The sequence below is a fragment of the Streptomyces sp. NPDC017520 genome (assembly GCF_044329855.1).
Taxonomy (GTDB): domain Bacteria; phylum Actinomycetota; class Actinomycetes; order Streptomycetales; family Streptomycetaceae; genus Streptomyces.
This window is the reverse complement of record NZ_JBIRKB010000013.1, coordinates 90,985-146,610: the sequence shown is the minus strand read 5'-3', so window position 1 is coordinate 146,610 and position 55,626 is coordinate 90,985. Positions and strand designations below refer to the sequence as shown.

The following is a 55,626-nucleotide window of genomic DNA, read 5'->3' as shown; positions in this document are numbered from 1 at the left end:
CGACGGACGTCCATCGTCGTCGGTCGGCCGGCGCGCAGGATCACCGGCGGCGGGTGCCCGCAGGAGATCATCCGGACCGGGCCGTTCCGGTCGGGGATGTCCAGGACGATGGCCGTGACGAACGTTTCTCCGTAACGGCTCGTCTCGCCCGGTTCCACCAGGTCCCAGCACACGCTCCGGTCGAGGTAGGTCACCAGCTCGTCCAGGTCCGCCCGGCGGTGGGCGGCGACGCGAAACGCTCCGAGCAGCAGGGCCGCGTCGTTGACCGCGGTCATCCCCTTGCCCTGTACGTCGCCGACGATCAGCCGGGTCCCGGAGGAGGTCCGGGCCGCCGCGTACAGGTCCCCGCCGATCCGGGCCTCGGCCTCGGCGGCGAGGTAGAGGGCGGAGGCGCGCAGGGGGCCGAGCTTCCCGGGCAGTGGCGGCAGGACCACACGCTGGGCGACCTCGGACACGTACCGCACCTGCGTCAGCTCCTTCGCGCGACGTTCCCGCAGGACGCAGAAGACCACCAGGCTCGTGCCGACCAGGACCAGGGAGATGATCTGCGCCTCGTGGTTGGCCGAGAGCAGATCGTCGGGGTCGCGGATGACCCCGATGAGCGTCTGTGCGACGACCGCCAGCGCCGCGACCAGGCCCACCGTCCTGGGCCCGCCGAACGACGGCGTGATCGCCGGGGCCGCGACGAGCAGCGGACCGAGATGGATATCGGGCGGGGCGAGGACATCGACCACGGACACCGCGACGATCCACGCGATCGGGATGGCGGCCAGCGCCCACCGGGGGCGGGGACCTGTGCGGCGCTCGGACATGCCTCCTCTCTACACCGGCCCCGGGGGGCCCGCACCGGCAGCGCGGGCGGGCCGCGCCGCCGGGGAGCCCCGGGAGGGCCGGTCGCGCAACGGGGGGCCGCGACCGGGTCGGGCCGGTGGCGGAGGGAGGGAGGTGAGGGCGGCCCGGTGCGTCAGGCCCGTACGGCGGCGCCGGGCGTGTTCGCCGGGGGCTTCCGCGCACGCCGGACCTTCAACAGACCCTTCTGGAGCAGCAGCGTCAGCGTGCCCGCGAGGATGATCCCGCCGAGGTTGGCGAGCAGCTGCTGTCCGGAGCCGATGGTCTGCTGGTAGTCGGAGTAGCTGAACGCGACGGCCGCGTTGGCGGCGGCCGGGACGGTCGTCACCGAGATCGCCACCCCGATCAGCGCCCCGGACTTCGCGGAGGTGAGCGAGAGCGTCCCGGCGACGCCCGCGAGGAACGCCACCACGAACGACATCCAGTCCGGATGCCAGATGAACCCGGTATTGGGCCGGGGCTTGTCGATCATCCCGCTGTCGAAGAGGCCGAAGGCGTCCATCAGCCAGGCGAAGCCCGCGGTGATCAGCATCGCCAGGGCGAATCCGCCGACCAGCGCCCACAGCGACCGCGCCGCCAGGCGCGGGGCGCGCTGCACCACGGCCGTGGAGATCCCGGCCAGCGGACCGAACTCCGGGCCGACCGCCATCGCGCCCACGATCAGCACCGCGTTGTCGAGCATCACCCCGCAGGCGGCGAGCATGGTGGCGAGGGCGAGGAAGGAGACGTAGGTGACGGAGAACGTCGACTCCTCGTGCGTCGCCTCCGTCAGCTCCTCCCACAGCACCGCGTCGGCGCCGTCGCCCGGGGCCTCCTCCTCCGCCCGGTCGGCGTGGTCGGAGAGCGTCAGCTCCATGTTCTCCATGGTGATCGACCCGGTCCGGTCGATGCCGAGGCGGCGCAGCGCACCGATCAGCTCGTCGTCGGCCTCGCGCGCCACGTCGCACATCACCACGTCGCCGGCGGGGGAGCGGGCGACGCCCGGCAGGACCATCAGGTGGGCGGTGCCGGCGGTCGACTCCAGCAGGGCGACGACCTCGTCCGTGGTGTCGGCGGGCACGATCAGACGCAGGTGCAGCACGTGGGCGGTCTCCCCGTCGCGAAGCGGTCAGAGCTTGCGCAGGGACAGCTTCTGGACCTTGTGGTCCGGGCCCTTGCGGAGCACCAGGGTGGCACGGCCGCGCGTCGGAGCGACGTTCTCCAGCAGGTTCGGCTTGTTGATGGTCCGCCACATGGTGCGCGCGTAGTCCAGCGCCTCCTCCTCGGAGACCTGGGTGTACTTGCGGAAGTACGAGGACGGGTCCTGGAACGCGGTGGCGCGCAGCTTGCGGAAGCGGTTCAGGTACCAGGTCTCGATGTCCTCGGCGCGCGCGTCCACGTACACGCTGAAGTCGAAGTAGTCGGCGAGCCCGACCCTGGTGCGGCCGTCGCTGCCGGGCAGCGCGGGCTGGAGGACGTTGAGGCCCTCGACGATGAGGATGTCGGGGCGGCGCACGGTGAGCCGTTCGCCGGGGACGATGTCGTAGATCAGGTGTGAGTAGACGGGTGCGGTCACCTCGTCCTTGCCCGCCTTGATGTCGGCGACGAAGCGGGTCAGGGCACGCCGGTCGTAGGACTCCGGGAACCCTTTGCGGGAGGTCAGCCCGCGCGCCTTGAGCTCCTTCATCGGCAGCAGGAACCCGTCCGTGGTCACCAGCTCGACGCGCGGGTGCTCGGGCCAGCGGGCCAGCAGCGCCTGGAGGATACGGGCGCTGGTGGACTTCCCCACGGCGACGCTGCCCGCGACCCCTATGACGAACGGGGTGCCGCGCTGCGCCCCGTGCCCGTTCCCCGCGTCCCCGAGGAAGGTGTTCAGCGCGCCGCGCAGCCCGGAGGTGGCCTGGACGTACAGGTTGAGCAGCCGGGAGAGCGGCAGGTAGACGTCCCGCACCTCGTCCAGGTCGATGACGTCCCCGAGCCCCCGCAGCCGCTCCACCTCGTCGGCGGTCAGCGGCAGCGGCGTCTTGTCCCGCAGCGCGCTCCACTCGTCGCGCGAGAGGTCGACGTAGGGGGTCGGCGCGTGCTCGGGGCGACGGTGGGGGCTCCGTGCGGGGGAGGTGATCACCTGTTCATTGTTGCGGGAGTTTGAACGGAGTGGGGGGTGGGGTCGGTCACGTGGGTGGCGCCCCCGCACCGAAAGGCGCGAGGCGCCCCGACCAGCGACCATCGGTCCGGAAAACGCTGCCCGAGGCGCTGCGCGGCCATGCAGAGGCAGTGTCTGCACCTCTTGCTTGCGGTCATGACCACCAGACGCGGGACTACCGTGAATCACCTTGCAGTGCAATACACCAAGAGGTACCGTGGGGGCAAGCTGGTCGCCGCGGGCGGCTGGAAGTGGAGCCAGGTGACCTGGGGCAGACCGGGAGCCTGGCTCGGCGTCTTTCTGAGCTCCCTCCCTCAGCAGTCGGTGGACACGTCGAAGTCGATCAGTGTCTCGCCCAAAAGATCCGTGTAGCAGCTGTCACCCAGCCGCTGGGTGCGTACGGCTCCCGCGACGATGTCCGAGATCCACAGCAATGGTTCCTTGGCGCCGGGAATGTGTTCGGCTCGCATGACGGTGCCCCTGGGGAGCACGGTCTGCCGGACCGCGGCTATGGTGCGAACGTCCCGGGCGTTGAGTTCCTCCTGTCGTGCTTCCAGGCAGAGACGAGAGATGCCGAAGCCGTGAAGCTCCACGACGAGGGCGCTCAGACACTTGCTGCGAGCTCTCTCCTGCCTGCGCCGGGGAACGGGTGCGCCGATCGAGACGACGTGCAGCCCTTTCTGGGCAGCCACGATCTGAGCGGCGTCCTTGCGCTCGGTGCGGTCCATCTCGGTCCAGTGCAGCTTCGCCGTGTGACGCGGTCCTTTCAGACTCCGCATGGCCAGTCGGGCGTTGGCTTCGGAGGCAGGATCGAGAATCGTGCCGGCGATGATGTAGAAGCCGTCGGACTCGTGCTCGCGGAAAGACTCGTCCAGCCAGGCGGTTTTTCCCTCCTCGTTGCCGTTGTGGGTACGCGGACGTTCCCCCCTGAAAGTGCCGATGGGGTCACCTTCCCCGTCGGGTGGCCGCAGCCGCGGATTCCTCGGGTCCGTTGAACCCGCCATTTCCGCTCGCGCTGCCGGTGAGGCCCATGGCGGCCGCCTGCTTACGGAGCTTGCGGGGGCGCATGACGGCCGCCCGCTGGTACTGGTAGGCCATGGTGAAGCCGCTGGGCGCCAGCGGGGCCTTCCTGAACTCTTTTCGGCGCTCGACGAGACCGAGTCCAAGAAGACCTTTCAAACCACGCTCGTGGGTGTCGGCCGACCATCCGTACCACTTCGGAGCCTTCTCGGCGGGGAACTTCGACCAGTTCTTCTCGCGCAGAATCACCAGGAGCAACGCAAGGGACGGCAGGTCGACACGCTCGTCATAGCCCCTGGTCCAAAAGGCGGAGGGTATCTGCAGGTACAGGTCCTCTTCTGTCTTGCCCAGCGGCCGCTCGTAGGGGGAGCCGCTCCCGTCCTCGCGTAGCAGAGTGACTGTGATCGTCGTGCCGGAACGGCCGCAGCTGATCAGGTTTCGCTGCTGGAGCCGACGCAGAGCCCGCCAGGCGCCCGTGCGGGCGGCCTGCTCGGTGGCGGTTCGGTCGATGTCCATCATTCGTGCCCATACGGCGCTGTCGTGCCTTGTCGTCCAGCCAGCAGTGCCGTTGCTGCATGCGGCCACGATGAGGAGGTACGCCTTCAGCCCGCGCAGGTCCCGACCGGTTACGAACTCGCACAGCGGTCCGTGCCGACTTGCAGCGGTCCGGGGGGCCTGTACGAATGCCTTGCGCAGGGGCACATTGGCGCGGATCGAGCGGCGAAGGATTGCCGTGCGGGTGTCACGGCCGGTCGCCTTCACCGCCTGTACGTCCCGCTCGGTGAGCGAAATCGTCTTCATGCCGCCGAAGTTAGACGAACTGCCGTTGGGAGAACAACCAGTTCAGCTCCTCGCCACCCGTCCGCGTGAGCGGGTGCCTGAGAGAGTCAACTTGAGAGATCAAGCTGTAAGGACAACCTGTAACCACTGTGCAAGGACTGCTAGGGGACCGAGTACGTCCCAGCCTTTGATGCTGTACGTGCGGCACTGCCGGCCTCGGCGATACAGCGCTCATTGCCGACCACTTCGTCTTGTCGCTCCGTTATCCGCATCGAGATGCAGAGATCACCCCACCGGGCCGGGCGAGATGGCGGGCTGTACGCCGTCATCGCCCTCGCGTTGCCCGGATGTCGACGTTTGCCGAGGGCAGGGGCGGCTGCGGGCCCGGTGTCCGCTCCCCTGTGCCGGACACCGGGCCCGCGCCCGAGTTCTGTACGAGTCGTACGGTCAGGTTTTCCGGCCCTTGGCGTCGACGACGGCCGCCTTGGTCCTCGCGATGTCCATCAGGACGTCGCCGCGCTTGAGGACCATGGGTTCGGTGCCGTCGGGGCCGGAGATCTCGTGTGCCCTGGTGACGACCTCGCGCTCTCCCGCGTAGCTGTAGTCCACCGGGTCGACGAGGATCTCCCTGCGGCTGTTGTCCTGGCCGTTCTCGCGGGTCACGGCGATGACCTGGCGTCCGGAGGCGTCCCGGATCAGGTGGTCCGTCACGCCGACGCCCTCGACCGTGGCCAGCGCCCGGTAGATCCGGGCCAGCGCGCCCGGCGGTAGCGGGTACGACTGGAGCAGGACGGTCAGGGCGCGGAAGCTGTGGTCGTCCTTCTTCTCGCGAGGCCCGTCGGGGCCGCTGCCGGTGGGGAAGACCTCCCGCAGTTTCGCGAGGAGCGCCTCGGGGGCCTCGGGGAGGCCCGCGGCGATCCGGTAGGACTCGCGGGCGGTCCGGTAGTCGGAGTCGGACTCGTCGTTCTCCGCGGCCTTGTCGTCGTACGGGATCCAGGAGTCGGGGCTGTACGTCATGTCCATCTGCTCCCGGATCTCGGCGGGCACCTCCTCCCACTGCCTCTTCTGGTCGGGATCTTCCTCCCGCAGATAGATCCACTGGTCCGGGCGCGGCTCCGGCGGCACCTCCTGCCGCTCCAGGAAGTCCGCTGCCCCGCCCAGGGCGGCGGCGGGACTCGACAGGTCGAGGTCGCCCGCGACGGTTGCCGGACCCGCAGGCCGCGGCGAGGAGGGGGCCACGACCTGGGCGACGAAAAGTGCCGCCGCGGTGATCGCCACCACCGCGCCCAGCGAGGCGACCCGCCAGTCGGCCCACAGCCTGCGGGTCCGGCGGTTCCGGCCGGCGATGGCGTCGGTCAGGCGTTCGCGGCCGGGGGCGAGGGCGGCGCGGTCGGGGACGGGGGCGTCGGCGCGCAGCTCCCGCAGCCGGGTCATTTCGTCCATGACGGGTTCAGCTCCTGTCCGGCCGTGGCGGGTGATGCGTCGAGCGTCGGGTCGAGTGCCGAGGTGAACGCGGGGTCGGTGTTCAGCGACGCGCGGACCTTGCGGCGGGCCCGGTTCAGCCGGGATCGGACCGTGCCCAGCGGTATCCGCAGCGCGTCGGCCACCTCCTGGTAGCCGAGGTCCGCCCAGGCGACGAGCAGCAGGACGTGCCGGTCGCCGGGGGAGAGCGCGGCCAGCGCCCCCGCCAGTGGGGCCTGGACGGCCAGCCGGTCGTCCGAGCGGTCGCTCCAGGACGCGGCCACCGGGTCGTGGCCCGTGCGGGCCAGCGCCTTCAGCGCGCGGACCTCGGTACGGCGGTGCTTGCCGAGCAGGTTGGCGGCGATGCCGTACAGCCAGGGCCGGGCCAGCCGGTGGGCGGTGTCGTAGCGGTCCCGCGTACGGAACGCGATGAGGAACGTCTCGGCCGTGATGTCGTCCGCCGCGCCCTCCCCGAGGCGGCGGGCGGCGTAGCGGTGGATGTCCGGGGCGTGCCGGTCGTAGAGCCCGGCGAAGAGTTCGGGCTCGTCGAGAGACTGCGTGATGACGTCCGCGTCGTCTCTCGCCCGGCCCTCGCCCGTGCCCTCGCCTTCGTGCTCGGTGTCGGGGCGGGCCGGAGGTGGTCCGGTCACTGCGCCTCCAGGGGTGCGTCGGTCGGTGTGGCTGTCACCCCTGTTGCCCGCAGCGGCCGGAAAGGTTCACGGCCGGAAAGGTTCACAGGCGGTGAAGCGTCCCGTGAGACGTTTCACCGCCCGTCCGTTCCGCTCGCTCTAGGCGTCCTGCGGATACCAGCGCAGCTCGACCGTGTTGCCGTCCGGGTCGAGTACGTAGACCGAGGTGGCCGAGCCCCGGGCCCCGAAGCGGGGGACCGGGCCCTCCTTCACCGTGAACACCCCGGAGTCGATGACCTCCTGCCAGTCGAGCGGGTCGACGACGAGGCAGATGTGGTCCACGTTCGACTCGCCGCGCGGACGGTCGAGCAGGTCGATGATCGTGGTCGGGCTGACCCGGACCGAGGGGAACGGCACCTTGCCCGCCCGCCACTCCTCGACCCGTACGGGCTCCAGCCCCAGCGGCCCGCAGTAGAACGCGATGGCCCGCTCGACGTCCCCGACGTTGAGGACGAGGTGGTCGAAGTCCTTGACCCGCACGGTCGGCGGTACGGGCATGGTCAGGCCTCCGAGGCGTACGTGACGAAGTCCGCCCAGGCGGCCGGGGTGAAGCCGAGGTGGGGGCCGCCGGTGGGGAGTTGCTTGGAGTCGCGTACGTGGATGGAGGTGGGGGCGGCGGCGACCTCGACGCAATCAGGGCCGTCGTTGGTGCTGTAGCTGCTCTTGAACCAGGTCAGCTCGGTGCTGTTCATGACTCTCCCAGCAGTTTCTCGATGAATTCCCGTGACAGCCGGGGAGTGAGGCCTGGCACGGAACACGGGCCGTTCCCGCGCAAGACCGTCTGGGCGGAGGTGGCGCTCACCGGATCGTGACTGCCGCGACCCGGTGCACCGCGATCCGGTGGACCGCGATCCGGTGGACCGCGATCCGGTGGACCGGGACGCGCTTGGCCGCGACGTGGTGGACCGCGTCGCGGCCACCCGCGACGTAAAAGCTTTTGAGTACGTGTCTTTGAGCACTGGGGAAATAACCCAACCCGACCCTGGCCGGGCCAGTTGCTACGCCAGGGCGCGCGGGCGCGTGAGCGCGTGAACGCGTGAGCGCGCGTACGCGTCGTCACTCACATGGGTGAAGTGTGCCAACCGGGCTGGATTTATGACCTGTTGGCGGGCATATGCTCACGCTGACCACCACCCCAGACATGAGACGGCCCCCGGCCGGGACTGGCATCCCGATCGAGGACCTGACCGCCAAGAAGGAAAGCACCCTTCCCGATGGATACCCAGCAGATTAGCGCGCCCTCGCGCGCGCCGTCCTCCGGTGTCGTACACATCAACATCCGGCTCACCGACGGCTACTCGATCATCTCCAACCGGCTCTCCCAGCATCGCGGCATGTCCCTGCTGGCCATCGGCCTCGGCACCCACATCCAGTCGTTGCCCGCCGGGAGGCGCATCGGCGTCAAGGCCCTCGCCGCGATCTTCCCGGAGAGCGAGGCGCGCATCGCCGCCGCGCTCCGGGAGTTGGAGCACCACGGGTTCCTGCGCCGCATCCGCGAACGCGTCCAAGGCGGGCGGGTGGCCACGCGTACGGAGTCGTACAACCACCCGGAGGCGGCTGCCCGGCGGGCGGGGGCCGAGGCCGGGGGGACTTCAGCCCCTGCTCCCGTCCCTGCTTCCGCTCCCGCCCCTGCTCCTGAGCCGCCTGTACGGGAGGCGGTGCCTGTCCCCGCACCCGTACACGCACCGGCGTCCGAGCCCGCCTTGGTGCGGGAGCCCGTGTCCGAGTCCGTGCCCGCGCCCCGGCTTGTGCCGGTGCGCACCGCGCCCAAGCCGCCGCCCCCGCCGTTGCCCTTCCCCCGCAGGCCCGGCGCCGCGTTGTTCGACGAGGCCGCCCGCCTGCTCGCCGGGCTCCAGGTCACCGCGCCCCTGTTCGTCCTCTCCGAGGCGGACGTGGAGCGGCTTGCCCCCGGAGTCGCCGCCTGGCTGGAGCGGGGCATGCGGCCGGAGGCCGTGCGGGTCGCGCTTACCGACGATCCGCCCGTGCCCCTCCGGCACCCGGCGAAGCTGCTGCGGCACCGGCTCGTCGCCCTCCTTCCGCCGCCCCTGCCCGCCGCCGCGCCCGTCGTCCCCCTCCAGAACTGCGACGCCTGCGACCGGGCCTTCCGGTCGTCCGTGCCGGGGTGCTGCGGGGAATGCCGCGACGTCCGCGCGTACGCCGACGACGTGCCGTGCCTGCTCGGTGCGTGATCAGTCGATGCGGTCGCAGATGCTGTCCGTCGTGACCACCGGGCCCGTCACGGTCTTGGCTCCCGTCGGGCTGATGCCGATCGTGTAGACGCCGTCGACGACGTACATCCCCCGCGCGAGGTTGCCGTCCCCGACGCCCAGCAGCACCGGGCCCACCACGCGCCAGAACTGGGCCCCGGAGGCGTACACGTCGACCAGGGCGGAGCCGCTCACGTCGGCGTCGTAGTGCGCCCCGGTCTCCTTGTTCGTCACCCGGACCACGAGGTCGCCCTGGTACGCGCTCCGCGTCACGCCCTCGGCGGGCGCGGGCAGTTCGCGCCGTACGACCTCGTCCACGATCGGCTCGCCGTGGATGGCGAACGCGCACCGCTCGCCGGCCGCGACATCCCAGGGGGCCGAGGGGGCCGGTTCCCAGCCGGATCGCTGCGGAGCGGTGGAGGTCGGGGCCGCCGCCGCTGGGCCCGTGCCGAGTGCCACCACGGCCACGCAGGCCGCGCCGAGAGCACCGAGACTGCCGAGACTGCCGAGAGCGGTGCTGCGCATGAGAACTCCCCATAGGTCAGAGGTCAGGATCGCCTGACTCCGAAGCATGCGTCGGGTCGCTCACCAAGGGAACACCACGACAGGGAACAGCACGACAGGGAACAGCACGACAGGGAACACCACGGCGTGGCCCGGCCCGGGCCGGGGAGCCTGCGGGCAGGGGAGCCTGCGGGCAGGGGTGGTCCGTGCGACCCCCTCCCCTGCAATCGGAGGTGTCCTCGGGTAGGCAGACCAACGAGCCGGTGGGCGCGAGCGAGTCCTCGTGGTCGGCGGCGCCGGCGGTGGGGTGTGTAGCGACCTGTTCAGAGCAGGTGCCGCAGGGCGGCACCCAGGGCTGCCACCCCTTCGCTGATGTCGGTGGGCGCGCTCGCCGCATAGCCGAGGACCAGCCCGGGGCGGGATGGACGTTGACTGTGCCAGGAGACCGGCTGCACCTTCACGCCCCGCGCCAGCGCGGCGGCTGCGAGGTCGGTGTCGGCGAACTCGGCGTCGAAGGTGATCGTCAGGTGCAAGCCCGCTGCGGCACCGTGTACGACCGCGTGGGGGAGGTGGGCTGCGAGCGCGTCGACCATGGCGTCCCGGCGACGGCGGTGGCGTGTGCGCATGTGCCGCAACTGGCGTTCCATCTCACCTGATTCCATGAACCGGGCCAGCACCTGCTGCGGCAGTACCGCGTTGCCCAGATCGGCGAACCGCTTGGCGGCGACGAGAGCGTCGCGGTACTTCGGCGGAGCGAGCACCCAGCCGATGCGCAGTGCGGGGGCGAGGAGTTTCGAAACGCTCCCGGCGTAGCAGACGTGGTCGGGCAGTACGGATCGCAGGGCGGGTACCGGGGGCCGGTCATAGCGGTGCTCCGCGTCGTAGTCGTCCTCAATGATCAGTCCGTCGTTCTTCGTGGCCCAACGCATCAGTTCACGACGCCGTGCCCCGCTGAGGACTACTCCGGTCGGGAACTGATGCGCGGGAGTCAGCAGGACAGCCGGAGCTGCCATGCGGTGCAGCACATCGACGCGCGCGCCCTGGGAGTCGACAGGGACCGCCGGCGTGTCCAAGCGTTGATTGCGCAGATGCTGGCGGGCCCCAAGTGATCCGGGGTCCTCCACAGCAACCGCGGGGATCCCGTCGTCCCGCAGCACCTGTCCGAGCAGGCTGAGCGTCTGGGCGGTGCCGGCGACGATGAGTATCTCGTCGGCATCCGCCCTGATCGCGCGGTTGCGGGCGAGCCAGTTGGCGATGGCGTGACGCAGTGCCGGTGTCCCGCGAGGGTCTGCGTATCCGAGTTCGGACGCCGGGAGGCTTGCGAGTACGGAGCGTTCGGCCCGCAGCCACGCCGCTCGCGGAAACGCGGCGAGGTCGGGAACGCCGGGGGACAGATCGATCCGGGCGGGTGCCGCTCGCATCGTGTCGAAGATGTCCGCACCGGGTGCGGCGGCGAACAGTTCCCTTGGCGGCGGTGGAGCGCCGGGCGCGGCCGGGGGCGCTTCCGGCGGCATGGCGGGAGCTGCGACGACGATCGTTCCGTTGCGCCCGCGTCCTGCCGCGTGCCCGTCTTCGATCAGTCGCTGATACGCCTCTGTGACCACGCCGCGGGACACCTGCAGCTCGCCGGCCAGAACCCGGGTGGCCGGAAGTCTGCTTCCCACCGGAAGGCGGCGGTCCGATATCGCGAGCCGAAGCTGCTGGGTCAGCCAGTCGGACCGTCTGCCCGTCGGTGCGGCGTCGATGTTCAGTTGCAGGAAGTCGGACCCGGAGATTATGGACTGGTCGGACGGGTGCGGATTGGACCTGTTCATCGAGCCATAGTGGCAGCAGGGTTGAACGCATGGATACGGATATGGATACAGCCCAGGCATCTCCTGAAGCGACCGTGGCGGCCGGCTACGTGCACGGGTACTCGGAACGGGAGGCGGCTCGGCTCGGTGAGCAGGCGGACACCTTGGCGGCGCTGTTGCACGCGGGCACGGCCTACCCGGCCGGCAGCCGGGTGCTGGAGATCGGTTGCGGGGTCGGCGCCCAGACGATCCACCTGGCCCGGTCCAGCCCGGGGTCGCGCATCACCGCGGTCGACCGCTCCGATGATTCCCTTGCACAGGCCCGCGCCCGGGTCGCGGCCCACGCACCGGGGGCGGATGTGGAGTGCTATCGCGCTGACCTGTTCGACCTCCCCTTTGCTGATGCGGAGTTCGACCACGTTTTCGTCTGCTTCGTTCTGGAGCACCTGGCAGACCCCGGCCAGGCGCTGACTGCGCTGCGGCGCGTGCTGCGGCCCGGGGGCACCATCACCGTGATCGAAGGGGACCATGGATCGGCGTTCTTCCATCCGGCCAGCACGTACGCCCGCGCCGCGATCGCATGCCAGGTCCAACTGCAGTCCGCCGCCGGGGGGAACGCGCTGCTAGGCCGACAGCTGCAACCACTGCTGGCACAGGCCGGCTACGACGGCGTCGTAGTGCGTCCTCGCGCGGTGTACGCCGACCGGACCCGGCCCGCACTGGTCGACGGCTTCACTCGCCACACCTTCATCGCCATGGTCGAATCCGTCCGGGACGAAGCGCTCGCAGCAGGGCTCACGACCGCGGGCGACTGGGACCGGGGGATCGCCGACCTGCACCGCACCGCACAGACCACGGGGACCTTCCACTACACGTTCTTCAAGGCCGTCGCCGTGAATCCGTCCAGCGTCGCCGCCACGGGCCGATGACCGTCATCATCTCCCTCGTCCCCCTCATCCTCCTCGTCCCCCTCATCCCCCTCGTTCTGCCGGCGCCGGAGAAGTCGTGAAAAAGACGCGGGCGGTGCGTCGATCCGAGCCGGTCCCGTTCGTCGTCATGGTGTAAGCAGCCCTGAGGGCTGAGACCACACAGGCGACACAGGCGAGTAGGAGCCGACCATGAAGTACATGCTGCTGATCCACAGCGGGGCCGTCGACGAGCAGGGCGGCGCGCCCGAATGCACCGTCGAGGACTGGATGGCCTACGACAAGGCCGTACGGGACGCGGGAATCCACGTGTCCGGCGAGTCGCTGGCCGACCTGGTGACCGCGACCACCGTGCGGGTCTCGCCCACGGGGGAGCGGACCGTGACGGACGGGCCGTTCGCCGAGACGCGGGAGCTGCTCGGCGGGTTCCTCGTGATCGACGTGCCCGACCTCGACGCCGCCCTCGACTGGGCCGCGCGCTGCCCCGGCTCGCGCGACGGCGGCTCGGTCGTGGTCCGGCCGGTCGCGGACTTCGGGGCCTGAGAACCGTGGCGGACGAGGACGTCCCGGCGGGGGAGGGTCTCCCGGCGGCCGGCGTGGGCGTCTCGGCGGGGGAGGCCGGGGTTGCCGTCGAGGCGGTGTTCCGCGAGGAGCGCGGGCTGCTGCTCGCCTCTCTCGTCCGCCGGTTCGGCGACCTCGACCTGGCCGAGGAGGTGACGTCCGAGGCGATCGAGGCCGCGCTGCGGCACTGGCCCGCCGAGGGCGTCCCCGCCCGCCCCGGGGCCTGGCTGCTGACGACGGCGCGCCGCAAGGCCGTGGACCGGCTGCGGCGCGACCAGGCGTACGCGGCCCGGCTCGCCGTCCTCCAGGCCGACGCGGAGCGGGCGGAGACCGTCGCGCCCGCCCCGGACGTCGCCGGGGCGGGCGAACTGCCGGACGACCGGCTCCAGTTGTTCTTCACCTGCACCCACCCCGCCCTCGCCGCCGAGGACCGTACCGCCATCACCCTGCGCTGCCTCGCCGGGCTCACCACGCCGGAGGTGGCCCGCGCCTTCCTCGTGCCGACGGCGACCATGGCCCAGCGCATCGTGCGGGCCAAGAAGAAGATCCGCGAGGCCCGGATCCCGTTCCGGGTGCCCGGCCCCGATGAGCTGCCCGAGCGGCTGCCCGGGGTGCTCCAGGTCGTCTACTCGGTGTTCACGGAGGGGTACGCGGCCAGCTCCGGCCCCCGTCTCCAGCGGCTCGACCTGGCGGAGGAGGCGATCCGGCTGGCCCGGATACTGCGCCGCCTGCTGCCCGCCGAACGGGAGGCCGCCGGGCTCCTCGCGCTGCTGCTCCTCGTCCACGCCCGGCGCGAGGCGCGGACGGGCCTGGAGGGCGAGCCGGTGCTCCTGGAGGAGCAGGACCGGGGGCGCTGGGACCGGGCGATGATCGAGGAGGGGCGTGACCTGGTGGTCCGGGCCCTGACCGGCGGACCGGCCGGCCCCTACGGGGTGCAGGCCGCCATCGCCGCTCTGCACGACGAGGCGGCGGACGTGGAGTCCACGGACTGGGCGCAGATCGTGGCCCTGTACGACGTGCTGCTCACGCTCACGCCCTCCCCCGTGGTGGCGGTGAACCGCGCCGTGGCGGTCGCGATGCGTGACGGGCCGGGGGCCGGGCTCGCGCTGCTGGACGCGTTGGCGGGGGAGCCGAGGCTGCGCGCGTACCCGCCGTACGCGGTGGCCCGGGGGGATCTGCTGACCCGGCTCGGACGGGTGGGGGAGGCGGCGGCCGCGTACCGGTCGGCGCTGGAGTCGACGGGCACCGAGCCGGAGCGGGCGGCGCTGCGGCGGAAGCTGGGGGAGCAGGGGAGTGGGGGAGTAGGGGAGTAGAGGCCGTGCCCGAGCCGGCTGGAGCGAGGGGCGCGTGCGGGTGCCGTGCGGGTGACGGATGTCGTGCGGGGTTCTCTTCTTTTGCGCATGAGAGCTCCCCGATTCTCTTGCGCATGAGAGCTCCCCGATTCTTTTGCGCATGCGAGCTCCCCGATCGTCCGGCAGGCCGAGATCACGGCCTGCCGGACGACGATCCGCGGGGCGCTCACCAAACGCTCACCCCGGCGCCTCCGGCGCGGTCAGCCCCGCTCGCCGCGGTGGTGGTCCACGAGGCGGGTGAGCAGGTCGGTCAGGGTCCGCCGGTCGGACGCGCGCAGCGGGGCGAGGAACTCGTCCTGTGCGGCGGCGAGCAGTTCGTCGAGGTGGGCGAGTTCCCGGCGGCCCGCCTCGGTGATGCTGATGATGTTGCGGCGGCGGTCCTCCGGGTCGGGGGCCCGCTCCAGGAGCCGCCGCTCGGCCAGGTCGTTGACGGTCGCCACCATGTCGCTGCGGTCGATGCCGGTACGGCGGCCCAGGGCGGCCTGGCTGGACGGGCCGTGCTCCTCCGACGCGGCGAGCAGTGCGTAGTGGTAGCGCCGGACGTCGGCCTCGGCGAGCGCCCGGTCCACGATCCGGTTGGCGGCCAGGGCCGCCTGGTTGGTCAGCCTGCTCGGCAGTGCGCGCAGCCGCTGCGGCGGCGTCCCCTCTTCGATGTCCACGGACGCAATCCAACCACTCGTTGGCCGAACCCACGATCACGAGTATTGTGGGTCGAGCCAACGTTGGCGTAACCAACGACATGGAAGGTCGCGACCATGATCAAGCCGTTCCGCATCGCCATCCCCCAGGCCGACCTCGACGACCTGAACGACCGGCTCTCCCGCACCCGCTGGCCCAACGAGATCGCCGATGCCGGGTGGGACTACGGCTTCCCGCTCGCCCGGCTGAAGGAGCTGGCCGACCGCTGGCGCACCCGGTACGACTGGCGGAAGCACGAGGCCGAGCTCAACGAACTGGCCCACTTCACCACCGAGATCGACGGCCAGAACGTGCACTTCGTCCATGTCCGTTCGCCGAAGCCGGACGCGCTCGCGCTGATCCTCACCCACGGCTGGCCCGGGTCCTTCCTGGAGTTCCTCGACGTGATCGAGCCGCTGTCGCGCGACTTCCACCTCGTGATCCCGTCCATCCCGGGTTACGGCTTCTCCGGGCCGACCCATGAGCGCGGCTGGGACGTCACCCGGGTCGCGCGGGCCTGGGCCGAGCTGATGCGGCGTCTCGGGTACGAGCGATACGGCGCGCAGGGCGGCGACTTCGGGTCGGGCATCTCGACGGCGCTCGGTGCGGTGGCTCCGGAGCGGGTGGTCGGGGTGCATGTCAACTACTTGCCGACCCGGCCGGATCCGGACGCCGGGGTCGACCTGTCCGAGCAGGACCGGGCCCGGCTGGACAAGGTCCGGCGGCTGATGGCGAACCGGCCGCCGTACCAGGCACTGCAGGCCGCCACCCCGCAGACCATCGGCTACGCGCTGACCGACTCGCCCGTCGGCCAACTGGCCTGGATCGCCGAGCGTTTCGCCCAGTGGACGGATCCCCGTACGCCGGTCGGCGACGAGCGGATACTCACCGACGTATCGCTGTACTGGCTGACCGCCACCGCGGCCTCCTCGGCGCGACTGCACCGGGAGTCGGCGCGCCGGGGCGAGCCGTGCCCGGTGCCGCTCGGCGTGGCGGTGTTCGCCCACGACATCACGCAGTCGGTGCGGCCGCTGGCCGAGCGGCTGTACGACATCAGGCACTGGTCGGAGTTCGACCGGGGCGGTCACTTCGCCGCGATGGAGGTGCCGGAGCTGCTGGCCGAGGACGTCCGGGACTTCTTCCTCGGCCTTCCCGGCCGCGCTTCCCGGGGCAGGCCTTAGGCGTGGCCCCGGGGGCGGGCGAGGCCGGATGATCCTCCCGGTGATCCGCCCCCCCGCCCCTTCCTCGGGGTGTTACTTCACGTCGACGTAGTCCCCGGCGGTGGTGACCGCCGGTGTGGTGGACGTGCCGGCGAAGGAGTAGCGGAAATAGCCGTCCGCCGTGGCCTTCACCGTCGTCCTCAGCCGGCCCTTGCTGTCCGTCGTCACGGTCCTGAGGGTCTTGTAGGTGCTGGTGCCCTTCTTCCTGAACTGGAGCTTCACCGGCTGCTTGGTGTAGCCGCCGTACTTGTAGGTCGACCAGTTGGCGCGGGTCAGGGCACCCGTGACGGTGAGCGTCCTGTTCTTCTTCACCGGTTCCGGCGAGGCGTTGACCGTCAGCCTGGAGTTGCGCAGGACCTTCGCCTTGCCGGCGGAATTCTTGGTGAGGTAGTCGCCGTCGTCGGCCTGGACGTGAGCCCTCACGGTCCAGGTCCCGGCCGTGGTGTTGTCCTGGGGGTGGACGCGCGGGTTGATCTTCAGCTTGTGGGTGCAGGTGGTCGTGGTGGCGCTCTGCCGTACGCACGTGCCCGCGATGTCCGTGGGCCCGACGAGACCGTAGTAGTCGCCGTTGGGGAGGGGCGTGTGCCACAGGACCGGGAAGGTGTTCCCGGTCAGGATGCCCGAGTCGTCCGTGGCGGTCACCGCGATGGTGAACGTCTTCACGTCCGTGGTCCCGAGGACGATGTCCTTGCCCCCGTTGACGACCACACGCGTGATCCTGATGTCGCCCGAGGCGTCGGCCGCCCGCGCGGCCCCCGGGATCGCGAGCGCGGACAGGGCGAGGGCCCCGGCGAGGCCCGCCACTGTGGTGCGGTGTTGCATGAAGGCGTTTCCCCACGTTCCAGCGCCTCGGGGGCGTCCCGAGGCGGAGCTGATGTGCCACCCGCTACTGGGGTGGCACGGACATGACCATCGGGTGGCGGGAATGGTTGTGCGGGCTCGCGCAACCCGACCGGTCAGCCGGTCATGGGTCTTGCGATCGGTCATGGGCCTCACGTGACGGTTCATCCGGATCGGCCGGGTGAATCATGGCCGGAACGAGCATCTTGACCCGCTCATGACATGAGTTCATCCTGTGCCCGTCGCACAGCTCCACCCCCCACCCCGACGGACCCAGGAGATGCCAGCATGCGACTTGTCACCCCACGGACCTCCCGGCCGAGAACCCGGCCGAGGAAGGCCCGGCGCAACGCCGCCCTGACCATCCTGCTCGCCCTCGCCCTCGCGGCCCCCGCCACCACCGTGGCGACCGCCGGGAACGCGGCCCCGGACGCGGCCGTCGCCGCCGACGAGCGGGTGCTCCAGTACGAGATCGCCGGGCGCACCACCCCCGCCGCCCGCACCGACATCGCCCGCGCGGGCGTCTCGATCGACGAGGTGCACGACCACGGCGTCGTGATCACCGCGGACGCGGCCCAGGCCCGGAAGCTCCGGGCGCGCGGCCACGTACTGGCGGCCCTGCCCGCGCCGGAGGCCCATGCGCACGCGGCGGACGGCGTCGGCGTACAGGACTTCCCGCCCGCCGACTCCCGCTACCACAACTACGCCGAGATGAACGCGGCGATCGACGCCCGCATCGCCGCGAACCCCTCGATCATGAGCAAGCGTGTCATCGGCAAGACCTACCAGGGCCGCGACGTCATCGCGGTCAAGGTCAGCGACAACGTCGCCGCCGACGAGGCCGAGCCCGAGGTCCTGTTCACCGCCCACCAGCACGCCCGCGAGCACCTGACCGTCGAGATGGCGCTCTACCTGCTCCGCGAACTGGGCCAGGGGTACGGCTCCGACTCCCGGATCAAGCAGGCGGTCGACGGCCGGGAGCTGTGGATCGTGCCGGACATGAACCCGGACGGCGGCGAGTACGACATCGCCTCCGGCTCGTACCGCAGCTGGCGCAAGAACCGGCAGCCCAACTCCGGCTCCAGCGCGGTCGGTACCGACCTCAACCGCAACTGGGCCTACAAGTGGGGCTGCTGCGGCGGCTCCTCCTCCAGCCCGTCATCGGACACCTACCGCGGCCGGTCCGCCGAGTCCGCGCCCGAGACGAAGATCGTGGCGGACTTCGTGCGCGGCCGGGTGATCGGCGGGAAGCAGCAGATCACGGCGGCCATCGACTTCCACACGTACAGCGAACTGGTGCTGTGGCCCTTCGGCTACACGTACAACGACACCGCCCCCGGCATGACCGCCGACGACCGCAACGCGTTCGCTGCCGTGGGCCGGAAGATGGCGGCGAGCAACGGGTACACCGCCGAGCAGTCCAGTGACCTGTACATCACCGACGGGTCCATCGACGACTGGCTGTGGGGCTCGCAGAAGATCTTCGGCTACACCTTCGAGATGTACCCGCGCTCGGCCTCCGGCGGCGGCTTCTATCCGCCCGACGAGGTCATCGAGCGCGAGACCTCGCGCAACCGGGACGCGGTGCTCCAGCTGATCGAGAACGCGGACTGCATGTACCGGTCGATCGGCAAGGAGGCGCAGTACTGCTCCTGACGGTCGTTCAGCACGACGTCTGGCGATGGCGCAGTACTGCTCCTGACGGGCTGCTGATCCCGCTCCGGTGCCGGAACCCCGTACGGGCCCGCACCGGAGCTTCAGGCGGTGTCATGGACGCTGTGCTCGCCGAGACCCGGGGCGTGCCGGGCGACCGTGCGGTAGTCGAGGTCGTCATGAAGGACCGTCAGTCCGTGGTGGGCCGCCGTGGCGGCGATGACGAGGTCCACGGCGGAGGCACTGCGGTGGCGCCCGCCGCGCGCCATGCGGTGCTGGACCGAGGCGACCCAGCGTCCGGCGCTCTTCGGCACGGAAACGTCCGGGTGGAGGTCGGTGAACATCTCCACGATCTCGTCGTACTCGCGTGCGCTCCGTGCTCCGTACTGGAACTCCGCTCGCTGCGGACAGCAGGAGGCGATCGCCCCCGCCTCGATCGCATCGGATCACGCCGACTGCAAAGAGGTGTCGGAGAGCAGCCGAACGAGGCCCGAGGTGTCGAGCAGGCAGATCACCGGCCGTCCTTCTCCGCCCGATGCCGCCGCTCGGCGTCCTCGACAGCGCCCCACTCGCGCGCGCTCGAAGTGGCTGCCGATCCGCGCCGCACGCTCCTGCTGCTCCGCGTGGAAGCGCAGGGCAAGGTTGACGGTCTCCTTCTTCGTCCGGGCCTTGGACGGGGCCATCGCCCGCTCCAAGGCTTCATCGTCTATGTCGATCTGGTCACTGACATGTCCGGCCGCCCTTCGTGTGGGTCATGTGCAAGAGATTGTGTGTGACCGACATTCCTCGCGCGAGGCGCTTCCGGCCTTAGGCTGCCGTTATGTGCGGAATCGTGGGTTATGTCGGGATGCAGTCGGCGCAGGACGTCGTCGTCGCAGGACTCAAGCGCCTCGAATACCGGGGCTACGACTCGGCGGGCGTCGCCGTTCTCGCGGACGGCGGGCTCGCCGCCGCGAAGAAGGCGGGCAAGCTCGTCAATCTGGAGAAGGAGCTCGCCGCCCGGCCGCTGCCGGCCGGGCGGACCGGTCTCGGGCACACCCGCTGGGCGACGCACGGAGCGCCCACCGACACCAACGCCCACCCGCATCTGGACAACGCGGGCCGGGTCGCCGTCGTGCACAACGGGATCATCGAGAACTTCGCGGCCCTGCGCCGCGAGCTGACCGGGCGCGGCCACGCCCTGGAGTCGGAGACGGACACCGAGGTCGTCTCGCACCTGCTGGCCGAGGCGTTCTCGGCCGGCGGGGACCTCGCGGAGGCGATGCGCCAGGTGTGCCGGCGGCTGGAGGGGGCCTTCACCCTGGTCGCCGTGCACGCGGACCAGCCGGACGTGGTGGTCGGCGCCCGGCGCAACTCACCGCTCGTCGTGGGCGTGGGGCAGGACGAGTGGTTCCTCGCCTCGGACGTCGCCGCCTTCATCGCGCACACCCGGTCCGCCGTCGAGCTGGGCCAGGACCAGGTCGTCGAGCTGAGCCGTGAGGGCGTCGTCGTCACCGGGTTCGACGGGGATCCCGCCGAGGTGCGCGAGTACCACGTCGACTGGGACGCGTCCGCCGCCGAGAAGGGCGGCCACGCCTCCTTCATGCTCAAGGAGATCGCCGACCAGCCCCGGGCCGTCGCCGACACCCTCCTCGGCCGGGTCGACGGGGAGGGCGCGCTCCATCTCGACGAGGTGCGCATCCCGGCCGCCGACCTGCGCGAGGTCGACAAGGTCGTCATCGTCGCCTGCGGGACCGCCTTCCACGCCGGGATGATCGCCAAGTACGCCATCGAGCACTGGACCCGGCTGCCCTGCGAGACCGAACTCGCCAGCGAGTTCCGCTACCGGGATCCGATCCTGGACCAGCGCACCCTCGTCGTCGCCATCTCCCAGTCCGGCGAGACCATGGACACCCTGATGGCGCTGCGGCACGCCCGCGAACAGGGCGCGAAGGTGCTCGCCATCTGCAACACCAACGGCTCGACGATCCCGCGCGAGTCCGACGCCGTCCTCTACACGCACGCCGGGCCCGAGGTCGCCGTCGCCTCCACCAAGGCCTTCCTCACCCAGCTCGTCGCCTGCTACCTCGTGGCGCTCTACCTCGGCCAGGTGCGCGGCACCAAATGGGGCGACGAGATCCGCACGGTGGTGCGCCAGCTCTCCGCGATCTCCGGCGAGGTCGACCGGGTCCTCACGACGATGGAGCCCGTGCGCGAGCTGGCCCGGTCCCTCGCCCACCACGACACCGTGCTGTTCGTCGGCCGGCACGTCGGCTACCCGGTGGCCCTCGAAGGCGCGCTCAAGCTCAAGGAACTCGCCTACATGCACGCCGAGGGCTTCGCGGCCGGCGAGCTGAAGCACGGGCCGATCGCGCTCATCGAGGAGGGCCTCCCCGTCGTCGTCATCGTGCCGTCACCGCGCGGCCGTTCGGTCCTCCACGACAAGATCGTGTCCAACATCCAGGAGATCCGCGCGCGCGGGGCGCGCACCATCGTCGTCGCCGAGGAGGGCGACGAGGCCGTCGTCCCGTACGCCGACCACCTCATCACGGTCCCCGCAACGCCTACGCTGCTTCAGCCGCTGGTCGCCACCGTGCCGCTGCAGGTCTTCGCCTGCGAGCTCGCGACGGCCCGCGGCAACGAGGTGGACCAGCCGCGCAACCTGGCGAAGTCCGTGACCGTGGAGTGACCCGGGGCGCGCCCGGGGACGAGGTGACAAGGGTGGGTTCGTGATCATTGGGGTCGGCATCGACGTGGCCGAGATCGAGCGCTTCGGCGCGGCGCTGGAGCGTACGCCCCAGCTGGCCGACCGGCTCTTCGTCGAAAGGGAGCTGACGCTGCCCAGCGGCGAGCGGCGCGGAATCGCCTCGCTCGCCGCCCGGTTCGCCGCGAAGGAGGCCCTGGCCAAGGCGCTCGGCGCACCCGGCGGGCTGCTCTGGAGCGACGCGGAGGTCTGGGTGGAGGAGAGCGGGCAGCCCCGGCTGCGGGTACGCGGCACGGTCGCCGCCCGCGCCGCCGAACTGGGCGTCCGGGGCTGGCACGTCTCGCTCAGCCACGACGCGGGGGTGGCGTCGGCGGTGGTCATCGCCGAGGGGTGAGCCCCGCCGAACAAGCCGCCACGGCCCTTACGGGGGTGGCGTCGGCCCCCGTGAGGCCCCGCCGAACAAGCCGCCACGGCCTTACGGGGGTGGCGTCGGCCCCCGTGATCGCGGAGGGTGGGACCCATGCGACGTGCCTACAGCGTGGAGACCGTACGGGCCGCCGAGGCCGCCCTCATGCAGCGGTTGCCGGAGGGCGCCCTGATGCAACGCGCCGCCGCCGGGCTCGCCGTGGCCTGCGGCGACCTGCTGCGGCGCAACGGCCGGGTGTACGGGTCCCGGGTCCTGCTCCTGGTCGGCAGCGGCGACAACGGCGGCGACGCGCTGTACGCGGGCGCCCGCCTGGCCCGCCGGGGCGCGGGCGTCCGGGCCCTGCTGCTCGCCCCCGACCGGGCCCACCCCGGCGGCCTCGCCGCGCTGCTGGCGGCCGGGGGGCGGGTCGTCGACGGGCCGGACGGGCTCGGCGTGCTCGACCTCGTCGTGGACGGCATCACCGGCATCGGCGGGCGCGGCGGGCTGCGCGAGGACACCACCGCTCTGCTGCACACGGTGACCCGGGACCGTACCCCGGTCCTGGCCGTCGACCTGCCGAGCGGGGTGGAGGCCGACACCGGGGAGGTGCACGGCGACGCGGTCCGGGCGGACGCGACGGTCACCTTCGGCACCTACAAGCCCGGACTCCTGATCGACCCGGCCGCCGAACACGCCGGGGCCCTGCGGCTGGTGGACATCGGGCTCGGCCCGGAACTGCCCGAGCCGCCGGACCTGGAGGCCCTCCAGTACGCGGACGTCGCCGCGCTGCTGCCGGCGCCGGGCCCGGAGAGCGACAAGTACCGGCGCGGGGTCGTCGGCGTCGTCGCCGGGTCCGAGCGCTATCCGGGCGCGGCCGTCCTCGCGGTCGCGGGCGCGCTGCGCGGCGGGGCCGGGGCCGTGCGGTACGTCGGGCCGGGCGCGGACGCGGTGATCGCCCGCTTCCCCGAGGCGCTGGTGCACGCCGGGCCGCCGTCGGAGGCCGGACGCGTGCAGGCCTGGGTGGTCGGGCCCGGGCTCGGCGACGGGCGGAGCGCCCAGGCGGCCGTCGCCGACGTGCTGGCCGCCGACGTCCCCGTGCTCGTCGACGCGGACGGGCTGCGGCTGCTGGACGCGGAGACCGTACGGACCCGGACCGCCCCGACCGTCCTGACCCCGCACGCGGGGGAGGCCGCGGCGCTGCTCGGAGCGGCCCGCGAGGAGGTCGAGGCCGGGCGGCTCGCCGCGGTGCGGGAACTGGCCGCCCGCTACCGCGCCACCGTGCTCCTCAAGGGCTCCACCACCCTGATCGCGGAGGCCCGCGACACCCCCGTACGGGTCAACCCGACCGGCACCTCCTGGCTCGCCACGGCGGGCAGCGGCGACGTGCTCTCCGGTCTCACGGGGTCCCTGCTCGCGGCCGGACTCACCCCGCGCGACGCCGCGTCCGTGGGCGCGTATCTGCACGGGCTCGCCGCCCGGCACGGCTCGGACGGGGCCCCGGTCTCCGCGCAGGACGTCGCGGACGGCATCCAGGCCGCCTGGCGCGACGTGCGGGCGGGGTGAGGAGGGGGCCATGCTGGAAGCCCCGCAGAAGGGCGGTCCTGGCAGTGAGCGAACCCGTACGCGTACGCAGGGTGTACGACCCGCCGGAGGACGGCGACGGCACCCGGGTCCTGGTCGACCGGCTCTGGCCCCGGGGTGTCTCCAAGGAGCGGGCCGCGATCGACGTATGGCTGAAGGACGTCACCCCATCGGACGAGCTGCGCTCCTGGTACCACCAGGGCGGCTCCGGGGCACGCCACGACGGCTTCGTCGAGCGCTACCGCACCGAACTGGACGACCCGGCGCACACGGAGGCCGTCGAGCGGCTCGTCGGCCTGGTGCGCGAGGGCGGGCCCGTCACGCTGATCACCGCCGTGAAGGACGTGGACGACAGCCATGTCCCGGTCCTGGTCGACCACCTGACCCATGTGATGAAACAGAAACGTACGTAACGTACATAAGGTTGGATATCGGCGCGCACCGCCGGGGAGGCGGCCGGCGCCTCTGAGAGACTGGGCGCGATGAACGAGACAGCGTCCCTGAGAGCCCGTGCCGAGATCGACCTCGCCGCGCTGCGCGCCAACGTGCGCGTCCTGCGCGAGCGCGCGGCCGGGGCGCAGCTCATGGCCGTGGTGAAGTCCGACGGTTACGGGCACGGGGCCGTGCCCTGCGCGCGGGCCGCCCGCGAGGCCGGGGCGACCTGGCTGGGCACCGCGACCCCGCAGGAGGCCCTCGCCCTGCGCGCGGCCGGACTCGACGGCCGGATCATGTGCTGGCTGTGGACGCCCGGAGGCCCCTGGCGCGAGGCGATCGAGGCCGGCATCGACGTGTCGGTCAGCGGTATGTGGGCCCTGCGCGAGGTCGTCGCGGCCGCCGCCGGGGCCGGCCGGCCGGCCAGGATCCAGCTCAAGGCCGACACCGGCCTCGGCCGGAGCGGCTGTCAGCCCGCCGACTGGCCCGAGCTGGTCACCGAGGCGCTGGCCGCCGAGCGGGCCGGACGGGTGAAGGTCACCGGCCTCTGGTCGCATTTCGCCTGCGCCGACGAGCCCGGCCACCCCTCGATCGCCGCCCAGCTCGGCGTGTACCGCGACATGGTGGCGTACGCCGAGAAGGAGGGCGTGGAGCCCGAGGTGCGGCACCTGGCCAACTCCCCGGCCACGCTCACGATCCCCGAGTCGCACTTCGACCTCGTGCGGACCGGCATCGCGATGTACGGCATCTCGCCCGCCCCCGAGCTGGGCACGCCCGCCGACCTCGGGCTGCGGCCCGTGATGACGCTCGCCGCCTCCGTCGCCCTGGTCAAGGACGCCCCGGCCGGACACGGCGTCAGCTACGGCCACCACTACACGACGTCCGCCGAGACGACCCTCGGCCTGATCCCCGTCGGCTACGCGGACGGCGTCCCACGCCACGCGTCGGGCACCGGACCCGTCCTGGTCGGCGGGAAGGTGCGCACGGTCGCGGGCCGGGTCGCCATGGACCAGTTCGTCGTCGACCTCGGCGGCGACCGGCCGGAACCGGGCGCGGACGCGGTGCTGTTCGGCCCGGGCGACCGGGGCGAGCCGACCGCGCAGGACTGGGCGGAGGCCGCCGGCACCATCGCGTACGAGATCGTCACCCGCATCGGCTCCCGGGTGCCCCGGGTGTACGTGAACGGGACGGCCGGCGAACCGGCCGGGAGCGTGCCGCGGTGAGCGGGAGCGACGCGGGGGCCGTGGTGGCCGCGAGCGCCGCCGGCGCGGCCGGCTGGCGCCGGGCCGGGATCGCCGGGGCCGCCATAGGGGTGCTCGCCGCCGGAGCGGCCGCCGGGGTCGCCGTCGAGCGGCTCACCGTCGGGCGGGGCATGCGCAAGAAGGCCCGCCTCGCGCTGGACGCCACCGGGCCCTACGGCTCGCTGCGCGGCACGCCGGGCCGGGCCGTCGCCGACGACGGCACCGAACTGCACTACGAGATCGACGAGGTGGACGACGAGGCGTCCGGTGTTTCCGAGGGGAACGCCACCGGCACCCGCCGCCGCCGGCTCTTCGGGCGCAAGGCCCCCGCCCCCGTCACCGTCGTCTTCAGCCACGGCTACTGCCTCGGCCAGGACTCCTGGCACTTCCAGCGGGCCGCCCTGCGCGGCCTCGTACGCGCCGTCTACTGGGACCAGCGCAGCCACGGCCGCTCCGGGCGCGGCCGGGCCCAGGCGGACGGGGTGCCGGTCGGCATCGACCAGCTCGGCCGCGATCTGAGGGCGGTCATCGACGCGGCGGCCCCCGAGGGCCCGCTGGTGCTGGTCGGGCACTCCATGGGCGGCATGACGATGATGGCGCTGGCCGACCAGTACCCGGCCCTGATCCGCGACCGGGTCGCCGCCGTCGCCCTGGTCGGCACCTCCAGCGGCAAGCTCGGCGAGGTCAACTTCGGGCTGCCGGTGGCGGGCGTGAACGCGGTGCGCCGGGTGTTGCCCGGGGTACTGAAGGCGCTCGGCTCGCAGACGGAGCTGGTCGAGAAGGGGCGGCGGGCCACCGCGGACCTCTTCGCCGGGCTGATCAAGCGGTATTCGTTCGGCTCGCGGGACGTGGACCCGGCGGTCGCCCGGTTCGCGGAACGGCTGATCGAGTCCACCCCGATCGATGTGGTCGCCGAGTTCTACCCGGCCTTCACCGAGCACGACAAGAGCGGCGCGCTGCCCGCGTTCCGGGACGTGCCCGTGCTGGTCCTGGCCGGGGACAAGGACCTGGTCACCCCCAGCTCCCACAGCGAGACCATCGCCGACGTGCTGCCCGACGCCGAGCTGGTGATCGTGCCGGACGCCGGGCACCTGGTGATGCTGGAGCACCCGGAGACGGTCACCGACCGGCTGGCCGACCTGCTCGTACGCAGCGGTACCGTGCCGGGCGCTAACGTTGGCGGACATGGAAGCACCGCACAGCCACCCGGCCGCTGAGACCGTTCCGGAGACAGCGGGAACGACCGCCCCCGAGCCCGCTGAGACCGTTCCGGAGACAGCGGGAACGACCGCTCCCGAGCCCGCCGGGGCCGTACCCGAGGCCGTGACGGTGACGCTCACCGTCACCTCACCCGAGCAGATGCGGGACCTGGGCCGTCGGCTCGCCCGGGTGCTGGCCCCCGGCGACCTGGTCATGCTCACCGGGGAGCTGGGCGCCGGGAAGACGACGCTGACCCGGGGCCTCGGCGAGGGCCTCGGCGTGCGCGGCGCGGTCACCTCGCCCACGTTCGTCATCGCCCGCGTCCACCCCTCGCTGACCGGGGGCCCCGCCCTGGTCCACGTCGACGCGTACCGCCTGGGCGGCGGGCTCGACGAGATGGAGGACCTGGACCTCGATGTGTCGCTGCCGGAGTCGGTGGTGGTCGTGGAGTGGGGCGACGGCAAGGTCGAGGAGCTGGCCGACCACCGGTTGCGGGTCCTCATCGACCGCGCGACGGGCGACACCGACGACGAGCGGCGCGAGGTGACCCTGGTCGGCATCGGGACGCGCTGGGCGGGGCTGCGGGCGGAGTTGGCGTAACGCTCCGGGAGTAGCCTTCCCGACAGGGCGTCGGTAAATTGTTGCGCACGGGCCCGTGGTCGTGGTCACATGGGCGCGAGGTGTAGTTAGGTTTACCTAACCTCGCCCTCCATCGGAGCACCAAGGAGGCATCCATGCCGACGCCCGAGCGCGAAGCGCGACCGCAGCCGCGACCGACTCCGTCCGCCCTGTCGATGAAGGACCTGCTGGCCTCGTGCGCCGCGGCCACCGCGGTCTCCACCCCGCCGAACGACGAGGCGGCGGAGGCGGACGGCACGGACGCCCGCGCCGTGGTTCCCCCGCCGGCCAGGCGCGACCCCAGGGCCGCCTGAGGGCCGAAGCCCCGGGCGCCCTACGGGACGACGACGACCTTCGCGCCGACCGTCGCGAAGGTCCACATGGCGTTGCCGTCCGCGCGCTTCATCCGGACACCGCCGGTCTTCGACGTCGGGTCCGGGCTGGCCATCGAGCCGTCCTGCGCCGCGCTGAAGCCGATCGCCACCTCGTCCACGTTCGCGAAGCGGACCACGTGCTCGATCGGGACGCCGTCCGAACCCTGGACCTTGCCCGAACGCGACGTGACCTGGTGGACCCCGGGGGGCGGGCTGACGGGGCTCGGCATCACGGTGAAGGTGCGGATCGCCTCGTCGGACGCGTCGACCAGCCACACCCGGCGGTCCTTCAGCGCGTAGACGACGCGCTCGCCCTCGCCCGACGCCGCCGGGACCGCCAGCGGGTCGGCCGTGGGCTCCGGCTTGGCGGAGGGCTGTGCCGAGGCCGAGGCCGAGGCAGTGGGCTTCGCGCCGGACGTGGACGCCACCGAGGCGGGGGCGTTCGCCGAGGCCTGGTAGGCGAGGAAGGCGACCGCGGCGACCGCCGCCGCAGTGAGCCCGGCCACGATTCCCGAGCTTCCCCTAGCCACCGTGAAATCCCCTTTCGACTGCCGTTGCCGCATGTCGTACAAGCGTTTACGTCGTACCCGCGGATACCCGGTGACGGTAGCAGCAGGGACCGGGCGGGCCGGGACGCCGTACGGACGCCGTAACGCCGTCGGCGGAGCCGTAGGCTGTTTGCGTGCTCTTGCTCGCCATGGATACCGCCACGCCCGCCGTCACCGTCGCCCTGCACGACGGCACCTCCGTCATCGCCTCCTCGGGGCAGGTCGACGCCCGCAGGCACGGGGAGCTGCTGCTCCCCGCCGTCGACCGGATCCTCGCCGAGGCCGGGACGGAACTCGACGCCGTGACGGCCGTGGTCGTGGGCGTCGGCCCCGGCCCGTACACCGGCCTGCGGGTCGGCCTGGTCACCGCCGCCACCTTCGGCTCCGCCCTCTCCGTGCCGGTCCACGGACTGTGCACCCTGGACGGCCTCGCGTACGCCGCCGGACTGGAGGGCCTCCAGGGGCCGTTCGCCGTGGCGACCGACGCGCGCCGCAAGGAGGTCTACTGGGCGCGGTACGAGGACGCCCGCACCCGTTCGGGCGAACCCGCCGTCGACCGGCCCGCCGACATCGCCGGGGCGCTGGCCGGGCTCCCCGTGGTCGGCGCGGGCTCGGTGCTCTACCCGGACGCCTTCCCGGACGCGCGCGGCCCCGAGCACGTCGCCGCCGGGGCGCTCGCCGGGCTCGCCGCCGAACGCCTCGCCGCCGGACAGGAGCTCCTGGAGCCCCGGCCGCTCTATCTGCGCAGGCCCGACGCGCAGGTCCCGAAGAACTACAAGGTGGTCACCCCCACGTGAGCACCGCCACCGCCGCCGGACTGCGCGAGATGCGCTGGTGGGACATCGCGCCGGTGCTCGACCTCGAACACGCGCTGTTCCCGGACGACGCCTGGTCGCCGGGCATGTTCTGGTCCGAGCTGGCCCACGCCCGCGGCCCCGGCGCCACCCGCCACTACGTCGTCGCCGAGGACCCCGCCACCGGGCGGATCGTCGGCTACGCCGGGCTCGCCGCCCTCGGCGACCTGGCCGACGTCCAGACGATCGCGGTCAGCCGCGAGGCGTGGGGCACCGGCCTCGGCTCCGAACTCCTCGCCGATCTGCTGAAGGCGGCCACCGACTTCGAGTGCGCCACGGTCCTCCTGGAGGTCCGGGTCGACAACGCCCGGGCGCAGAAGCTGTACGAGCGCTTCGGCTTCGAACCGATCGGCTTCCGGCGCGGCTACTACCAGCCGGGGAACATCGACGCCCTCGTCATGCGCCTGACCATGCAAGAGCAAGCAGTGCACGAGCACGCACCAGAGACCGGGACTGAATGATGGCTGTCGACGAACCCCTCGTACTCGGCATCGAGACCTCCTGCGACGAGACCGGCGTGGGCATCGTGCGCGGTACGACCCTGCTCGCGGACGCCGTCGCCTCCAGCGTCGACACCCACGCCCGCTTCGGCGGCGTCGTCCCGGAGATCGCCTCCCGCGCCCACCTGGAGGCGATGGTCCCCACCATCGAGCGGGCCCTGAAGGAGGCCGGGATCAGCGCCCGCGACCTCGACGGGATCGCCGTCACCTCGGGCCCCGGGCTCGCCGGAGCGCTGCTCGTCGGCGTCTCGGCCGCGAAGGCGTACGCGTACGCGCTCGGCAAGCCGCTCTACGGCGTCAACCACCTCGCCTCGCACATCTGTGTCGACCAGCTGGAGCACGGCCCGCTGCCCGAACCGACGATGGCCCTGCTGGTCAGCGGCGGCCACTCCTCGCTCCTGCTGGCCCCCGACATCACCAGCGACGTCCGGCCGCTCGGCGCGACGATCGACGACGCGGCGGGCGAGGCGTTCGACAAGATCGCCCGGGTGCTGAACCTCGGCTTCCCCGGCGGCCCGGTCATCGACCGGCTCGCGAAGGAGGGCGACCCGGCCTCCATCGCGTTCCCGCGCGGTCTGACCGGCCCGCGCGACGCCCCGTACGACTTCTCCTTCTCCGGGCTCAAGACCTCCGTCGCCCGCTGGATCGAGGCGAAGCGCGCGGCGGGCGAGGAGGTGCCGGTCCGGGACGTGGCGGCGTCCTTCCAGGAGGCCGTGGTGGACGTGCTCACCCGCAAGGCGGTCCGGGCCTGCAAGGACGAGGGCGTCGACCACCTGATGATCGGCGGCGGCGTCGCCGCCAACTCCCGGCTGCGCGCCCTGGCCCAGGAACGCTGCGAGCGGGCCGGCATCCGGCTGCGGGTGCCGCGCCCCGGGCTCTGCACCGACAACGGGGCGATGGTCGCGGCGCTCGGCGCGGAGATGGTCGCCCGCAACCGCCGCCCCTCCGATCTGGAGCTGTCGGCCGACTCCTCGCTGCCGGTCACGGAGCCGCATGTGCCGGGGGCCCACCATGAGCACACGCATGACCACGTGCACGAGATCAGCAAGGACAACCTGTACTCATGAGCGCCGCGACCATCGTCCTGATGTGGGAGGCCCGCGCCGCCGAGGGACGCGGCGGCGAGCTCCTGGAGTGGGCACGGGCACGGGCCGCCGAGCTGGCCCGCGAACCCCACCGCAGCGAACTGCTCCGCGCCCCGCAGGACCGGGTGCTGGTGATGACGTGGTGGCAGGACGCCTCGTACGGCGACGACCTTCCCGAACTTCCCGAGCCCGACGCCGCCCTGATCACCCGCCCGGTGCACCGCTGGCGCTTCGAGGCGGTGGGCTGAACGCGCGGGGAACGGGCGGGGGGCACCGCGACCCTGCGCCCCGGCGGCCCGGTCAGGCCTTCGCGCCCCGCGACCCGCGCCTGAGCAGGCCGTCCACGATCGCGTCGAGCTCCTCGACGGTCTCGTAGTCGGCGGCGTACTCCCGCCAGCGGTCCTTGACCTCGGTGAGCCGGGGCAGCTCCGCCGCGTCCTTCTCGGTGACCATCTCCGGGAAGAACTCCCGGCGCGACGGGTTCTCCGCCCGGCGGGCCGCCGCCCTGCGGAAGACCAGGTCCCCGTAGACGTAACTCCAGATCGTCCGGTACGCCCGCACCGAGCGGGCCGGGGAGAGGCCGCAGGCGAGCGCGCAGTCGATGATCTCCTCCACCATCCACAGCGCGTTGCGGTCGGTCAGCTCGCCCAGCGCCAGGATGTCCAGCACCCAGGGGATCCGGCCGATGATGTCGTGCATGTGCGCGGCCACCGCCACGAGCCGCTCGCGCGGGTCCTCGGGCAGCTCCGGGCGAGGGAACGCCGCCGCCGTTCCGGACAGGGTCAGCATCAGCAGCTCGTCCTTGTCCCGCACGTAGTGGTAGAGCGCCATGGGTGTGCTGCCCAGCTCCTTCGCCACCCGTCGCATGGACAGGGCGGCCACGCCCTCCTCCTCGACGATGCGACGCGCGGTGGCGACCATCACCTCCGGGTCCAGCCGGCGGGGCCGCCCCACGGGCCGCCCCACGGGCCGTCCCGCGGGCTGCCCCACGGGCCGTCCCGCGGGCTGCCCCACGGGCCGTCCCGCGGGCTGCCCGGGCGTGCCCGGTTTGCCGCCTGTCACCGGATTTTTCATCTTCTTCGTCTTCTCGGTCTTCTCGGTGCCTGACACCTGGGCATTCTCTCCTTCCGGGGCCCTGCTCCGGTCCGCCGCGGGACGCTCCCGATGCTCCGGCCTCTATTTTCTATACGTGTATGTTAATTCCTGACCGAGGGAAGCGCGAAGGGAAGGGGACGTCATGGGCGGTGCGGGGAAGAGCGGGACGGGCAGAGGCCCCGAGGGCGGGGCGGCGGGCGCGCCGGACGTGGGGAACGCCGGAGGCGCGGGGGCCGCCGGAGGCGCGGGGGAGCGGCACGCGCGGTGGCTGCTGGTGGTGGCGCTCACGGTGCAGTTCCTGGTGTCGCTGGACATGTCCGTGGTGAACGTCGCGCTGCCCGACATCCGCGGCGACCTCGGCTTCGGCGGGGACGGGCTGCTGTGGGTCGTGAATGCCTACGCCCTCGCCTTCGGCGGGCTCCTCATGCTCGGCGGCCGGCTCGCCGATCTGGCCGGGCCGCGCCGGGTCCTGACGGCGGGCCTGGTGCTCTTCGGCCTGGCAGGCCTGGCCGGCGGGCTCGCCTGGTCGCCCGGGTCGCTGGTGGCGGCGCGGGCCGTCCAGGGCGTCGGCGCGGCGGCCCTCGCCCCGGTGGCGTTCGCCCTGATCACCCTCGCCTTCCCGGCCGGGCCCGCCCGGTCCCGGGCGCTCGGGCTGTGGGGCATGGCGGGCGCGGCGGGCGGCGCGGTCGGGGTACTGGCGGGCGGGGTGCTCACCGACGCGACGGGCTGGCGGTCCGTGATGCTGGTCAACGTGCCGATCGTCGCCCTCGCGCTGGCCGCCGCCGCGCGCACCGGACCCGTCGGCGGGGGACGCCGGTCCGGGGCGCGGCTGGACGTGGCGGGGGCGCTGCTGGTCACGGCCGGGACGACGCTGCTGGTCCTCGGTCTGGTGCGGACCTCGGACCACGGCTGGTCCTCGGCGGTCACGCTCGCCTCCCTCGGCGCGGCGGTGATCCTGCTGGCCGCCTTCGTCGCCGTCGAGCTGCGGACCGCGTCCCCGCTGCTGAGACCCGGCCTGCTGCGGGGGCGGCCGGTGCTGACCGCGAACCTGTTCTGTCTGCTGCTGGCCTCGGCCCAGTTCGGCGCGTTCTACTTCGTCTCGCTCTACATGCAGTTGGTCCTCGGGTTCGGGCCGACGGCCGCCGGGTTCGCGTTCCTGCCGTTCTGCGGGGGCGTCGTCGCCGGCGCGGTCCTCGCCCCCCGGGCGGTCGCCGCGCTCGGCATCCGGCGGCTGATGGCGGTGGGCGCGACGCTGGCCGCGCTCGGCATGGCCTGGTTCGCGGCGACCGCCACGGTCGACGGCGGCTTCCTCGTCTCCGTCCTCGGCCCGTCGCTGGTCTGTTCCTTCGGCATCGGGCTCTGCTTCGTCCCGCTCGGCACGGCCGCGACGACCGACGTGGCCCCCGGCGAGACCGGCATGGCCTCGGGGCTGCTCAACAGCTCGCGGCAGGTCGGCGGCTCGCTCGGCCTCGCGGTCCTGGTCACCGTCGCCGCCCGGGTCACCGGTGGCTCCGCCGGGCGCACCGAGCTGTCCTCGGGGTACGCGGCCGCGTTCTGGGCCGCCGCGGGACTCCTGGCGACGGCCGCGCTGGCGGCGTACGTCCTGCTGCCGGCGGAGCGGAAGGCCCTCGGCGGGCCGACGGGCGCGGAGCGGGACCGGGGCGCCGGGCTGGACCGGGGCGCCGGGCGGGGCCGGGGCGCCGAGCGGGAGGGCGACGCCGCTTCCCGCTGAGTCCGTGCCGCCCCCGCATCCCGCTGAGCCCGCGCGGGTGGGGGCGGCGGGGCCGGGGCGTGTCCGATGAGTTCGGGCGGTGGACCGGGTCTACCTTCCACGACGTCCGGACCGGCCGGCCCGGACGTGTGGACAGCTCGGCGAGGAGAAGACCATGCAGAAGATCACCCCCTGTCTCTGGTACGACGGCAAGGCCGAGGAGGCGGCCGAGCACTACGTCGCGATCTTCGGCGGGGACTCCCGCATCCTGGAGGTCACCCACTACGGAGAGTCCGCCCCGGGCGAGACGGGTTCCGTGCTCACCGTCGAGTTCCGGCTCGCGGGCCAGGACTACACGGGGCTCAACGGAGGGCCGCAGTTCCCCTTCACCGAGGCGATCTCGCTCTCCGTGGACTGCGCGGACCAGGCTGAGGTGGACCGGCTCTGGGACGCGCTCTCCGAGGGCGGCGAAGAGGGCCAGTGCGGCTGGCTCAAGGACAAGTACGGGGTCTCCTGGCAGATCGTGCCGAACGAGCTGCCGCGTCTGCTGGCCGACCCCGACCCGGCGAAGGCGGACCGGACCATGAAGGCGATGCTCGGCATGGGCAAGCTGGACATCCAGGCGCTGCGGGACGCCTGAGCCGCCGGGCTCGCCCGGACCACGGGCCCGCTCCCGATAGTGTCTGGTCCATGTCACACCGCCCCTCCCTGCCCCCGCCCCCGCCCCCCGTGGAGATCCGGACCTGGCCGGACCGCGAGGCGATGCTCGCCGACCGGGCGCTGATCCTGCGCGCGCTGGTGGGCATGCACCTGGGACCGGGGCGGCTGGGTGTGCTGGTGATGTGGGCCGGGCTCGCCGCGTTCGGCTGGCTGCTCGTGGGCTCCGGACTCGTCATGTTCGAGCAGGCGTCGGCGGACTTCTTCAGCGGGATCGCCGGAATCCTGTCCCTGCTCCTCGGGGCCGGGGCGCTGATACCGGCGGTCGTCCTCGCCTCCCTCTACGTCGCCCGGGACCGGGAGATCCGCGCGCTGCTGGCGGAGTGGGGCGCGCTGGACCGGGATCCGGAGCGCGACCGGGAGTTGCGGCTGCCCGGGATGAGCCTGGTCTGGCTGCTGCTGTCGTCTCTCCTGGCGGCGGGCGGGCTGGCGCTCTGCGTGATCGGCCCGGCGAGCGCCCGGCCCGGCGACGACACGTACGGCATGGTCGCCCTGATCATGGGCCTCGGCATGGTCGCCTGGCTCACCGGACTCATCGGCGCCGTCAAGGCGTTGACGCACCGTCGCTGGGTGCTGCGCGTCCTGACGGCGCCCGCCCCCCGCCCGGCTGGACGCCCTGCCCCGCTGGACACCCCGGTCCGCCGCTGACGCCCTGCCCCGCTGGACACCCCGGTCCGCCGCTGACGCCCCACCCCGCTGGACACCCCGTCCCGCCGCTGACGCCCCGGTTCACTCCAGCGGATGCCCGATCAGCATCGTCGGAGCCCCCGCCACCCGGGTCAGGAACACCGTCGCCGCGTGAGGACCGCTCAGCTTCATCCGGCGGCGCAGCTCCTCCGGCTCGACCGCCGAGCCGCGCTTCTTGACGGTCAGTACGCCGACCTCCCGCTCCCGCAGCAGAGCCTTCAGCTTCTTCATGTTGAACGGCAGCCGGTCGGTGATCTCGTACCCGGAGACGTACGGGGAGGAGTACCGCGTGTCGCTCGTGACGTACGCGATCGTCTCGTCCACCAGCCGCCCGCCGCACCGCTCGACGATGTCGGCGACCAGATGCGCCCGGATCACCGCGCCGTCCGGCTCGTACAGATAGCGCCCGACCGGGCCCACGGGCGGGGCGGGCAGCGGGGCCGGGGCGGCCAGGGTCGCCCCGGAGGGCAGCAGCGTGGCCCGGAACGCGCCGGGCGCGAAGCCCTCCCCGTACCAGAGCACCGCCTCCTTCACATCGCCGCCGTCCGAGATCCACTCCGCCTCCGCCTCCGGGCCGATCGCCTCGTGCGGCACGCCCGGCGCGATCTTCAGCGCCGCCCTCGGGGCCTTCAGCGCGGCGGCCGCCGCCCAGGACAGCGGTGGTGAGTACGCCTCCGGATCGAAGATGCGGCCCCGTCCGCCGCGCCGGGCCGGGTCCACGAACACCGCGTCGTACGGGGCGGTGTCGATCTCCGTGACATCGGCGCACCGCACCTCGATCAGCCCCTCCAGGCCGAGCGCCTCGGCGTTGGCGCGGGCCACCTCGGCGGTCAACGGGTCGCGGTCCACGGCCAGGACGGAGATCCCGGCGCGGGCCAGGGCGAGGGCGTCGCCGCCGATGCCGCAGCACAGGTCGGCCACGCTCCGCACGCCGAGCCCGGCGAACCGGGCGGCGCGGTGGGCGGCGACGGAGGTGCGGGTGGCCTGCTCGACCCCGTTGGGCGTGAAGTACATCCGGTAGGCGTCCTCGGCCCCGAACTTGGCCACCGCCCGCTGCCGCAGCCGGGCCTGGCCCAGGGCCGCCGAGACCAGCTCCGCCGGGTGCGTGCGGCGCAGCCGGGTCGCGGCGGCCAGCTCGTCGGCGGGGTCGTGGTCGCGCAGCTCGGCCAGCAGTTGCTCGCCCTCGGGGGTGCGCAGCGCCGCGAAGGCGGCGCGGGCGGGGTCGTCGTCCGGGGCGGAGGGGGTCGTTGCGTTCACCCGGTCCATTGTGGCCGCTGCGCCGGGTGCCGTTTCCCGCGCGGCCGGCGGCCGCTGTGGGCCGGCCGGGGGACGGCGCCGGTCCGCTCGCGGTGTCGGGGCGGGAGGCGGGCCGACGGCTGGCAGGATGCGGCGCCATGCAGCTAGTACGACAAAACGAAAAAGCAGCCATGAAGTGGCACAGGCCGGGCATCGTCGTGCTGGCGGCCCTGCTGGCCGCCGCCGTCGCCTCCGGGTGCGCGGCGGAGACGGGCGGCGGTGGCGCGGGACCTCCCGGCGGACCCGCGAAGCCCGCCGCCGGCCAGCCGGGCGAGGCCGCTCCGAAGGCCGGGCCCGCCCGCGCCCTGGACACCTACGCCGAGGCGCTCAGGAAGAAGCAGGCGGCGCGGGCCGTCGCCGCGAAGAAGTGGGGACTGGCCAAGACGCCGCTCGCGGCCCCCGAGCCGCCGAAGGTGAAGCCGCGCATCACCACCCGCGAGGGGTTCGAGGTCCGGGACGACGCCGGGCTGCCACCCGTCTTCACCACCGTCCCGACCAAGGAGAAGATCGTCTTCCTGACGATGGACGACGGGGCGGAGAAGGACCCCGAGCTGCTGCGGATGATGACCGAACTGGATATCCCGTACAGCGCGTTCCTCAGCGACTACGTCATCAACGACGACTACGGCTACTTCAAGAAGATGCAGAAGCGCGGGGTGACGATCAGCAACCACACGCTCAACCACCGTTATCTGCCGGGCCTCTCCGCCGCCGAGCAGAAGCGGGAGATCTGCGGCCAGCAGGACAAGATCCTCAAGCACTACGGGAAGCGGCCCACCCTCTTCCGCCCGCCCTACGGCAACTACAACCGCGACACCCTCGTCGCCGCCAAGTCCTGCGGGATCACCGCCGTGCCCCTGTGGTCCTCCGAGGCCTTCCCCGACCACATGGAATGGCGCGAGTGGGACCGGGACCTGCACCCCGGCGACATCGTCCTCACCCACTTCCGGGGCGAGGAGGACTGGAAGGGCTCGATGCCCGACATGATCCGCCGGGTCATGAAGACCATCACCGACAAGGGATACGCGGTGGCGAAGCTGGAGGACTACGTCTGATCCGCGCTCTTCCCCGCACCCGCTCTCGGGGCGCGTCATCTCCGTACCGTCGTACGGAACGCGACGCTCCCCCCCACGCTGTCCGGAAGGAGACCCGACGGAGCCCCGATCGAGCGGCGCGAGGGTGGTGAATTGGCACTCCGCTTGACCGAGTGCTAATCACGGTCATAGTCTCAGGGCTGGCACTCCCCCCTGGAGAGTGCCAGCACCACCTTGCGCGACAGGGCAGGTCCGGCACCCGCGACGACGGGCCGGTCAGGTCGCCGCCCACTGACTGCTAAACCCCGTGAGATCTCCGAAGGGGGAGACCGGATCGTGTCGACCACCAGCTCCAAGGTTGCGATCAAGCCGCTTGAGGACCGCATTGTGGTCCAGCCGCTCGACGCCGAGCAGACCACGGCTTCCGGCCTGGTCATTCCGGACACCGCGAAGGAGAAGCCCCAGGAGGGCGTCGTCCTCGCCGTGGGCCCGGGCCGCTTCGAGAACGGCGAGCGGCTTCCGCTCGACGTCAAGACCGGCGACGTCGTCCTGTACAGCAAGTACGGCGGCACCGAGGTGAAGTACAACGGCGAGGAGTACCTCGTCCTCTCGGCCCGCGACGTTCTCGCGATCGTCGAGAAGTAATTCACCCACGTTTGCTTGTGTTCTGCGCCCCTGGCCCCCTGCGAAATAACTAGCCGGGTGGCGAGGGGCGCAGTTCATTTTGAGAGGGAACACAGCCCATGGCGAAGATTCTGAAGTTCGACGAGGACGCCCGTCGCGCCCTTGAGCGCGGCGTCAACAAGCTTGCCGACACGGTCAAGGTGACGATCGGCCCCAAGGGCCGCAACGTCGTCATCGACAAGAAGTTCGGCGCTCCGACCATCACCAACGACGGTGTCACCATCGCGCGCGAGGTCGAGCTCGACGACCCGTACGAGAACCTCGGTGCCCAGCTCGTCAAGGAGGTGGCGACCAAGACCAACGACGTAGCGGGTGACGGCACCACCACCGCGACCGTGCTGGCCCAGGCGCTCGTCCGCGAGGGCCTGCGCAACGTCGCCGCCGGCGCCTCCCCGGCCGCCCTGAAGAAGGGCATCGACGCCGCGGTCAAGGCCGTGTCCGAGGAGCTCCTCGCGACCGCCCGCCCGATCGACGACAAGTCCGACATCGCCGCCGTGGCCGCGCTCTCCGCGCAGGACACCCAGGTCGGCGAGCTCATCGCGGACGCGATGGACAAGGTCGGCAAGGACGGTGTCATCACCGTCGAGGAGTCCAACACCTTCGGACTGGACCTGGAGTTCACCGAGGGCATGGCCTTCGACAAGGGCTACCTGTCCCCGTACATGGTGTCCGACCAGGAGCGTATGGAGGCCGTCCTCGACGACCCGTACATCCTGATCCACCAGGGCAAGATCGGCTCCATCCAGGAGCTGCTCCCGCTCCTGGAGAAGGTCATCCAGGCCGGCGCCTCCAAGCCGCTCCTGATCATCGCCGAGGACGTCGAGGGCGAGGCGCTCTCCACCCTCGTCGTCAACAAGATCCGTGGCACCTTCAACGCCGTGGCGGTGAAGGCCCCGGGCTTCGGCGACCGCCGCAAGGCCATGCTCGGTGACATCGCCACCCTCACCGGTGCGACCGTCATCGCCGAGGAGGTCGGCCTCAAGCTCGACGGCGCCGGTCTCGACGTGCTGGGCACCGCCCGCCGCGTCACCGTCTCCAAGGACGACACGACCATCGTCGACGGCGGGGGCAACTCCGACGACGTCAAGGGCCGCGTCAACCAGATCAAGGCCGAGATCGAGTCCACGGACTCCGACTGGGACCGCGAGAAGCTCCAGGAGCGCCTCGCGAAGCTGGCCGGCGGCGTGTGCGTCATCCGGGTCGGCGCCGCCACCGAGGTGGAGCTCAAGGAGAAGAAGCACCGTCTCGAGGACGCCATCTCGGCGACCCGCGCCGCCGTCGAGGAGGGCATCGTCTCCGGCGGTGGCTCCGCCCTCGTCCACGCGGTGAAGGTCCTGGAGGGCAACCTCGGCAAGACCGGCGACGAGGCCACCGGTGTCGCGGTCGTCCGCCGCGCCGCCGTCGAGCCGCTGCGCTGGATCGCCGAGAACGCCGGCCTGGAGGGTTACGTCATCACCTCCAAGGTCTCCGAGCTCGACAAGGGCCAGGGCTTCAACGCCGCCACCGGCGAGTACGGCGACCTGGTCAAGGCCGGCGTCATCGACCCGGTCAAGGTCACCCGCTCCGCCCTGGAGAACGCCGCGTCCATCGCGTCGCTGCTGCTCACGACCGAGACCCTGGTCGTCGAGAAGCCGGCCGAGGAAGAGGCCGACGCCGGTCACGGCGGCCACGGCCACTCCCACTAGTACGGCCCGCACCGTTCGGCACGCCGTTCGGTACGCCCGAGGCCCGGCACCCCCCGTCGCGGGGGTGCCGGGCCTCGGTGCGTTCCTCCCCGCCCAGGGGGGAACCGCTCCCGTACAGCACACCCGTACCGCATCCGTACGCCGTACAGCAACGGGAGCGGCGCTACCGCGGACCGTACTTGCGCCCCGTCCGTGACGTGACCCCGCCGAGCAGGCCACGCGGGGCGACCTTCACCAGCCCCATCAACGCCTTGTAGCGCGGGTCGGGGATCGACACCGTCTTCCCCCGGGCCAGATCCGTCAGCGCGGACGCCACCAGCTTGTCCGCGTCGAGCCACATCCAGTTCGGGATGCTGTCCGTGCCCATCCCGGCCCGCTCGTGGAACTCCGTCCGCACGAACCCGGGGCACAGCACCATCAGCCGCACCCCCGACCCGGCCAGATCCCGCGCCGCGCCCTGGGTGAACTGCACCACCCACGCCTTGGACGCCCCGTACGTACCGCGCGGCACGAACGCCGCGACCGACGCCACGTTGACGACCCCGCCCCGGCCCCGCTCCCTCATACCGGCGACAGCCGCCGAGGTCAGCCGCAGCACCGCCTCGCAGTGCACCTTCAGCATCGTCAGCTCGTCGGCCATGGACACCTCCAGGAAGCGCCCCTTGTTGCCGAACCCGGCGTTGTTGACCAGCAGATCGACCGGGTGCGTGCGGTCCGCGAGACGCTTCTCCACCGCTTCGAGCCCGCTCTCCGTGGACAGGTCGGCGCTCAGTACCTCGGCCTCGATGCCGTGCCGGTCGTGCAGTTCGGTGGCCTGCTCGCGCAGCCGCGCGATGTCCCGTGCCACCAGCACCAGGTTGTGCCCCTGGGCCGCGAGCCGCCGCGCGAACGCGGCCCCGATGCCCGCCGTCGCGCCCGTGATCAGTGCAGTCGTCATACGCGGCACGTTAGTGCCCCGCGCGGTCCGGGACCTCACCCGCCCGCCCGGCCGCACCGTCACGACGACCTCCACCCGCTCACCCGGCGAGATCCCCTGCGATCCGGCCGGGGGTGACCCCTCACGTCCCGTCAGGGTGGGGCGGGGCCGGGTGGGGCGGGGCGGTCAGGGTGCGGCGGGAGCGAAGGACAGCATGCGGGCCTCGCGCACGGGCTTCCGGTTCTCGTCGCCGCTCACGGTCGTCGACGTCAGGACGAGCCGCCCGTCGACGTACGCCGTGCGCGCCGAGAACATCCCGTACTCCCACGGCGCGGTCGCCACCGGGTGCTTCACGACGTTCGTCTCCGTGCCGGCCCCGCGCGGGCCCATGAGGAAGGTCCGGCCGGGGTTGCGCGAGCCGGCCGCCTCGTAGATGAGCATCGACGTGCCGTCCTCCGCGCGGAGCGGGTAGAGCATGCGCATCTCGTCGGACTTGATCCCCCACAGGAACTTCCCGGTCTTCACGTCGTACGCGCCGACCTGGTCCTGGCCGCCCAGCATGATGAGGCCCTTGCCCACCCCGGTGCCCCGACAGGGCTGGATGTCCCCGCCGGACCCGTCCCCGGCGCACTCCTCGAAACCCTTGCCCCGGGCGTCGAAGGTGACGCGGTGCTTGCCTCCGGGGTCCAGGACCGTGATCCGCCAGTCCCTCGCGGTGTCCTCGTTGTTGTAGGCGGTGAAGACGACCGGGTCCATGGAGATCAGACTGCCGAAGCTCCAGCCGGTCGTCAGCCGGTAACGCCACAGGACCTTGCCGGTACGCGGGTCGAGCTCGCGGACCTGGCCGTAGTTCTTGCTCCGGTCGATGGCGATCATGCAGTTGGAGCTGACCAGCAGCCGGGCGACGCCGCCCGCCACGTCGTCGGGGACGCACTTGTCCCTGTTCTCCCGGGGGATCTCGTAGAGCTTGCTCCCGTCGCCCATCCGATAGGTGATGGCCTGCATGTTCCGGGCGACGGACAGGACGTCCCCGCTGATGGCGCTGTGGACGATGAACGTGTTGTCCCGGTCACCGGGCTCGTCGAGCTCCTTGTGCCAGCCCTGCTTCCCGGTCTTCAGATCGATCATCCGCAACTGGTTGCACTGGTTGCCCCGCTCGTTGTCCGGCCGCTCGTGATGGAAGACGACGACCTTGCCGTCGGGCGTCGGGTTGGCCGGCGTCTCGCAGACGGAGGAGGGCAGGTCGACGTTCCAGACCTCGGCGCCGTCCGAGAGCCGGTAGGCCGTGACCTTCCGGTGCAGGGCCTGGACGGCGGTGTCGCCGACGATCCACAGATCGTGGACCTTGTTGATCTGCTTCGGCAGATCGGTCCTGTCGTCGACGATCCACGCCGCCGACTCGTCCGGCTTCCGGGCGGCGGCGACCTCCTTCGTCGTCGGGATGTGGCTCAGCTCCGGGCCGCCCGCCGCGGGGGCACCGGACGGGGAAGCCGGTCCGGAGGGGCCGGGCGACTCCTTCGCCACGGGCTTCGCGGGCTCGTCCCGCCACTGGTCGGAGAGCGCGTATACCCCTCCCGCCACGACCACCAACACCAGCGCGACGACCGCGGCGACGACCGGCCCCCGGCCGAACCGGCGACGCGTCGGCGGCGGCGGCGGTGCCGGCACGGTCGGCGGCCCGAACCCCTGGGGCGCGCCGCCCTCCGAGGCGTACGGGTTGCCGGGAACGGGCTGCTGCGGCGGGCCCGGGGAGTACCAGGGCTGCTGCGAGTCGGGCATGGTCTTCCCCCTGCGACGCCACTCGGCTCGAAGACTTCTCCTCGGGCACAGTTCACTGGTGGTGGACGCGCCGCACACCGATGCAGTTCCCGCCGCAACATCCGCGATACCCGGGGCGAATGACGCCACGTCACCGGACCGGACGGCCGCTCCCCCCGGGCCGGACGGCCGCTCCTCCCCCCCCGGACCGGACGTCCGCTCCCTCCGTACGGGACCGGCCGCCCGGCCCTCAGCCCTGCCGCGCGGCGTGCTCCCGCGCCTTGCGCAGCGCCTCGGGACTCCGGCCGCCCAGCCCCCGCTCCCCGGCCAGTCCGCTGCCGCCGCTGCCCCAGGGCCCGGGGCCGAGGACCTAGCCTTGATCCCAAAGGTTCCTCTCGTGAATTCGCCTAGCCCCCAAGAATTCCTTATGCTGGCTGGGTGATCGAAGCTCGCCACCTCCGTGTCCTGCGCGCCGTGTCCACCACCGGCTCGTTCTCCGCCGCAGCCCGCGAACTCGGCTGCACCCAGCCCGCCGTCAGCCAGCAGATGAAGGCCCTGGAGTCCTCCGCGGGCACCACGCTGCTGATCCGCACCGGACGCGAGATGCGCCTCACCCAGGCCGGCGAGGCGCTGGTACGGCACGCCTCCGGCATCCTCGCGGGGCTGACCGCCGCCGAGGAGGAGGTCGCCGCCATCGCCGGACTGCGGGCCGGCCGCGTCCGGCTGGTCTCCTTTCCCAGCGGCAGCTCCACCCTGGTCCCGGGGGCGCTGGCCGCCCTGCGCGCCGAACACCCCGGCACCCGGGTGTCGCTCGTCGAGGCCGAGCCGCCGCGCTCGGTGGACCTGCTGCGCGAGGGCGACTGCGACATCGCGCTGGCGTTCCGTTACGGGAGCACCGGCGGCGAATGGGACGACCTGGTGGTCCGGCCGCTGCTCACCGACCGGCTGATCGGTCTCGTCCCGGAGGGGCACCGGCTGGCGGAGGCGTCGAGCGTCTCCATCGGCGAGCTGGCCGACGAGTCGTGGATCGCGGGCTGTCCGCGCTGCCGCCGGCAGCTGGTCGAGGTCTGCGAGGAGTCCGGCTTCACCCCGCGCATCGACTTCGCCACGGACGACTACCCGGCGGTGATGGGGCTCGTCGGGGCCGGGCTCGGGGTGGCGGTGCTGCCGGAACTGGCCGTCGAGTCGGTACGCCCCAAGGGGGCCAGGGCCGTGCCGGTCGAGCCCGCGATCGAGCGGGAGATCGTCGCGCTGACCCTGCCGGACCTGGCCCGGGTCCCGGCGGTGGCGGCCACCCTGGACCAGCTGGCGCGCACGGCCGCCCGCTGAGACCGCGCGGGGCCGCGGCGCCCGCCGGGCCCCGCGGCCCACGGACGGTGAGGGGTCCGGCCCCGCTGCGGCTGGTCGCGGTCCGGATGGCTGAAGATGTCGAAGAAACGTTTCTGCTTTCGGTTGCCGCGTAGGGGTGTCAGGTGGCGCCGGGGCCCGGTCCGGCGGCGGGCGCCGCGGTGATCAGCCGGGTCCTGGCCCGGCCCATCAGCTCTTCGCGCTCGTCCTCCGTCAGGCCGCCCCACACTCCGTAGGGCTCTCGCACGGCCAGGGCGTGGGCCGCGCACTCGGCACGTACCGGGCAGCGCATGCAGACCTCCTTGGCGGAGGTCTCGCGGGCGCTCCGGGCCGCACCGCGCTCACCCTCGGGGTGGAAGAACAGGGAGCTGTCCACGCCTCGGCAGGCGGCGAGCAGCTGCCAGTCCCACAGGTCGGCGTTGGGTCCGGGAAGGCGGGAGAAATCTGCCATTGCTTGTCCCCTCGGAGCTGTGCTGCGTCGGAAGCGGCATCCTCGACCGTCTGTGATCGACGGCCTCTGATGCTCGGACCGTCGGTGATCGGTGTGACCGAAGTCTCGACCGTACATCTGCGGTGTTAGTAGATGTAAATATGACTGATTGCGAATCTAGCCACAGACACCCTCAAAAGGGAAGAAATGGTGCCGAATAGGGCATGCCGACGAGTGAAGATTCGGTTGACGGGTGAATCACCCGCGCCGCTCTCCTCCGTATACGGCCCTTCACGTAGAGTGCCGAACCCGGCCGCCCGGCCCGTAACTCTTTCGAGTGACCGTCGTTAAGGGAACGGATGCGGTTGACGGATATCCGGCTCGGGCACATGTCCGAGGGGGTCAACCGCACAGGTGACGACTTGTATCAGCCTGGAGGCTCAAGGTGACGCGCATCAGCTGCGGAGGACGGTCATGACATCCGTCCTCGTCTGCGACGACTCCCCGCTTGCCCGAGAAGCGCTCCGTCGCGCGGTGGCCACCGTGCCCGGCGTCGAGCGCGTGACGACGGCGGCCAACGGCGAGGAAGTCCTCCGCCGCTGGGGTGCCGATCGTTCGGATCTGATTCTCATGGACGTACGCATGCCCGGTCTGGGAGGTGTGGAGACCGTCCGGCGACTGCTCTCCGCCGACCCCGGGGCCCGGATCATCATGCTGACCGTCGCCGAGGACCTGGACGGCGTCGCGCTCGCGGTCGCCGCCGGGGCCCGCGGGTATCTGCACAAGGACGCCTCGCGCGCCGAGCTGCGGGCCACCGTCACCCAGGCGCTGGCCGATCCGACGTGGCGGCTCGCCCCGCGCCGACTGCGGTCCGCCGAGATGGGGGCGGCCCCCACGCTCACCGCGCGGGAGATCCAGGTCCTCGAAGGGATGAGCCACGGCCGCTCCAACGCGGAGATCGGCCGTGAGCTGTTTCTCTCCGAGGACACGGTCAAGACCCATGCCCGGCGCCTGTTCAAGAAGCTCGGGGCCTCGGACCGGGCCCATGCGGTGGCCCTCGGATTCCGCTGGGGCCTGGTCCGCTGACGGGCGGCCCGGGCCGCGCCCCGTCCGCGGACCGGCGGACGGGGTCACGGAGCGGGCCATCGGCTCCACACCCCGTATCCGGGCGTCCGCTCAGCGGCGCCATGTGACGCTTCCCGGCCGATGACGCATCCTTGAGTCGTGGAGTTCCTCAGGAACGATTCGGTCGAGCGGAAGGGGAGGGCGCAGGGCATGACATCCGGCGCACCCGCTCATAACGCTTCGGTGCACAACTCGGGACGCGGTGGAGCGGACCGGACGGCCTCAGGGCACCATGGTCCGATGCGCGATGACGAAACCACGGTGATCGGTGCCCTCGTGCACCGGGCCGTCGACGGCGACGCGCAGGCCACCCATGATCTGCTGGCCCATGTACACCCCCTCGCCCTGCGCTACTGCCGCTCCCGGCTGAACCGCCTTCCCGGTGATGCTCGCCACTTCGTGGAGGACCTGGCGCAGGAGGTCTGCGTCGCGGTGCTGATGGCGCTGCCCCGCTACAAGGACACCGGCAGGCCCTTCGAGGCCTTCGTCTTCGCGATCGCCGGGCACAAGGTCGCCGACCTCCAGCGCGCCGCGATGCGCCACCCGGGGTCGACCGCCGTCCCCTCCGACGAGATGCCGGAGCGGCCCGACGACTCCCTGGGCCCGGAGGAACGCGCCCTGCTCAGCAGCGACGCCGCCTGGGCCAAGAAGCTCCTCGCCAACCTCCCGGACAATCAGCGTGAGCTGCTGGTCCTGCGCGTCGCGGTCGGGCTGACCGCGGAGGAGACCGGCCAGATGCTCGGGATGTCCCCGGGCGCGGTCCGGGTCGCCCAGCACCGCGCGCTCAGCCGGCTCCGGGCGCTCGCAGAGCAGTAGGGGCACCTCGCCGGCTCCCGCCGGAGGCGCTGTAGGAAGCTACAGACCAGCCAAGTGATCTTGATCGTGGAATGAGACGCCCGTGGAGCCCGTTAGCATGGACATCCGCACCGATCAAGGCCATTTGGGGAAGGTGTCATGACTGCAAACGTCGACGGAGTGCCCGAGAAATTCGCGACGCTCGGGCTGACCTACGACGACGTGCTGCTGTTGCCCGGCGCGTCCGAGGTCCTGCCCAACGCGGTCGACACCTCGTCGCTCATCTCGCGCAACGTACGGGTGAACATCCCCCTGCTGTCGGCCGCCATGGACAAGGTGACCGAGGCACGGATGGCCATCGCCATGGCCCGTCAGGGCGGCGTCGGCGTGCTGCACCGCAATCTCTCGGTCGAGGACCAGGTCAACCAGGTCGACCTCGTCAAGCGCTCCGAGTCCGGCATGGTCACCGACCCGATCACCGTGCACCCCGACGCCACGCTCGGCGAGGCGGACGCGCTCTGCGCGAAGTTCCGCATCAGCGGCGTGCCGGTCACCGACCCGGCGGGCAAGCTTCTCGGCATCGTCACCAACCGCGACATGGCGTTCGAGTCGGACCGGTCGCGCCAGGTGCGCGAGGTCATGACGCCGATGCCGCTCGTCACCGGGCGGGTCGGGATCTCCGGCGTCGAGGCCATGGAGCTGCTGCGCCGCCACAAGATCGAGAAGCTGCCGCTGGTCGACGAGGCGGGCATCCTCAAGGGCCTCATCACGGTCAAGGACTTCAAGAAGGCCGAGCAGTACCCGAACGCCGCCAAGGACGCCGAAGGCCGTCTGCTGGTCGGCGCGGCCGTCGGCGCCAGCCCCGAGGCGCTGGACCGCGCCCAGGCGCTCGCCTCCGCCGGGGTCGACTTCCTGATCGTCGACACCTCGCACGGGCACAACAGCAACGCCCTCGACTGGATGGCGAAGATCAAGTCGAGCGTCGGCGTCGACGTCATCGGCGGCAACGTCGCCACCCGCGACGGCGCCCAGGCCCTGATCGACGCCGGAGTCGACGGCGTGAAGGTCGGCGTCGGCCCCGGCTCGATCTGTACCACCCGCGTGGTCGCCGGCATCGGCGTCCCGCAGGTCACCGCGATCTACGAGGCCGCGCTCGCCGCCCGGGCCGCGGGCGTCCCGGTGATCGGCGACGGCGGCCTCCAGTACAGCGGCGACATCGGCAAGGCGCTGGCCGCCGGTGCCGACAGCGTGATGCTGGGCAGCCTCCTCGCGGGCTGCGAGGAGTCCCCGGGCGAGCTGATGTTCATCAACGGCAAGCAGTTCAAGTCGTACCGCGGCATGGGCTCGCTGGGCGCGATGCAGTCCCGCGGACAGGGCCGGTCCTACTCCAAGGACCGCTATTTCCAGGCCGAGGTGTCCTCGGACGACAAGCTCGTCCCCGAGGGCATCGAGGGCCAGGTGCCCTACCGCGGCCCGCTGGCCAACGTCCTCCACCAGCTCGTCGGCGGCCTCCGCCAGACCATGGGCTACGTCGGCGCCGCGTCCGTCGACCAGATGGAGAGCAAGGGCCGGTTCGTCCGGATCACCTCGGCGGGTCTCAAGGAGAGCCACCCGCACGACATCCAGATGACGGTGGAAGCGCCGAACTACAGCAGGAAGTAAGACATCACCGCAGGTGAGGGGCGGACCGGAGTTCCCGGTACCGCCCCTCAGGCACGTGTCGGGGATACTGGTCAGCGCAGACGTAGAGGGAAAGGCCACACATCGTGACTGAGATCGAGATCGGGCGCGGCAAGCGCGGCCGCCGGGCTTACGCATTCGACGACATCGCTGTCGTTCCGAGCCGTCGCACCCGGGACCCGAAGGAGGTCTCGATCGCCTGGCAGATCGATGCCTACCGCTTCGAGCTGCCGTTCCTGGCCGCTCCCATGGACTCCGTGGTCTCCCCGCAGCACGCCATCCGGATCGGCGAGCTCGGCGGTCTGGGCGTGCTGAACCTGGAAGGCCTGTGGACCCGGCACGCCGACCCGCAGCCGCTGCTGGACGAGATCGCCGAGATGCCGGTCGAGTCCGCGACCCGCCGGCTCCAGGAGATCTACTCCGCCCCCATCCAGGAGGAGCTGATCGGGCAGCGGATCAAGGAGGTGCGCGACTCCGGCGTCGTCACCGCCGCCGCGCTCTCCCCGCAGCGCACCGCCCAGTTCTCCAAGGCGGTCGTCGACGCGGGCGTCGACATCTTCGTCATCCGCGGTACGACGGTCTCCGCCGAGCACGTCTCGGGCGCGGCCGAGCCGCTGAACCTGAAGCAGTTCATCTACGAGCTGGACGTCCCGGTCATCGTCGGCGGCTGCGCCACGTACACCGCCGCCCTGCACCTGATGCGGACCGGCGCCGCCGGTGTCCTCGTCGGCTTCGGCGGCGGCGCGGCGCACACCACGCGCAACGTCTTCGGCATCCAGGTCCCGATGGCCACCGCCGTCGCGGACGTCGCCGGGGCCCGCCGCGACTACATGGACGAGTCCGGCGGCCGGTACGTGCACGTCATCGCCGACGGCGGCGTCGGCTGGTCCGGCGACCTGCCGAAGGCCATCGCCTGCGGTGCGGACGCCGTGATGATGGGCTCCCCGCTGGCCCGCGCGACGGACGCGCCCGGCCGTGGCCGCCACTGGGGCATGGAGGCCGTCCACGAGGACGTGCCGCGCGGCAAGCTGGTCGACCTCGGCTCGGTCGGGACGACGGAGGAGGTCCTCACCGGTCCTTCGCACACCCCGGACGGTTCGATGAACATCTTCGGCGCCCTGCGCCGCGCGATGGCCACCACCGGCTACAGCGACCTCAAGGAGTTCCAGCGCGTCGAGGTGACGGTGGCGGACTCGCAGCACCGCCGCTGACCTCCCGTACGTACGCGGAAGGGCCCGGACCGTCTCACCAGGACGGTCCGGGCCCTTCCGCATGATGCCGCGAGGTGTCAGCCGGCCTTCTTGGCGCCACCGACGGCGGCGGCCGCGCCGAGGGCGAGGAAGAGGTAGGTCATGAAGTCGGCCTCCTGCGACCAGGCGTCCGTCACGGTGCCGAAGTGGTCGCCGATGACCTCGGAGAACGGGATCTGCGCCAGGTCGGAGAGGACCATCGAGATGCCGACGAGCTGCCCGAGGTAGACGGCGCCGATCGAGAAGACGGCCGCGGCGCCGATGACCGCGGGGTTGGAGCCGCCGACCTTGCTCGACGCGAAGCCCACCAGGAAGCCGACGCCGACCGCCGCGTAGCCGACCTCGCGCTCGATCGAGCCCGCGATCACGCCGTACAGGATGCCCGCGACGACGGCCGCGCCCAGGGCGACCAGCACGCCGAGCAGGATGTTGTTGTTGCGGGCCGGCGGCGCCGGGGCGAAGGGCGCGCCGCCGCCGAACGGGGCGCTCTGGCCGGGCTGCTGACCCGCGAACGGGTTGCCGGTCGGGGCCGGGTGCTGCTGGCCGTAGGGGTTGCCGGCCGGTGCGGAGGGGGCGGGCTGGCCGTAGGGGTTGCCGGCCGGTGCGGAGGGGGCGGGCTGCCCGTAGGGGTTGCCGGTCGGTGCGGCGGGGCCCGGCTGGCCCGGCTGGCCGGCGTACGGGTTGCCGTCGACGGGCTGACCGCCGTAGGGCTGCTGGGGCTGGTTCGGCGGCTGCACGGGCTGACTCACGGTGGGGCTCCCCCTGGGATGGCTGCGCACGAGTGTGCGGTTGCGCACAACTGTGCGCGCTGTGACGCCGCAGGGTAGCAGTACGTACCGGATTCGGTCACCGGCAATCCTTTTCGGCCTCCCGTTCCCGTCTCAGAGTCGGTGCGCGGCCCCCGCGGGAGTGGCCCCCCGGGTGTCCAGGAGCAGTTGGGCCTTGACCGCGAGGCCCTGGAGGTCGTAGGTGCGGTGCTGCTGGAGCAGTACGGTCAGGTCGGCCGCGGCCGCCGCCTCGTACAGCGAGTCGGCGCGCGGGACGGGGCGTTCGCGTACCCGCCAGTCCAGGACGTGCGGGTCGTGGTAGCCGATCTGGGCGCCCATGTCCATCAGCCGGGTGGCGATCTCGCGGGCGGGGGCGGCCTCCTGGTCGGCGCTGTCCGGTTTGTAGGTGACGCCGAGCAGCAGGACGCGCGCGCCCCGGACGGACTTGCCGTGCTCGTTGAGGAGGGTGGCGCAGCGCTGGATGACGTAACTGGGCATCCGGTCGTTGATCTCCTGCGCCAGCGAGACCATCCGCAGCGGGTGCCCGGGGGTGCGGGTGCTGTAGGGCAGGCAGCCCGGGTCCACCGGGACGCCGTGTCCGCCGACGCCGGGTCCCGGCCGGAAGGGCTGGAAGCCGAACGGCTTGGTCTCGGCGCACCGGATGACGTCCCAGAGGTCGACGCCGAGGTCGTGGCAGAGCACCGCCATCTCGTTGACCAGCGCGATGTTGACGTGCCGGAAGTTGGTCTCCAGCACCTTCGTCATCTCCGCCTCGCGCGGTCCGCGGGCCCGGACGACCTTGTCGGTGAGGCGTCCGTAGAAGGCGGCGGCCGACTCGGTGCAGGCGGGGGTGAGGCCGCCGATGACCTTGGGGGTGTTGGCCAGGACGTGGGTGCGGTTGCCGGGGTCGAGCCGGCTCGGCGAGCAGGCGAGGTGGAAGTCGCGTCCGGCGACGAGCCCGGACCCCTCCTCCAGCAGGGGGCGCAGGATGTTCTCGGTGGTGCCGGGCGGCACGGCGGACTCCAGCAGCACGGTGGTGTGCGGGCGCAGCCGGGCCGCCAGTGCGCGGGCGGCGTCGCGGAGCGCGGTGAGGTCGATTCCCCGGTCGGGGCCGAGCGGGGTGGGGGAGCAGATCACGGCGGTACGGACCCGGCCCAGCTCGGCGGCGTCGGTGGTGGGCCGGAAGCCGCCGGAGAGCATGCGGCGGATCTCGGACGCGGTGAGGGTGCCCTCGACCGGGCTGCGGCCCGCTCCGAGGTCCGCGTAGGGGCGTGGGTCGGGGTCGTAGCCGACGGTGTCGATCCCGGCGGTCACGGCGGCCTGGGCGAGGGGCAGGCCGAGGTGACCGAGTCCGATGACGGCGAGGTCTGCGGGCATACAGGAAGACCCCCTAAATGCGGAGAGCGAAGATCGCAACTGCTGTGGACAGCGCAATGTCAGACTAGGCGTAAATATGACCTATATGTCGCATTGTGTGGCTCCGGTCGCCCGGGTGTTGTCCACAGGCGGTGGCTGAACTCGGGGAGCGCGGACAGAATCGAGGGGTGGACACGGGCGGCCGGCCCCTCGGCCGGGTGGCACTCCCGTGTCCGACCACCCCGATCCACCGGGAGGCAGCAGTGAGGACAGCGACACTGGGACCCGCCGAGCGCACCGTCGCGCTTGCCGCCATGGCCGAGCGCGAACTGGACGTGCTGGTCGTGGGGGCGGGCGTGGTTGGCGCGGGCACGGCGCTGGACGCCGCCACCAGAGGCCTCTCGACCGGCCTGGTCGAGGCGCGCGACTGGGCGTCCGGCACATCGAGCAGGTCGAGCAAGCTGATCCACGGCGGTCTGCGCTATCTGGAGATGCTCGACTTCGCCCTGGTCCGGGAGGCGCTCAAGGAGCGTGGGCTGCTCCTGGAGCGGCTGGCCCCGCACCTGGTGAAGCCCGTGCCCTTCCTCTATCCCTTGCAGCACAAGGGGTGGGAGCGGCTCTACGCCGGCTCCGGCGTCGCACTGTACGACGCGATGTCGGTCTCCTCCGGCCACGGTCGCGGCCTCCCCGTCCACCGCCATCTCTCCCGCAAGCACGCCCTGCGGGTCGCCCCCGCGCTGAAGAAGGACGCCCTGGTCGGCGCCCTCCAGTACTACGACGCACAGATGGACGACGCCCGCTTCGTCACCGAGCTGGTGCGCACCGCCGCGTCCTACGGGGCCCAGGTGGCGAACGCCGCCCGGGTGATCGGCTTCCTCCGCGAGGGCGAGCGGGTCGTGGGCGCGCTCGTGCGGGACGTCGAGGGCGGCACGGAGTACGAGATCCGGGCCAAGCAGGTGGTCAACGCGACCGGCGTGTGGACCGACGACACCCAGGGGCTCATCGGCGAGCGCGGACAGTTCCACGTCCGGGCCTCCAAGGGCATCCACCTGGTCGTCCCCAAGGACCGCATCCACTCCTCCACCGGCCTCATCCTGCGCACCGAGAAGTCCGTCCTCTTCGTCATCCCCTGGGGCCGGCACTGGATCATCGGCACCACGGACACCGACTGGGACCTGGACAAGGCCCACCCGGCCGCCTCCAGCGCCGATATCGACTACCTCCTCCAGCACGTCAACTCCGTCCTGAACACCCCGCTGACCAGGGACGACGTCCAGGGCGTCTACGCCGGACTGCGACCGCTGCTGGCCGGCGAGTCGGACGCCACCAGCAAGCTGTCGCGCGAGCACACGGTGGCCCACCCGGCGCCCGGCCTCGTCGTCGTGGCGGGCGGCAAGTACACGACGTACCGGGTCATGGCCAAGGACGCGGTGGACGAGGCGGTGCACGGACTCGACCAGCGGGTCGCCGCCTGCGTCACCGAGGACACCCCGCTCCTGGGGGCCGAGGGGTACAAGGCCCTGTGGAACGCGCGCGCCCGGATCGCGGCCCGGACCGGACTCCATGTCGCCCGGGTGGAGCATCTGCTCAACCGGTACGGCTCAATGACCGAGGAGATTCTGGAACTGATCCTCGCCGACCCCACCCTGGGCGAACCCCTGCCCGCCGCCGACGACTATCTGCGCGCCGAGATCGTCTACGCGGCCTCCCACGAGGGCGCCCGTCATCTGGACGACGTGCTGACCCGGCGCACCCGGATCTCCATCGAGACCTTCGACCGGGGCACCCGCAGCGCCAGGCTCTGCGCGGAGCTGATGGCGCCGGTGCTGGGCTGGGACGAGGGGCGGATCGACCGGGAGGTCGAGCACTACGAGAAGCGGGTGGAGGCCGAACGCGAGTCGCAGCGCCAGCCCGACGACCTCACGGCGGACGCGGCCCGGCTCGGCGCACCGGACATTGTGCCGATCTAGGACACGCCGTTCCGGGACCCGTGAGTCTCCGCGCCGTGGTCACCGCCCGCCTTCACCGGGCCAGTTGGGCTCCGCCGCCCCGGTGGAGCCGGGGCGGCGGCCCGGTCCGGCCTGGACGGGGAGGCCGGGTTGGTAGGAGGCTGTGGGGACTTCCCTCTTCCCGCCGCGGCGCGGCGGACCCCGGACCCGGCACCAGGACCGGTCCCGGGGTGAGGGACAATGAACGCTCTGCCAGGGCGGGTTGATCGCAGAGGGGACGCATGTCGGAGGCGGAGCAGGCACGGGAGCCCCAACGGGACAAGAACGGTCGTCTCCTCGCGGGGCGCTACCGGCTCGGTGAGGTGCTCGGCCGAGGCGGCATGGGTACGGTCTGGCGCGCCGACGACGAGACGCTCGGCCGCACGGTCGCGGTCAAGGAACTGCGGTTCCCCGGGGCGATCGACGAGGACGAGAAGCGCCGGCTGATCACGCGCACCCTGCGTGAGGCGAAGGCGATCGCGAGGATCCGCAACAACAGCGCGGTGACCGTCTACGACGTGGTCGACGAGGACGACCGCCCGTGGATCGTCATGGAGCTGATCGAGGGCAAGTCGCTGGCCGAGGCGATCCGCGAGGACGGCACGCTGACGCCGAGGCGGGCCGCCGAGGTCGGGCTCGCCATCCTCGACGTGCTGCGCTCGGCGCACCGCGAGGGCATCCTGCACCGCGACGTGAAACCGTCCAACGTGCTGATCGCCGAGGACGGGCGCGTCGTGCTCACCGACTTCGGCATCGCCCAGGTCGAGGGAGACCCGTCGGTCACCTCCACCGGCATGCTCGTCGGCGCACCCTCGTACATCTCGCCGGAGCGCGCCCGCGGTCACAAGCCGGGCCCGCCCGCGGACCTGTGGTCCCTCGGCGGACTGCTGTACGCGAGCGTCGAGGGCTGTCCGCCGTACGACAAGGGCTCGGCCATCGCCACCCTGACGGCCGTGATGACCGAACCGCTCGACCCGCCGAAGAACGCCGGCCCGCTCACCGAGGTCATCTACGGGCTGCTCGCCCGGGACCCCGACCAGCGCCTCGACGACGCCGGTGCGCGGGCGTTGCTCAACGACGTCATCAACGCCCCCGACGTTCCCGCTCCGGCCCCCGCGGACTCCACCCAGATCATGGCGCTGCCGCCGGCGCCCGCCGCCGACCCCCTCGTCAAGAGGACGCCGAAGCCGCCCAAGGCCCCGAAGCCGCCGAAGCAGTCCACCGGGTCGGGCGAGTCCGGCGGCGGCTCCCGCGACCGGCTGCGCGGAGCCCTGCGCTCCGTGCGCAACGCGAAGACCCCTGCGGTGGCCGCGGGAGCCGCCGCGGGTGCGACCGCCGCGTCGGCGAGCTCTCCGGCCGCGGCGGCCGGCGGCCCGCCCGTCACCCCGCCCAAGCCTCCGTCCCCGCCCGGGACGTCCGCCCCGGGTGCGAAGCCCGCCGCGTCCGCCCCGGCGACCGGGAAGGGAGCCGTCGCGGCGCCCGCCGGCGCCCCGAAGTCCGCGGCGGCGAGTGGGTTCGTACCCGGGCAGCGTCCGCCGTCCTCGGTCGCGTCCACGCGTGCCTCGATCACCGACGTGGTGCCCCGCCGCACCCTCGCGATCATCGCGGCCGTCGTCGCCCTGGCCATTCTCGGCACGGTCCTCGCGCTCACGCTCGGCGGCGACGACGCGGGCAAGGGCGGCGACACGGCGGCCTCGGCCGGAGCCTCGGCCGGCGGCGCCGACGACAAGGGCGGCGACACCGGCGGCGGTTCGTCCGGCGAGAAGGGCGGCGGTCAGAAGGAGGGCCAGGGCACGGACGACGGCCGGGCCTCCGCCGACCCGTCCGCCGACGACTCCGCCGACACCGACGACTCCGGTTCCGACGACGCCGACGACGACGGGGCGGCCCCCGGCGACGCCCTGCCCGCCGGGTACGAGCCGGTCACCGACACCCGGTTCCACTTCACCATGGCGATGCCCGAGGGCTTCAAGCGCACCGCCATCGCGGGCAGCAACTCCGGCGGCATCTACAACGACAAGCGGGGCAGCTTCCCCCGCGTCCAGGTCGACTTCAACAGCTCGCCCAAGGACGACGCGGCGGCCGCCTGGCGCGGGGCCGTCGGGAGCGTCAAGGTCCTCAGCGACGGCTACAAGCACGGCAGCATAAAGAAGGTCGAGTACAACGGCTATCCGACCGTCGCGGACTGGACGTTCGAACGCAACCACAACGGCGTCCGGGTCAAGGTGCTCAACCGGGGATTCAAGGTGGACGCCAAGCGTGGCTACTCGATCATGATCAGCTGCAAGGTGGACGAGTGGGAGGGCGACGAGTGCCGGACGCTGCGCGAGACGGCGTTCGCCACGTTCACGCCCACTGACTGACCGCCCGGGCACGTGCCGGCCGACCGCTGGGCACGTGCCGGCTGAGCGCTGGGCGTGCCCGTCGACCGGTCGGGAACGTCCCGGAGCGGTCGGTGGGAAACGTTTGTGCGAACCGGGTTGGCGCGACCCGGCCCGGCGGCCCGTGTTGCCACGTATCGTAAGAGGCCGGGGACCGTACGCAGCCGGAACAGCGGGTCAATTGTCCGCCGAATGACCGTGACCGACGGATAAGTGCGCCTCCGGTGACCGGGGGAAGAGCGCGCTCTGGGGAGGCGTCGTGGACGACTACGCGGGTCGGGTGCTTGCCGACCGCTACCGCCTTCCGCTGCCCCCGTCCGATGGGTACGAACTGGCCGAGACCCGGGCGTTCGACACCTACAGCGGGCAGGAAGTCCTGGTCCGCCAGGTGCCGTTGCCGGAGATCGTGGACGCGGAGGTGCTCGACGCCGACGGCCGGCCCTCCGCATCCGGACGCGCCCCCGGGCGAGCGGTCCGCCGCAGCACGGACCCGGCGGTCCGGAGGGCGATCGAGGCCGCGCAGGCCGCCGCCCAGGTGCCCGATCACCCCCGGCTCGACCAGGTCTTCGACGTGTTCGCCGAAGCGGGCTCGTTGTGGATAGTGAGCGAGCTCGTCGCGGCCCGTCCGCTCGCCGCCCTCCTCGCCGAACGCCCCCTCAACCCCTACCGGGCGGCCGAGATCGGCTCCGACGTGCTCACCGCTCTGCGGGTGCTGCACGCCCACGGCTGGACCCATCGCAACATCAC

At 72.1% G+C, this 55,626-nt stretch carries 53 protein-coding genes and 1 pseudogene (2 of these 54 cut by a window edge); 32 read left to right on the top strand and 22 right to left on the bottom strand.

Going from position 1 to position 55,626, the window contains the following annotated elements:
• The 9 genes from ACH4KB_RS27795 to ACH4KB_RS27755 all read right to left on the bottom strand — a co-directional run.
• Nucleotides 1–812 carry the 5' portion of a PP2C family protein-serine/threonine phosphatase gene (locus ACH4KB_RS27795; protein WP_398068616.1) on the bottom strand. 292 nt of this gene lie to the left of the window's left edge, so 812 of the gene's 1,104 nt are visible here — the first part of the coding sequence; the start codon lies at nt 810–812; its stop codon lies off the left edge, out of view.
• Between the two features lie 152 nt (nt 813–964).
• Nucleotides 965–1,930, bottom strand: a complete 966-nt coding sequence (locus ACH4KB_RS27790) for a DUF389 domain-containing protein (protein WP_398068615.1) — start codon at nt 1,928–1,930, stop codon at nt 965–967.
• Nucleotides 1,931–1,957: 27 nt separating this feature from the next.
• Entirely contained in the window at nt 1,958–2,953 is a 996-nt protein-coding gene (gene coaA, locus ACH4KB_RS27785) for a type I pantothenate kinase (RefSeq protein ID WP_398068614.1), read from the bottom strand.
• A gap of 332 nt (nt 2,954–3,285) precedes the next feature.
• Nucleotides 3,286–3,975, bottom strand: a complete 690-nt coding sequence (locus ACH4KB_RS27780) for a hypothetical protein (RefSeq protein ID WP_398068613.1) — start codon at nt 3,973–3,975, stop codon at nt 3,286–3,288.
• The gene (locus tag ACH4KB_RS27775; protein WP_398068612.1) at nt 3,917–4,792 is read right to left on the bottom strand and encodes a hypothetical protein; all 876 of its coding nucleotides are present in this window, start codon (nt 4,790–4,792) and stop codon (nt 3,917–3,919) included. Before ACH4KB_RS27775 ends, ACH4KB_RS27780 begins: the two co-directional genes overlap by 59 nt.
• Before the next feature lie 426 nt (nt 4,793–5,218).
• Nucleotides 5,219–6,214: a CU044_5270 family protein gene (locus tag ACH4KB_RS27770; RefSeq protein ID WP_398068611.1), complete on the bottom strand. Its 996-nt coding sequence runs from the start codon at nt 6,212–6,214 to the stop codon at nt 5,219–5,221.
• On the bottom strand, nt 6,202–6,882 hold the full coding sequence (locus ACH4KB_RS27765) for an RNA polymerase sigma factor (RefSeq protein ID WP_398068610.1): 681 nt from the start codon (nt 6,880–6,882) through the stop codon (nt 6,202–6,204). Before ACH4KB_RS27765 ends, ACH4KB_RS27770 begins: the two co-directional genes overlap by 13 nt.
• Nucleotides 6,883–7,020: 138 nt before the next feature.
• A complete protein-coding gene (locus ACH4KB_RS27760) occupies nt 7,021–7,419 on the bottom strand; it encodes a VOC family protein (protein ID WP_398068609.1) in 399 nt (132 codons plus the stop codon).
• A 2-nt stretch (nt 7,420–7,421) separates the two neighbouring features.
• Nucleotides 7,422–7,613 (bottom strand): DUF397 domain-containing protein, encoded by a 192-nt coding sequence (locus ACH4KB_RS27755; protein WP_398068608.1) that lies wholly within the window; start codon nt 7,611–7,613, stop codon nt 7,422–7,424.
• Nucleotides 7,614–8,135: 522 nt separating this feature from the next.
• Here ACH4KB_RS27755 and ACH4KB_RS27750 point away from each other — a divergent pair.
• Nucleotides 8,136–9,110 carry a hypothetical protein gene (locus ACH4KB_RS27750; RefSeq protein ID WP_398068607.1) on the top strand — a complete coding sequence of 325 codons (975 nt, stop codon included), beginning with the start codon at nt 8,136–8,138 and terminating at the stop codon, nt 9,108–9,110.
• Here ACH4KB_RS27750 and ACH4KB_RS27745 read toward each other — a convergent pair whose 3' ends face one another.
• Both ACH4KB_RS27745 and ACH4KB_RS27740 read right to left on the bottom strand, forming a co-directional pair.
• Nucleotides 9,111–9,653, bottom strand: coding sequence for a hypothetical protein (locus tag ACH4KB_RS27745; protein ID WP_398068606.1), 543 nt, complete (start codon nt 9,651–9,653; stop codon nt 9,111–9,113).
• A gap of 302 nt (nt 9,654–9,955) precedes the next feature.
• Nucleotides 9,956–11,446: a PLP-dependent aminotransferase family protein gene (locus ACH4KB_RS27740; protein ID WP_398068605.1), complete on the bottom strand. Its 1,491-nt coding sequence runs from the start codon at nt 11,444–11,446 to the stop codon at nt 9,956–9,958.
• Between the two features lie 74 nt (nt 11,447–11,520).
• Here ACH4KB_RS27740 and ACH4KB_RS27735 point away from each other — a divergent pair, with 74 nt between their 5' ends.
• The 3 genes from ACH4KB_RS27735 (at nt 11,521) to ACH4KB_RS27725 (ending at nt 14,225) form a co-directional block, all read left to right on the top strand.
• Complete coding sequence (locus tag ACH4KB_RS27735; RefSeq protein ID WP_398068604.1) at nt 11,521–12,354, top strand: methyltransferase domain-containing protein; 834 nt, start codon at nt 11,521–11,523, stop codon at nt 12,352–12,354.
• Nucleotides 12,355–12,543: 189 nt separating this feature from the next.
• Nucleotides 12,544–12,894: a YciI family protein gene (locus ACH4KB_RS27730; RefSeq protein ID WP_030084361.1), complete on the top strand. Its 351-nt coding sequence runs from the start codon at nt 12,544–12,546 to the stop codon at nt 12,892–12,894.
• 53 nt (nt 12,895–12,947) lie between these two features.
• Nucleotides 12,948–14,225: an RNA polymerase sigma factor gene (locus tag ACH4KB_RS27725; protein WP_398068652.1), complete on the top strand. Its 1,278-nt coding sequence runs from the start codon at nt 12,948–12,950 to the stop codon at nt 14,223–14,225.
• A 239-nt stretch (nt 14,226–14,464) separates the two neighbouring features.
• Here the strand turns inward: ACH4KB_RS27725 and ACH4KB_RS27720 are convergent, their stop codons facing one another.
• Nucleotides 14,465–14,923, bottom strand: coding sequence for a MarR family winged helix-turn-helix transcriptional regulator (locus tag ACH4KB_RS27720; protein WP_398068603.1), 459 nt, complete (start codon nt 14,921–14,923; stop codon nt 14,465–14,467).
• A gap of 96 nt (nt 14,924–15,019) precedes the next feature.
• Here ACH4KB_RS27720 and ACH4KB_RS27715 point away from each other — a divergent pair, with 96 nt between their 5' ends.
• A complete protein-coding gene (locus ACH4KB_RS27715) occupies nt 15,020–16,123 on the top strand; it encodes an epoxide hydrolase family protein (RefSeq protein ID WP_398068602.1) in 1,104 nt (367 codons plus the stop codon).
• A gap of 72 nt (nt 16,124–16,195) precedes the next feature.
• Here ACH4KB_RS27715 and ACH4KB_RS27710 read toward each other — a convergent pair whose 3' ends face one another.
• Nucleotides 16,196–16,984, bottom strand: a complete 789-nt coding sequence (locus ACH4KB_RS27710) for a calcium-binding protein (protein ID WP_398068601.1) — start codon at nt 16,982–16,984, stop codon at nt 16,196–16,198.
• 306 nt (nt 16,985–17,290) lie between these two features.
• On the opposite strand from ACH4KB_RS27710, the gene ACH4KB_RS27705 reads away from it, so the two are divergent.
• Nucleotides 17,291–18,658, top strand: a complete 1,368-nt coding sequence (locus ACH4KB_RS27705; RefSeq protein ID WP_398068600.1) for a M14 family metallopeptidase — start codon at nt 17,291–17,293, stop codon at nt 18,656–18,658.
• Nucleotides 18,659–18,759: 101 nt separating this feature from the next.
• On the opposite strand, the pseudogene ACH4KB_RS27700 reads toward ACH4KB_RS27705, so the two are convergent.
• Nucleotides 18,760–19,170 (bottom strand): annotated as a pseudogene (locus ACH4KB_RS27700) (PIN domain-containing protein).
• A 305-nt stretch (nt 19,171–19,475) separates the two neighbouring features.
• Between ACH4KB_RS27700 and glmS the strand changes: the two are divergent.
• From glmS to ACH4KB_RS27660, 8 genes are all read left to right on the top strand, one after another.
• A complete protein-coding gene (glmS, locus tag ACH4KB_RS27695) occupies nt 19,476–21,323 on the top strand; it encodes a glutamine--fructose-6-phosphate transaminase (isomerizing) (protein ID WP_398068599.1) in 1,848 nt (615 codons plus the stop codon).
• A gap of 40 nt (nt 21,324–21,363) precedes the next feature.
• Nucleotides 21,364–21,732, top strand: coding sequence for a holo-ACP synthase (locus ACH4KB_RS27690; RefSeq protein ID WP_398068598.1), 369 nt, complete (start codon nt 21,364–21,366; stop codon nt 21,730–21,732).
• 126 nt (nt 21,733–21,858) lie between these two features.
• Entirely contained in the window at nt 21,859–23,307 is a 1,449-nt protein-coding gene (locus tag ACH4KB_RS27685) for an NAD(P)H-hydrate dehydratase (RefSeq protein WP_398068597.1), read from the top strand.
• Between the two features lie 38 nt (nt 23,308–23,345).
• Entirely contained in the window at nt 23,346–23,738 is a 393-nt protein-coding gene (locus ACH4KB_RS27680; RefSeq protein WP_398068651.1) for a DUF488 domain-containing protein, read from the top strand.
• Between the two features lie 69 nt (nt 23,739–23,807).
• The gene (gene alr / locus ACH4KB_RS27675) at nt 23,808–24,980 is read left to right on the top strand and encodes an alanine racemase (RefSeq protein ID WP_398068596.1); all 1,173 of its coding nucleotides are present in this window, start codon (nt 23,808–23,810) and stop codon (nt 24,978–24,980) included.
• Complete coding sequence (locus tag ACH4KB_RS27670) at nt 24,977–26,215, top strand: alpha/beta fold hydrolase (protein WP_398068595.1); 1,239 nt, start codon at nt 24,977–24,979, stop codon at nt 26,213–26,215. The genes alr and ACH4KB_RS27670 overlap by 4 nt, the downstream gene beginning before the upstream one ends.
• Nucleotides 26,184–26,798, top strand: a complete 615-nt coding sequence (tsaE, locus tag ACH4KB_RS27665; protein WP_398068594.1) for a tRNA (adenosine(37)-N6)-threonylcarbamoyltransferase complex ATPase subunit type 1 TsaE — start codon at nt 26,184–26,186, stop codon at nt 26,796–26,798. The genes ACH4KB_RS27670 and tsaE overlap by 32 nt, the downstream gene beginning before the upstream one ends.
• Nucleotides 26,799–26,932: 134 nt before the next feature.
• On the top strand, nt 26,933–27,130 hold the full coding sequence (locus tag ACH4KB_RS27660; protein ID WP_398068593.1) for a hypothetical protein: 198 nt from the start codon (nt 26,933–26,935) through the stop codon (nt 27,128–27,130).
• 20 nt (nt 27,131–27,150) lie between these two features.
• On the opposite strand, the gene ACH4KB_RS27655 is transcribed toward ACH4KB_RS27660, so the two are convergent.
• Nucleotides 27,151–27,753, bottom strand: a complete 603-nt coding sequence (locus ACH4KB_RS27655) for a hypothetical protein (RefSeq protein ID WP_398068592.1) — start codon at nt 27,751–27,753, stop codon at nt 27,151–27,153.
• A 134-nt stretch (nt 27,754–27,887) separates the two neighbouring features.
• Between ACH4KB_RS27655 and tsaB the strand changes: the two genes are divergently transcribed.
• Genes tsaB through ACH4KB_RS27635 form a run of 4 tightly spaced genes read left to right on the top strand, consistent with a single transcriptional unit; the run spans nt 27,888 to nt 30,425 of the window.
• Nucleotides 27,888–28,535: a tRNA (adenosine(37)-N6)-threonylcarbamoyltransferase complex dimerization subunit type 1 TsaB gene (gene tsaB / locus ACH4KB_RS27650; RefSeq protein WP_398068650.1), complete on the top strand. Its 648-nt coding sequence runs from the start codon at nt 27,888–27,890 to the stop codon at nt 28,533–28,535.
• Entirely contained in the window at nt 28,532–29,053 is a 522-nt protein-coding gene (rimI, locus tag ACH4KB_RS27645; RefSeq protein ID WP_398068591.1) for a ribosomal protein S18-alanine N-acetyltransferase, read from the top strand. Before tsaB ends, rimI begins: the two co-directional genes overlap by 4 nt.
• Entirely contained in the window at nt 29,053–30,159 is a 1,107-nt protein-coding gene (gene tsaD / locus ACH4KB_RS27640; RefSeq protein WP_398068590.1) for a tRNA (adenosine(37)-N6)-threonylcarbamoyltransferase complex transferase subunit TsaD, read from the top strand. Before rimI ends, tsaD begins: the two co-directional genes overlap by 1 nt.
• Nucleotides 30,156–30,425: a hypothetical protein gene (locus ACH4KB_RS27635; RefSeq protein WP_398068589.1), complete on the top strand. Its 270-nt coding sequence runs from the start codon at nt 30,156–30,158 to the stop codon at nt 30,423–30,425. The genes tsaD and ACH4KB_RS27635 overlap by 4 nt, the downstream gene beginning before the upstream one ends.
• A 52-nt stretch (nt 30,426–30,477) precedes the next feature.
• On the opposite strand, the gene ACH4KB_RS27630 is transcribed toward ACH4KB_RS27635, so the two are convergent.
• The gene (locus tag ACH4KB_RS27630; protein WP_398068588.1) at nt 30,478–31,287 is read right to left on the bottom strand and encodes a TetR family transcriptional regulator; all 810 of its coding nucleotides are present in this window, start codon (nt 31,285–31,287) and stop codon (nt 30,478–30,480) included.
• A 127-nt stretch (nt 31,288–31,414) separates the two neighbouring features.
• Here ACH4KB_RS27630 and ACH4KB_RS27625 point away from each other — a divergent pair, with 127 nt between their 5' ends.
• From ACH4KB_RS27625 to ACH4KB_RS27615, 3 genes are all read left to right on the top strand, one after another.
• Nucleotides 31,415–33,004 (top strand): MFS transporter, encoded by a 1,590-nt coding sequence (locus ACH4KB_RS27625; RefSeq protein WP_398068587.1) that lies wholly within the window; start codon nt 31,415–31,417, stop codon nt 33,002–33,004.
• Between the two features lie 154 nt (nt 33,005–33,158).
• A complete protein-coding gene (locus ACH4KB_RS27620; protein ID WP_398068586.1) occupies nt 33,159–33,623 on the top strand; it encodes a VOC family protein in 465 nt (154 codons plus the stop codon).
• 50 nt (nt 33,624–33,673) lie between these two features.
• Nucleotides 33,674–34,348, top strand: coding sequence for a hypothetical protein (locus tag ACH4KB_RS27615; RefSeq protein WP_398068585.1), 675 nt, complete (start codon nt 33,674–33,676; stop codon nt 34,346–34,348).
• An 81-nt stretch (nt 34,349–34,429) separates the two neighbouring features.
• On the opposite strand, the gene ACH4KB_RS27610 is transcribed toward ACH4KB_RS27615, so the two are convergent.
• Nucleotides 34,430–35,653 (bottom strand): methyltransferase domain-containing protein, encoded by a 1,224-nt coding sequence (locus tag ACH4KB_RS27610; RefSeq protein ID WP_398068584.1) that lies wholly within the window; start codon nt 35,651–35,653, stop codon nt 34,430–34,432.
• A 161-nt stretch (nt 35,654–35,814) separates the two neighbouring features.
• Here ACH4KB_RS27610 and ACH4KB_RS27605 point away from each other — a divergent pair, with 161 nt between their 5' ends.
• The 3 genes from ACH4KB_RS27605 to groL all read left to right on the top strand — a co-directional run bounded on the left by ACH4KB_RS27605 (nt 35,815) and on the right by groL (nt 39,086).
• The gene (locus ACH4KB_RS27605; RefSeq protein WP_398068583.1) at nt 35,815–36,738 is read left to right on the top strand and encodes a polysaccharide deacetylase family protein; all 924 of its coding nucleotides are present in this window, start codon (nt 35,815–35,817) and stop codon (nt 36,736–36,738) included.
• Nucleotides 36,739–37,053: 315 nt separating this feature from the next.
• Nucleotides 37,054–37,362, top strand: a complete 309-nt coding sequence (gene groES, locus ACH4KB_RS27600) for a co-chaperone GroES (RefSeq protein ID WP_003966899.1) — start codon at nt 37,054–37,056, stop codon at nt 37,360–37,362.
• Between the two features lie 98 nt (nt 37,363–37,460).
• Nucleotides 37,461–39,086 (top strand): chaperonin GroEL, encoded by a 1,626-nt coding sequence (gene groL, locus ACH4KB_RS27595; RefSeq protein ID WP_327220105.1) that lies wholly within the window; start codon nt 37,461–37,463, stop codon nt 39,084–39,086.
• A 163-nt stretch (nt 39,087–39,249) separates the two neighbouring features.
• Here the strand turns inward: groL and ACH4KB_RS27590 are convergent, their stop codons facing one another.
• Together ACH4KB_RS27590 and ACH4KB_RS27585 are read right to left on the bottom strand one after the other, a co-directional pair.
• Nucleotides 39,250–40,023 carry an SDR family NAD(P)-dependent oxidoreductase gene (locus ACH4KB_RS27590; RefSeq protein ID WP_398068582.1) on the bottom strand — a complete coding sequence of 258 codons (774 nt, stop codon included), beginning with the start codon at nt 40,021–40,023 and terminating at the stop codon, nt 39,250–39,252.
• A 165-nt stretch (nt 40,024–40,188) separates the two neighbouring features.
• Nucleotides 40,189–41,781, bottom strand: coding sequence for a PQQ-binding-like beta-propeller repeat protein (locus ACH4KB_RS27585; RefSeq protein ID WP_398068581.1), 1,593 nt, complete (start codon nt 41,779–41,781; stop codon nt 40,189–40,191).
• Nucleotides 41,782–42,198: 417 nt separating this feature from the next.
• Between ACH4KB_RS27585 and ACH4KB_RS27580 the strand changes: the two genes are divergently transcribed.
• A complete protein-coding gene (locus ACH4KB_RS27580) occupies nt 42,199–43,089 on the top strand; it encodes a LysR family transcriptional regulator (protein WP_018960263.1) in 891 nt (296 codons plus the stop codon).
• 139 nt (nt 43,090–43,228) lie between these two features.
• Here ACH4KB_RS27580 and ACH4KB_RS27575 read toward each other — a convergent pair whose 3' ends face one another.
• The gene (locus ACH4KB_RS27575) at nt 43,229–43,558 is read right to left on the bottom strand and encodes a WhiB family transcriptional regulator (RefSeq protein ID WP_073800659.1); all 330 of its coding nucleotides are present in this window, start codon (nt 43,556–43,558) and stop codon (nt 43,229–43,231) included.
• 453 nt (nt 43,559–44,011) lie between these two features.
• On the opposite strand from ACH4KB_RS27575, the gene ACH4KB_RS27570 reads away from it, so the two are divergent.
• From ACH4KB_RS27570 to ACH4KB_RS27555, 4 genes are all read left to right on the top strand, one after another.
• Nucleotides 44,012–44,623: a response regulator transcription factor gene (locus tag ACH4KB_RS27570; RefSeq protein ID WP_003948568.1), complete on the top strand. Its 612-nt coding sequence runs from the start codon at nt 44,012–44,014 to the stop codon at nt 44,621–44,623.
• 279 nt (nt 44,624–44,902) lie between these two features.
• Complete coding sequence (locus ACH4KB_RS27565; protein ID WP_018960265.1) at nt 44,903–45,478, top strand: sigma-70 family RNA polymerase sigma factor; 576 nt, start codon at nt 44,903–44,905, stop codon at nt 45,476–45,478.
• 138 nt (nt 45,479–45,616) lie between these two features.
• Nucleotides 45,617–47,119 (top strand): IMP dehydrogenase, encoded by a 1,503-nt coding sequence (gene guaB, locus ACH4KB_RS27560; RefSeq protein ID WP_097870357.1) that lies wholly within the window; start codon nt 45,617–45,619, stop codon nt 47,117–47,119.
• Nucleotides 47,120–47,223: 104 nt separating this feature from the next.
• Nucleotides 47,224–48,348, top strand: coding sequence for a GuaB3 family IMP dehydrogenase-related protein (locus ACH4KB_RS27555; protein WP_007453079.1), 1,125 nt, complete (start codon nt 47,224–47,226; stop codon nt 48,346–48,348).
• 77 nt (nt 48,349–48,425) lie between these two features.
• Here the strand turns inward: ACH4KB_RS27555 and ACH4KB_RS27550 are convergent, their stop codons facing one another.
• Together ACH4KB_RS27550 and ACH4KB_RS27545 are read right to left on the bottom strand one after the other, a co-directional pair.
• Nucleotides 48,426–49,136 carry a hypothetical protein gene (locus tag ACH4KB_RS27550; RefSeq protein WP_398068580.1) on the bottom strand — a complete coding sequence of 237 codons (711 nt, stop codon included), beginning with the start codon at nt 49,134–49,136 and terminating at the stop codon, nt 48,426–48,428.
• A gap of 132 nt (nt 49,137–49,268) precedes the next feature.
• Nucleotides 49,269–50,531, bottom strand: a complete 1,263-nt coding sequence (locus ACH4KB_RS27545) for a nucleotide sugar dehydrogenase (protein ID WP_398068579.1) — start codon at nt 50,529–50,531, stop codon at nt 49,269–49,271.
• Between the two features lie 242 nt (nt 50,532–50,773).
• Here ACH4KB_RS27545 and ACH4KB_RS27540 point away from each other — a divergent pair, with 242 nt between their 5' ends.
• From ACH4KB_RS27540 to ACH4KB_RS27530, 3 genes are all read left to right on the top strand, one after another.
• Nucleotides 50,774–52,480, top strand: a complete 1,707-nt coding sequence (locus ACH4KB_RS27540; RefSeq protein ID WP_361873441.1) for a glycerol-3-phosphate dehydrogenase/oxidase — start codon at nt 50,774–50,776, stop codon at nt 52,478–52,480.
• Between the two features lie 260 nt (nt 52,481–52,740).
• Complete coding sequence (locus ACH4KB_RS27535; protein ID WP_398068578.1) at nt 52,741–54,861, top strand: serine/threonine-protein kinase; 2,121 nt, start codon at nt 52,741–52,743, stop codon at nt 54,859–54,861.
• A gap of 277 nt (nt 54,862–55,138) precedes the next feature.
• On the top strand, nt 55,139–55,626 hold the beginning of the coding sequence (locus ACH4KB_RS27530) for a protein kinase (RefSeq protein ID WP_398068577.1). The gene runs 2,809 nt beyond the window's last position; the window shows 488 of its 3,297 coding nt (coding positions 1–488); it begins with the start codon at nt 55,139–55,141; its stop codon lies beyond the right edge, outside the window.

Bases quoted from the DNA above. Each gene is read 5' to 3' on its own strand.
- ACH4KB_RS27705 (WP_398068600.1), top strand. From the start codon at position 17,291: ATGCGACTTGTCACCCCACGGACCTCCCGGCCGAGAACCCGGCCGAGG.
- ACH4KB_RS27575 (WP_073800659.1), bottom strand. From the start codon at position 43,558: ATGGCAGATTTCTCCCGCCTTCCCGGACCCAACGCCGACCTGTGGGAC.
- tsaE (WP_398068594.1), top strand. From the start codon at position 26,184: ATGGAAGCACCGCACAGCCACCCGGCCGCTGAGACCGTTCCGGAGACA.
- ACH4KB_RS27545 (WP_398068579.1), bottom strand. From the start codon at position 50,531: ATGCCCGCAGACCTCGCCGTCATCGGACTCGGTCACCTCGGCCTGCCC.
- ACH4KB_RS27740 (WP_398068605.1), bottom strand. From the start codon at position 11,446: ATGAACAGGTCCAATCCGCACCCGTCCGACCAGTCCATAATCTCCGGG.
- ACH4KB_RS27745 (WP_398068606.1), bottom strand. From the start codon at position 9,653: ATGCGCAGCACCGCTCTCGGCAGTCTCGGCAGTCTCGGTGCTCTCGGC.
- ACH4KB_RS27565 (WP_018960265.1), top strand. From the start codon at position 44,903: ATGCGCGATGACGAAACCACGGTGATCGGTGCCCTCGTGCACCGGGCC.
- ACH4KB_RS27710 (WP_398068601.1), bottom strand. From the start codon at position 16,984: ATGCAACACCGCACCACAGTGGCGGGCCTCGCCGGGGCCCTCGCCCTG.
- ACH4KB_RS27730 (WP_030084361.1), top strand. From the start codon at position 12,544: ATGAAGTACATGCTGCTGATCCACAGCGGGGCCGTCGACGAGCAGGGC.
- tsaD (WP_398068590.1), top strand. From the start codon at position 29,053: ATGGCTGTCGACGAACCCCTCGTACTCGGCATCGAGACCTCCTGCGAC.
- tsaB (WP_398068650.1), top strand. From the start codon at position 27,888: ATGGATACCGCCACGCCCGCCGTCACCGTCGCCCTGCACGACGGCACC.
- ACH4KB_RS27610 (WP_398068584.1), bottom strand. From the start codon at position 35,653: ATGGACCGGGTGAACGCAACGACCCCCTCCGCCCCGGACGACGACCCC.
- ACH4KB_RS27755 (WP_398068608.1), bottom strand. From the start codon at position 7,613: ATGAACAGCACCGAGCTGACCTGGTTCAAGAGCAGCTACAGCACCAAC.
- ACH4KB_RS27750 (WP_398068607.1), top strand. From the start codon at position 8,136: ATGGATACCCAGCAGATTAGCGCGCCCTCGCGCGCGCCGTCCTCCGGT.
- ACH4KB_RS27770 (WP_398068611.1), bottom strand. From the start codon at position 6,214: ATGGACGAAATGACCCGGCTGCGGGAGCTGCGCGCCGACGCCCCCGTC.
- alr (WP_398068596.1), top strand. From the start codon at position 23,808: ATGAACGAGACAGCGTCCCTGAGAGCCCGTGCCGAGATCGACCTCGCC.
- ACH4KB_RS27635 (WP_398068589.1), top strand. From the start codon at position 30,156: ATGAGCGCCGCGACCATCGTCCTGATGTGGGAGGCCCGCGCCGCCGAG.
- ACH4KB_RS27605 (WP_398068583.1), top strand. From the start codon at position 35,815: ATGAAGTGGCACAGGCCGGGCATCGTCGTGCTGGCGGCCCTGCTGGCC.
- ACH4KB_RS27660 (WP_398068593.1), top strand. From the start codon at position 26,933: ATGCCGACGCCCGAGCGCGAAGCGCGACCGCAGCCGCGACCGACTCCG.
- ACH4KB_RS27535 (WP_398068578.1), top strand. From the start codon at position 52,741: ATGTCGGAGGCGGAGCAGGCACGGGAGCCCCAACGGGACAAGAACGGT.
- ACH4KB_RS27655 (WP_398068592.1), bottom strand. From the start codon at position 27,753: ATGCGGCAACGGCAGTCGAAAGGGGATTTCACGGTGGCTAGGGGAAGC.
- ACH4KB_RS27715 (WP_398068602.1), top strand. From the start codon at position 15,020: ATGATCAAGCCGTTCCGCATCGCCATCCCCCAGGCCGACCTCGACGAC.
- ACH4KB_RS27775 (WP_398068612.1), bottom strand. From the start codon at position 4,792: ATGAAGACGATTTCGCTCACCGAGCGGGACGTACAGGCGGTGAAGGCG.
- ACH4KB_RS27615 (WP_398068585.1), top strand. From the start codon at position 33,674: ATGTCACACCGCCCCTCCCTGCCCCCGCCCCCGCCCCCCGTGGAGATC.
- ACH4KB_RS27780 (WP_398068613.1), bottom strand. From the start codon at position 3,975: ATGGCGGGTTCAACGGACCCGAGGAATCCGCGGCTGCGGCCACCCGAC.
- ACH4KB_RS27585 (WP_398068581.1), bottom strand. From the start codon at position 41,781: ATGCCCGACTCGCAGCAGCCCTGGTACTCCCCGGGCCCGCCGCAGCAG.
- ACH4KB_RS27685 (WP_398068597.1), top strand. From the start codon at position 21,859: ATGCGACGTGCCTACAGCGTGGAGACCGTACGGGCCGCCGAGGCCGCC.
- ACH4KB_RS27620 (WP_398068586.1), top strand. From the start codon at position 33,159: ATGCAGAAGATCACCCCCTGTCTCTGGTACGACGGCAAGGCCGAGGAG.
- ACH4KB_RS27760 (WP_398068609.1), bottom strand. From the start codon at position 7,419: ATGCCCGTACCGCCGACCGTGCGGGTCAAGGACTTCGACCACCTCGTC.
- guaB (WP_097870357.1), top strand. From the start codon at position 45,617: ATGACTGCAAACGTCGACGGAGTGCCCGAGAAATTCGCGACGCTCGGG.
- ACH4KB_RS27570 (WP_003948568.1), top strand. From the start codon at position 44,012: ATGACATCCGTCCTCGTCTGCGACGACTCCCCGCTTGCCCGAGAAGCG.
- groL (WP_327220105.1), top strand. From the start codon at position 37,461: ATGGCGAAGATTCTGAAGTTCGACGAGGACGCCCGTCGCGCCCTTGAG.
- ACH4KB_RS27625 (WP_398068587.1), top strand. From the start codon at position 31,415: ATGGGCGGTGCGGGGAAGAGCGGGACGGGCAGAGGCCCCGAGGGCGGG.
- ACH4KB_RS27590 (WP_398068582.1), bottom strand. From the start codon at position 40,023: ATGACGACTGCACTGATCACGGGCGCGACGGCGGGCATCGGGGCCGCG.
- glmS (WP_398068599.1), top strand. From the start codon at position 19,476: ATGTGCGGAATCGTGGGTTATGTCGGGATGCAGTCGGCGCAGGACGTC.